Raw genomic sequence first — 55,361 nt, forward strand, 5'->3', positions numbered from 1 at the left:
GAGACATAGACCCACTAGCCGCTCCCTGTGAAGGGCAGCGGCGGCAGGTCCGTCCTCGCTGTCGGAAGCGCGGCAGATAGCTGCCGTCACAGGCGAAAGCAAGTGCGGGGCAGGAGAGGGGCGGGCGTCGTATCGAAAGCGACACGGCGGTGACCGGGAGAAGTGGCGGGGGAGAGCGCTTGGGTCACTCGATCCCCCGCACGATCGTCTTACCGGTGCCGGTTTGACCGGCGGCTCCGCTCCCACGGTTTCTATTTATCGTTCGGCTTGACGACGGCACCCGAGGTGTACGCCGAACGCAGGCGAAAAAAAAGGCCGGTACAAGACCGGCCGTAAAAGTTTTTAGGAGAGGATGCCTGAAAGGCCTGATCGTTGTGCATCGCAGCACATCATAGATCAATTGCGAAAATTGCATTATGGAATGCAATTTCTGCAATCGCGATAGACGCGCGAAAGCGGCGGGAGCAACCGCCGCAATTTTTGCCGGGAATTTAAAGGGGGTGGCAGGAGTGCTCGGATTCGAACCGAGGGCCTTCGGTTTTGGAGACCGACGCTCTAACCAACTGAGCTACACTCCTACACGGACGCGCCCCTTACCCAGCGTTTTCGCGAAGGGCAAGCGTCTCGCGTGCAATTCGTCCCGCGAGGTCCCCGCAACCATCATCGTAAGGATGATGCGTTGCACGGTGCATGGTTTGCCCGTTAACCTTAAGCCGTCTCGTTGGATGTAGGAAAGCGTAATCGTATGAAGGCGGGATTGATGATGCTGGCGCTGCCGGTCGCGGCGTTGCTCATGGGGGCGGGGCCGGTTCCACAGGTGTCGGACCTCGGGCCGCAGCTCGAACGCTTCACCTACCCGTGGCCCGTCCAGACGATGGAAGTCGATATCGTCGGTAGCCCTGCGCAGATGGCGTTCATGGATATCGCGCCGCAGCGGCCCAATGGTCGCACGGTCGTGCTCCTCCACGGCAAGAACTTCTGCGGCGCGACCTGGGGCAGTACCGCGCGGGCGCTGAGCGAGGTCGGCTACCGGGTGATCGTCCCAGACCAGATCGGCTTCTGCAAATCGTCCAAGCCTCGCGCGGCGCAGTACAGCTTCGAGATGCTCGCGACGTTCACCAAGCGGCTGCTCGAATCACGTGGTATCACGCGGGCGACGATCGTCGGGCACTCGATGGGCGGCATGCTCGCGATGCGGTACGCCATTCTCTACCCGGCGTCGGTCGAGAAGCTGGTGCTCGTCAATCCGCTCGGCCTCAAGGATCGCGGCGAGGAGGGCGTGCCCTATACCGACGTCGACACGCTGTGGGCGAACGAGAAGAAGACGAGCTACGCGTCGATCAAGGCGTACCAGCTCGAAAACTATTATCACGGCGTGTGGAAGCCGTCGTATGATCGCTGGGTCTGGATGCAGGCGGGCATGTACCAAGGGGCAGGGCGCGACACCGTGGCGCTCGCGCAGGCCAAGACCAGCGAGATGATCAAGACGCAATCGGTCGCGCATGAACTGTACCGGATCACGCCTTCGACTACCCTGATCGTTGGCACGCTGGACAAGACCGCGTTCGGCCGGGCTCAGGCGCCGGCGAATTTGCGCAAGTTTCTCGAGCCGGTGCCGATGGTCGCACCGCGGGCGGTGAAGCAGATGCCGAATGCGAACCTGGTGATGCTCGAGGGGCTGGGCCACTCGCCGCAGGTCGAGGACCCCGCGCGATTCGAGAAGACTTTGCTTGCCGTGCTCGGGACGCGTTCGCGATAGAGGAGTGCTTCAATCCTCCCCCGCGAGGGGGAGGTGGCTGGCGTTTGCCAGGCGGAGGGGGAGGGGGCGACAACGCAGGTTTCGTGTTCCTCCCCCTCCGTCACCTGCGGTGCCACCTCCCCCTGGCGGGGGAGGATGAGAAGAGGTGTCGTCGTCGGATTCGCGGGAGCCATTGTCTCCGCCCACGAAGCCAATCCTTCGCCAGCCCCATCCGATTCCAACCCGTTGACCCGCACCTCGTCCTGACCTATAGGCGCGGCCTGTTCTTCGGGAGTGTTTCCCGCCGGGCATGCTTGAACATTGCTGGATGCATTCCAGGACCTGAGGGGCGCTTCCGCGTTCCTATGGTCCTTTTTGTATTCTCAGGCGCCTCATGGCTCCAGCAAAGTAACCACTTGAAAGGTGAAGGCTTCAATGCCGACGATCAACCAGCTGGTCCGCAAGGGCCGCGATCCGCAGAAGGCCAAGTCGAAGGTCCCTGCGATGGAAGCAAATCCGCAGAAGCGTGGCGTTTGCACGCGCGTTTACACGACGACCCCGAAGAAGCCGAACTCGGCTCTGCGCAAGGTGGCCAAGGTTCGCCTGACCAACCAGCGCGAAGTCATCAGCTACATCCCGGGCGAGGGCCACAATCTTCAGGAGCATTCGGTTGTCCTGATCCGTGGCGGTCGTGTCCGCGATCTTCCCGGTGTTCGCTATCACGTCCTGCGCGGCGTGCTCGATACACAGGGTGTGAAGGACCGGCGTCAGTCGCGTTCCAAGTACGGCGCCAAGCGTCCGAAGTAAGCCGATCGCTCATATTTGCGATCATCAAGGCTGAAGTTTAGAAGGAATACAAAATGGCACGTCGTCGTCGTCCCGAAAAGCGGGTCATCCTGCCTGATCCCAAGTTCGGGGATGAGGTTCTGTCGAAGTTCATGAACAGCGTCATGCTGGACGGCAAGAAGTCCGTCGCAGAGCTGATCGTGTACGGTGCATTCGAAACCGTCGAGAGCCGCGCCAAGCGCGATCCGATCGGCGTTTTCCACGATGCGCTGAACAACGTGAAGCCGGGCATCGAAGTCCGTTCGCGCCGCGTCGGTGGTGCAACGTACCAGGTGCCGGTCGAGGTTCGTCCCGAGCGCGCACAGGCGCTGGCGATTCGCTGGCTGATCGGTGCGGCGCGTTCGCGCAGCGAGAACACGATGGCCGCACGGCTGTCGGGTGAGCTGATGGATGCCGCCAACAACCGTGGCAACGCGGTCAAGAAGCGTGAAGATACGCACCGGATGGCGGAAGCCAACCGTGCATTCTCGCACTACCGCTGGTAACAGCGGGCTTCCTGCCGCTGGTAACAGCGGGCTTTGAAGCCTAGCATTGCTATCCGTGTGACGGGCGGTCTTTCGCCTGTCATGCAAACACCTATATATTGGGGAGCCGGCACGTTCGGCTCCCCATATCCTTAAGGAAGCACGATCATGGCCCGCAGCCATCCGCTCGACCGTTACCGCAACATCGGCATCATGGCGCACATCGACGCCGGTAAGACGACGACGACCGAGCGCATCCTCTATTACACCGGCAAGTCCTACAAGATCGGCGAAGTGCACGAAGGCACCGCGACGATGGATTGGATGGAGCAGGAGCAGGAGCGCGGGATCACGATCACGTCGGCTGCGACCACCTGCAAGTGGCGCGCCGAAGAAGGTAAGGGCGAAGAGCACCTTATCAACATCATCGATACGCCCGGCCACGTCGACTTCACGATCGAAGTCGAGCGTTCGCTCCGCGTGCTCGATGGCGCGGTTGCCTGCTTCGACGGCGTTGCCGGCGTCGAGCCGCAGTCCGAGACCGTGTGGCGTCAGGCCGACAAGTACGGCGTGCCGCGCATGTGCTTCGTCAACAAGCTCGACCGCACCGGCGCCGATTTCTACTTCTGCGTGAACTCGATCATCGATCGTCTCGGGGCGCGTCCGGCCGTGCTGTATCTTCCGATTGGCATGGAAGGCGGCTTCAAGGGCCTCGTCGATCTCGTCGAGAACCGCGCGATCATCTGGCTCGAAGAGAGCCTCGGCGCGAAGTTCGAATATGCCGAGATCCCCGAGGATTTGGTCGAGAAGGCTGCGAAGTATCGCAGCGAGCTGATCGAGATGGCCGTCGAGCAGGACGATGCCCTCATGGAGGCCTATCTCGAAGGTAACGAGCCGAGCGTCGCCGACCTCAAGAAGCTGATCCGCAAGGGTACGCTGAGCATGGCGTTCGTTCCCGTCGTTTGCGGTTCGGCGTTCAAGAACAAGGGCGTTCAGCCTTTGCTCGACGCCGTCGTCGACTATCTGCCTTCGCCGCTCGACGTTCCCGCGATTCAGGGTCTGAAGCTCGACGGCGTGACGCCGGACGAGCGTCCTTCGTCGGACGACGTTCCGTTCTCGGCACTCGCGTTCAAGATCATGAACGATCCGTTCGTCGGCACGCTGACCTTCGCCCGCATCTATTCGGGCAAGCTGGAGACCGCATCGCAGGTCACCAACTCGGTCAAGGACAAGAAGGAAAAGGTCGGCCGCATGCTGCTTATGCATGCGAACAGCCGTGAGGACATCCAGGAGGCTTTCGCTGGCGACATCGTCGCTCTCGCGGGTCTCAAGGATACCACGACCGGTGACACGCTCTGCGCGATGAACGCACCGATCATTCTCGAGCGGATGGAATTCCCCGAGCCCGTGATCGAGCTGTCGGTGGAGCCGAAGACCAAGGCAGACCAAGAGAAGATGGGCGTCGCGCTCAATCGTCTCGCACGTGAAGATCCTTCGTTCCGCGTGTCGTCCGACCCCGAGTCGGGCCAGACCATCATCAAGGGCATGGGCGAGCTCCATCTCGAGATCCTGGTCGATCGCATGAAGCGTGAGTTCAAGGTCGAGGCGAACGTCGGCGCTCCTCAGGTCGCATATCGCGAGTATCTGAAGAAGCCGGTCGACGTCGACTACACGCACAAGAAGCAGTCGGGTGGTACCGGCCAGTTTGGTCGCGTGAAGGTCAAGGTCACGCCGGGCGAGCGCGGTTCGGGCATCACGTTCAAGGACGAGATCAAGGGCGGCAACATTCCGAAGGAATATCTGCCTGCGATCGAGAAGGGCTTCCGCGAAACCGCTGCTTCGGGTTCGCTGGTCGGCTTCCCGATCATCGATTTCGAGATCGTGCTATATGACGGCGCGTATCACGACGTCGACTCGTCGGCACTGGCGTTCGAAATCTGTGCACGTGGCGCGATGCGCGAAGTCGCACAGAAGTCGGGCATCACGCTGCTCGAGCCGGTCATGAAGGTCGAGGTCGTCACCCCGGAAGATTACCTGGGCGACGTCATCGGCGACATGAACAGCCGTCGTGGCCAGATCCAGGGCACCGACAGCCGCGGCAACGCGCAGACGGTCGAGGCGATGGTCCCGCTGGCGAACATGTTCGGCTACGTGAACTCGCTCCGTTCGTTCACGCAGGGTCGCGCGCAGTACTCGATGCAGTTCTCGCACTATGACGAAGTGCCGCAGAACGTTGCTGACGAGGTGAAGGCTAAGCTGGCGTAAGCCCGAGGCGCACCGAGCCAGGTTTTCCTGGCTCGGAGACGCCGAAAGGCCGGCCGGCTTCGGTCAGCGACCGAAGTTCGACGACGCGGAATTTACTTCCGCGTCGGCCTCTCCCCAAGCAGGGGCTGGCGCAACGCTTTAACAGCCGCTATTGGGCCGCGTTCGCGCGGTTCCCGGGGTGGCACCGGAATACGAATCAGAAGGTAGGAAACAATGGCCAAGGCAAAATTTGAGCGGAACAAGCCGCATCTCAACATCGGCACCATCGGTCATGTCGATCATGGCAAGACGTCGCTCACCGCTGCGATCACGAAGGTTTTGGCAGAGACGACCGGCGGTACCGCCGTCGACTTCGCCAACATCGACAAGGCTCCCGAGGAGCGCGAGCGCGGCATCACGATCTCGACCGCACACGTCGAGTACGAGACGGCCAACCGTCACTACGCGCACGTCGATTGCCCGGGCCACGCCGATTATGTGAAGAACATGATCACCGGCGCAGCCCAGATGGACGGCGCGATCCTCGTCGTTTCGGCGACCGATGGCCCGATGCCACAGACCCGTGAGCACATCCTGCTCGCACGCCAGGTCGGCGTGCCCGCAATGGTCGTGTTCATGAACAAGGTCGATCTGGTCGACGACGAGGAAATCCTCGAGCTGGTCGAGATGGAAATCCGCGAGCTGCTCAGCTCGTACGACTTCCCGGGCGACGACATCCCCGTCATCAAGGGTTCGGCTACCTGCGCACTGTCGGGTTCGAACCAGAAGCTCGGCGCCGACGCCGTCACCGAGCTGATGCAGGCTGTCGACGACTACATCCCGCAGCCCGAGCGTCCGCTCGACAAGCCGTTCATGATGCCGATCGAGGACGTGTTCTCGATCTCGGGTCGTGGTACGGTCGTCACCGGCCGCGTCGAGACCGGCATCGTCAAGGTTGGCGAGGAAGTCGAGATCGTCGGCATCCACCCAACCGTCCGCAAGACCACGGTCACGGGCGTCGAAATGTTCCGCAAGCTGCTCGACCAGGGCCAGGCTGGCGATAACGTCGGCGCACTGATCCGCGGCGTTGCACGCGACGAAGTCGAGCGTGGCCAGGTGCTCTGCAAGCCAGGCACGATCAAGCCGCACACCGACTTCAACTCGGAAGTGTACGTGCTGTCGAAGGAAGAGGGTGGCCGTCACACGCCGTTCTTCGCCAACTACCGCCCGCAGTTCTACTTCCGTACGACGGACGTGACCGGCACCGTCGAGCTGCCTGAGGGCACCGAGATGGTCATGCCAGGCGACAACGTGTCGCTCGGCATCAAGCTGATCGCACCGATCGCCATGGACGTGGGCCAGCGCTTCACGATCCGCGAAGGCGGCCGTACCGTCGGTGCAGGCGTCGTGAGCCAGATCGACAAGTAAGCATCCTCTCCTTCGGGAGTTGATCGAAGAGCCCGGCTTCTCGCGAGAGAGGCCGGGCTTTTTCGTGTTTGGAGACGGGCGACCCAAAACGGCCGACGATTGAACCCGTGAGAGGCGGCTAACGACTTGGCCGGCGAGCGACTCTATCTGCCTGATCTCGGGGGCACGAAGGATTGGTCACGCCATAGGAGGCGCAAATACCCGCAACCGGTGACCGTCGGGATCGAGCGCTACGAAAGTGGTGCCAAAGCTCATGAGGGTAGGAGCCTGGATGATGGTCAGGCCACGCCGGCTCCAGTCGTCATGCGTCGCCGCTAAAGTGGATATGTCGGCAACCGCGAAAGCGATTTCGCTCGCGCCCGTATGTCCGCTGCTCTTCGGTTCGACGGTGTCACGTGACCACAGGCCGAGCATGATGCCGTCGCGCAATGGCAGGATTGCGATATCGGCTTTCTGATCCACGATGGGGATACCTAGCAGTTCCTGATACAGTACCGCGCTAACCGCGTGGTCGCGTACGTGCAGAAGCAGAAAATTGAACTCTGGCATGAATACCTCCCGGAATTGCGGCGCGCAGGATCGGCGCCGACGGGAGAGGGGTGCACCATAGGGCTGTCAGTTTCTGTCAGCAGTCATTGTTCGGGAACGCCCTGGACTTCGTGCCACTCCTTGAGCAGCCGGCTGCGACGACGTGGATACCGTTCCGCCTTGCATTCGAATGAGGCGAAGCGATCGATTCTGAAATGGCGGTAGTCAGCGCGTAATTCACACCATGCGACCAAGACTCTCACGCGATCGTAAAAGGCGAGGGCGATCGGCCAGACGATCCGCTCGGTAGGAACGCCGTTTTCGTCGGCATAGGCAATTTGGAGCTTGCGTTCAGATCGGATCGCTTGACGAATTTCAGCAAGCTCGCCGTGTCCGGCCTGGATCGGTTCGCCGGGACCTATCAGTAGACCGGAGGCTTCTATACTCGCTTTAAGATCTTTGGGGAGTACGGCGCCGATCTTCGCCAACACGTTACGTGCAGCCATGCCGAGCAGGCCGTCGGCCCGCTCCGAGACCCAGCGCGACCCAAGTACGAGGGCCTCGATCTCCTCCTCTGAAAACATCAAGGGCGGCAGCATGAAACCCGGGCGGAGGACATAGCCGAGGCCCGCTTCGCCATCGATAGGTGCACCCTGGGCTTTCAACGTCTCGATATCGCGGTAGACCGTGCGCAGAGACACGCCGAGTCCTTCCGCCACAACCGCACCGGCAACCGGCCGTCGATGCTGGCGTAGTACCTGAATCAATTCGAGAAGACGCTGGGCCCGAGACATACGGTAGCTTTCCGATCGCTACATAGTGTCAGAATTCGTCCGGCGGGCAAAGGCGCTTAGAAATCCGGTCGCGCGTTAGCAGGCTCGCGGTCGTACTTGTGCGACGTGCCGCAGCGAAAATCATCCTGCCCCCAGTTGCGTTTTCGCCGACTCTCCCGTAATGGCCCGCCTTCGGTTTAAACATCAACCAGCAAGAGCCCGGAAACGGGCCCGCTCTTTCGCATCGGTAGGGACTATGGACAGCAATATCCGCATTCGTCTGAAGGCGTTCGATCACCGTGTGCTCGATCAGGCCACTGGCGACATCGCCGACACCGCACGCCGCACCGGCGCGCTCATCCGCGGTCCGATTCCCCTTCCGACGCGCATCGAAAAGTTCACCGTGAACCGCGGCCCGCACATCGACAAGAAGTCGCGCGAGCAGTTCGAGGTGCGCACGTACAAGCGTATGCTGGATATCGTCCAGCCGACGCCGCAGACAGTCGATGCGCTGATGAAGCTGGACCTCGCAGCAGGGGTGGACGTAGAGATCAAGCTGGCCTAAGGGCTGGCGCGGCGCGGTTGACCAGCAATGGTCCCGCGCCGCTCTACATTGGGATACCGCCGTCGGTGAAAACCGACGGGGCAGCGTCCCCCGTCACGCTTCCGCAATCGCGGAAGCACCAGCCCGGGACGGGGGCACGTTTCGTATTTACCGGGTTGAACCGACTCCATTCAGGGCATCTGCCGGGGATGGGGTCAGGTGGACGCATCATGGAGCTCGCTCCGGACATGGTCCGCAAGCCCCCGAGGAATAGTCCGATGGGGCCTCTGTCTAGGAAGGGACAAGATCATGCGTACTGGCGTGATCGCGAAGAAGATGGGGATGACCCGCCTGTTCCAGGAAGATGGTCGGCACGTGCCGGTCACCGTTCTGGCACTCGAAGGCAATCAGGTCGTTTCCGTTCGCGAAATGGATCGTGACGGCTACACTGCCGTCCAGCTTGGTGCAGGTGTCGCCAAGTCGAAGAATGTCGCAAAGCCGCAGCGCGGCCATTTCGGCAAGGCCGAAGTGGAGCCTAAGGCTGTCGTCCATGAGTTCCGCGTGAACGCAGACGGCCTGCTCGACGTCGGCGCCGAGATCTCGGCCGACCACTACGTCGCAGGCCAGATCGTCGATATCCAGGGCAAGACCCAAGGTAAGGGCTTCCAGGGCGGCATGAAGCGTTGGGGCTTCGGCGGTCTGCGGGCAACCCACGGCGTGTCGGTCTCGCACCGTTCGCTCGGTTCGACCGGTCAGCGCCAGGATCCGGGCAAGGTCTTCAAGAACAAGAAGATGGCCGGCCACATGGGCGACAAGTATCGCACCCAGCAGAACCTCGAGATCGTATCGACGGACGTCGAGCGTGGTCTCCTGTTCGTCAAGGGTTCGGTTCCTGGATCCAAGGGTGGCTGGCTCTTCGTCAAGGACTCGGTGAAGGTTGCGCGCCATGCCGACGCACCGTTCCCCGCCGGTCTCAAGACCGCAAACAGCAACACCGCAGCAGACACGCCGGCCGAAACGACCGACGCACCTGCAGCCGACGGCCAGGAGGGCTGAGCGTGAAGATCAAGGTTTCATCTTTCGCCGGCACTGACGCAGCGGACATCGAGCTCAACGACGAGGTCTTCGGCCTCGATCCGCGCGCCGACATCCTGCACCGTGTCGTCACCTGGCAGCTCGAGAAGCGTCGCGAGACGGCTCGTGGCACCCGTGAGCGCGCAGACGTCGCACGCACCGGCAAGAAGTTCGGTCGCCAGAAGGGCGGCGGTACGGCTCGTCACGGCGATCGTCGCGCACCTGTGTTCATCGGTGGTGGTAAGGCACACGGCGCACGCGTCCGTGACTTCAACCCGTCGCTGAACAAGAAGGTTCGCTCGCTCGGCCTGCGGATGGCTCTCAGCAGCCACGCCAAGGCGGGTTCGCTGGTCATCATGGACAGCCTGGCTGTCGAGGGTGGCAAGACCAAGACGCTGCAGGGCGATCTCGCAAAGCTCGGCTTCGGCAAGCGTGCGCTCGTCATCGACGGCGATATGGTCGACACCAGCTTCGCATTCGCTGCGGGCAACCTGTACGAAGTGAACGTGATGCCGGCTGCCGGCGCGAACGTTTACGACATCCTGAAGCATGACACGCTGGTGCTGACGCGCGCCGCTGTCGAAAAGCTGGAGGCGCGCTTCCATGGCTAAGAAGCAGAAGGCGGGCATCGATAATCGTCATTACGACGTTATCCTCGCCCCGCACATCACCGAGAAGACGACGACCCTGTCGGAGTTCAACGCGGTCGTGTTCAAGGTATCGAACGATGCCACGAAGCCCGAGATCAAGGCGGCCGTTGAGGCGCTGTTCGACGTGAACGTCGTCGGCGTGAACACGCTCGTCCAGAAGGGCAAGACCAAGAAGTGGAAGGGTACGAACTACTCGCGCTCCGACATGAAAAAGGCAATCGTGACGTTGAAGGACGGTCAGTCCATCGACGTGACGACGGGGATCTGAGGCCATGGCACTCAAGCATTATAATCCGACATCGCCGGCACGCCGCGGTCTCATCCTGGTCGACAAATCGTCGCTCTGGAAGGGTCGCCCCGTCAAGGCGCTGACCGAAGGTAAGCACAAGACCGGCGGTCGTAACAACAAGGGCCATGTGACCTCGCGCGGCATCGCCGGCGGTCACAAGCAGAAGTACCGCTACATCGACTTCAAGCGTCGCAAGTGGGACGTCGAAGGCACCGTCGAGCGGATCGAGTATGATCCCAACCGCACCGCGTTTATCGCCCTGGTCAAGTACCCGGACGAGGAACTCGCCTACATCCTGGCGCCGCAGCGTCTGGCCGTTGGCGACAAGGTCCTCGCGGCCAAGAAGACCGACGTGAAGCCAGGCAATGCCATGGAACTCGGTCAGATGCCGGTCGGCACCATCGTCCACAACGTGGAGATGAAGCCGATGAAGGGTGGCCAGATCGCCCGTTCGGCCGGCACGTACGTGCAGGTCGTCGGTCGCGACAAGGGCATGGTGATGGTCCGCCTGAACTCGGGCGAGCAGCGCTACATCCGCAGCGATTGCATGGCGACGGTTGGCGCGGTCTCGAACCCCGACAACCAGAACCAGAACCTGGGCAAGGCAGGCCGTTCGCGCTGGATGGGTATCCGTCCTCTGACGCGCGGCGTCGCCAAGAACCCGGTCGACCATCCGCACGGCGGTGGTGAAGGCCGTACCTCGGGTGGCCGTCATCCGGTTACGCCTTGGGGCAAGCCGACGAAGGGTGCGCGCACGCGTCATAACAAGTCGACCGACAAGATGATCATCCGGTCGCGTCATTCGACGAAGAGGAAGGGCTAACATGGCTCGTTCAGTCTGGAAGGGCCCCTTCGTGGACCTTCATCTGCTCAAGAAGGCAGAAACCGCCCAGGACACCAACGCGCGTTCGCCGATCAAGACCTGGTCGCGTCGCTCGACGATCCTGCCGTCGTTCGTGGGTCTCACGTTCAACGTCTATAACGGCCGCAAGTTCGTGCCCGTCTCGGTCAACGAAGACATGGTGGGCATGAAGCTCGGTGAGTTCGCGCCCACGCGCTACTTCCCCGGCCACTCCGCCGACAAGAAGGGCAAGCGCTGATGTCTAAGCAAGTCAGCCCGCGCAAGGTCGCGGACAACGAGGCGCTTTCGGTCGGTACGCAGATCCGTGGTTCCGCGCAGAAGCTCGGCCTCGTGGCTGCGCTGATCCGTGGGAAGAAGGTCGGCGATGCGATGAACATCCTCGCCTTCTCGACCAAGGGCATGGCGATCGAAGCGCGCAAGGTGCTGGCCTCGGCCATCGCCAACGCCGAGAACAACCATAACCTCGACGTCGACGCACTCGTCGTCGCCGAGGCTTCGGTCGGCAAGTCGATCACGATGAAGCGCTTCGCTACCCGCGGCCGCGGCAAGTCGACCCGCATTCTCAAGCCATTCAGCCGTCTGCGCATCGTCGTGCGCGAGCAGGAAGAAGCATAATGGGTCAGAAGAGCAACCCCATCGGTCTGCGTCTGCAGATCAACCGTACCTGGGATAGCCGTTGGTACGCCGAAGGCGCCGACTATGGTCGGCTCCTGCTCGAGGATCTCAAGATCCGCGCATTCATCATGAAGACGCTGCCGCAGGCCGCGATCTCCAAGGTGGTCATCGAGCGTCCGGCAAAGCTGGCCCGCATCTCCATCTTCGCTGCACGCCCCGGCGTGATCATCGGCAAGAAGGGTGCGGACATCGAGAAGCTGCGTTCGACGATCGGCAAGATGACGTCGTCGACCGTGTCGCTGAACATCGTCGAGATCCGCAAGCCGGAAGTCGATGCGCGTCTCGTCGCGCAGGGCATCGCCGATCAGCTCGAGCGTCGTATCGCTTTCCGCCGCGCCATGAAGCGTGCGGTCCAGTCGGCGATGCGTCTCGGTGCCGAGGGCATCCGGGTGAACTGCGGTGGCCGTCTTGGCGGCGCCGAGATCGCACGGTCGGAGAGCTATCGTGAGGGTCGGGTTCCGTTGCACACGCTGCGCGCGAACATCGATTATGCCGAGGCTACGGCGCACACGTCCTACGGCGTTTGCGGCGTGAAGGTCTGGGTCTTCAAGGGCGAGATTCTCGGCAACGATCCGACGTCGTACGACCGCATCATGATGGAGGCTCAGACCTCCGGCGTGCGGCCGCAGCGCGACGATCGTCGCTAAGGGGCAGGAACAGACATGCTGCAACCAAAAAAGACCAAGTTCCGGAAGGCCTTCAAGGGCAAGATTTCGGGCGACGCCAAGAGTGGCTTCTCGCTCAATTTCGGCTCCTACGGCCTCAAGGCGATGGAACCCGACCGGATCACCGCACGCCAGATCGAGGCGGCCCGCCGCGCGATCACGCGTCACATGAAGCGCCAGGGGCGTTTGTGGATCCGCATCTTCCCAGACCTTCCGGTCTCGGGAAAGCCAGCCGAAGTCCGCATGGGTAAGGGCAAGGGCGCGCCGGAATACTGGGCCGCTCGCGTCAAGCCGGGTCGGATCCTGTTCGAGCTCGACGGCGTCGACGGCAAGATCGCCGCCGAGGCGTTCGAGCGGGCGGCCATGAAGCTGCCGATCAAGGTAAAGGTCGTTGCCCGCCTGGGCGACACCTCGCATCTGGGAGGCGAGTAAGATCATGGCTCGTATCGACGACATGAAGACCAAGAGCGACGACCAGCTGTCGGAGTCGCTCGGCGAACTGAAGCGCGAGCAGTTCAACCTGCGCTTCCAGGCCGCCACGAACCAGCTCGAAAAGCCGAGCCGCGTTCGTGAGGTCCGCCGCGACATCGCTCGCATCAAGACCCTGCAGGCTCAGCGCACCAGCGCTGAAGCCGCGAAGTAAGGAACGTATCATGCCGAAGCGCGTGCTGACCGGTCTGGTCGTGTCCGACAAGGGCGACAAGACGGTGGTCGTGAACGTCGAGCGTAAGGTGAAGCACCCGCTCTACGGGAAGATCATCCGTCGCTCGAAGAAGTATCATGCTCATGACGAGAGCAACGAGTTCAAGCAGGGCGAGACCGTGCGGATCGAAGAGACCGCACCGATCTCCAAGCTGAAGACCTGGAAGGTGATCGAGCGGGTCAACACCCACGCGACGCCGGAGCGGGCTTCGGCCGAGGGCTGAATCAAACATGAGGGCAGGGGGGAAACCTCCTGCGCTCTTGTTTTCGTAAACTGGAACGGCTAAGCGGCCGCTCCTCCCCGCTGCGGTTCGTCCGTGGCGGGGTGATTTTTTAGGCGGGGTTCGGTCGGTATCGACCCCAGAGACAGAGAAGGGATACGGATCCATGATCCAGATGCAGTCCAATCTCGACGTCGCTGACAACAGCGGCGCGAAGCGGGTGCAGTGCATCAAGGTGCTTGGGGGTTCCAAGCGTCGTGTTGCAGGCGTTGGCGACATCATCGTCGTCAGCATCAAGGAAGCGCAGCCACGTGGCCGTGTGAAGAAGGGCGACGTTCACCGCGCGGTGATCGTGCGTACCGCCAAGGATATCCGCCGTGCAGACGGTACGGTCATCCGCTTCGACGGCAATGCCGCGGTGCTGGTCAACAAGAACGAGGAGCCGATCGGCACCCGTATCTTTGGCCCAGTCGTTCGCGAGCTGCGCGGCAAGAAGCACATGAAGATCATCAGCCTTGCGCCGGAGGTGCTATAATGGCGTCGCAGCGTATCAAGAAGGGTGACAAGGTCATCGTTCTGTCCGGCAAGGACAAGGGCAAGACCGGTGAAGTCACCGTCTCCATGCCGAAGACCGACAAGGTCGTCGTATCGGGCGTCAATATCGCCGTGCGCCACACCAAGCCGACTCAGGGTGACCCGCAGGGTGGCCTGATCCGCAAGGAAGCACCGATGCACGTTTCGAAGGTCGCGCATGTGACCGCCGACGGCAAGCCGACCCGCGTCCGCTTCGAGGAGCAGGACGGCAAGAAGGTCCGCGTCGCCGTCAAGACCGGGGAGAAGATCAATGGTTGATCAGAACACTGGCGCTGAGAACACCGGCACCGAGGCCGTCTACGTTGCGCGCATGCGCAAGCTGTACGACGAGACGATCATCAAGGCGATGACCGAGAAGTTCGGTTACAAGAACGTCATGGAGATCCCGCGGCTCGACAAGATCGTGCTGAACATGGGCGTCGGCGAAGCCACGCAGGACAAGAAGAAGGTCGACCAGGCTGCTTCCGAAATGGAGCTGATCGCCGGCCAGAAGCCTGTCGTGACGAAGGCCAAGAAGTCGATCGCGCAGTTCAAGCTGCGTGAAGGCATGCCGATCGGCGTGAAGGTCACCCTTCGCCGCGAGCGCATGTACGAGTTTCTCGACCGTTTCATCACGATCGCTCTTCCCCGCGTCCGCGATTTTCGCGGTCTCAACCCGAAGAGCTTCGATGGCCGTGGCAACTATGCCTGCGGTATCAAGGAGCAGATCGTGTTCCCAGAAATCAGCTATGACCGGGTCGACAAGGTCCGCGGCATGGATGTGATCGTGACGACGACCGCAAAGACGGACGACGAGGCTCGCGAGCTTCTCCGTCTGTTCGGTTTCCCGTTCCCGATCGAAGACGACGCTGCCGACGAGAAGAAGGCAGCTTAAGTAACTCCCTCTCCCCTCGGGGAGAGGGTTGGGGTGAGGGGGAGTGAGTCTCCCTCGCCCCGCCCGAAAAAGGAGGCGCGGTCCTGTTGGGCTGCCCCTCACCCCGACCCTCTCCCCGTAGAGGCGAGGGGGCAGAAGAAAGAAAGAACTTAAGTCGATGGCGAAACTGAGTTCAGTCAACAAGAACGAGCGCCGCAAGCGCATGGTCAAGCAGTATGCCCCGAAGTACGCGGCACTGAAGGCTATCGCAGCGGACAAGACGCTCGACGACGGTGAGCGTCTGATCGCTCGCCTCAAGATGGCGGCACTGCCGCGCAACGCGAACCCGACCCGCATCCGTAACCGGTGCGAGCTGACCGGTCGCCCGCGCGCCTATTACCGCAAGTTCCGGCTCTGCCGTATTCAGCTGCGCGATCTGGCCAACAAGGGCCTCATCCCCGGCGTCACGAAGTCGAGCTGGTAAGGACTAAATCATGGCAGTGACCGATCCCCTGGGTGATTTGCTCACCCGTATCCGTAATGGCCAGCGCGCGAAGAAGGACTCCGTCCTCACGCCGGCGTCGAAGCTGCGCGTCCGCGTGCTCGACGTTCTGCAGCGCGAAGGCTATATCCGTGGCTATAGCGAAGAGCAGATGGGCCCCGCGGCCGGCCTTCGCATCGAGCTGAAGTATTTCGAGGGCCAGCCTGCGATCAAGCATGTCGCGCGCGTCTCGAAGCCCGGCCGTCGCGTCTATTCCGGCTCGCAGGAACTCCCGCGCGTCCGTAACGGCCTCGGCATCACCATCGTCTCGACGCCTCGCGGCGTGCTGTCGGATTCCGAAGCACGCGAGCAGAACGTCGGCGGCGAAGTCCTCGCGGAGGTGTTCTGATGAGCCGCATTGGTAAGAAGCCGGTCTCCGTACCGGCAGGCATCACGCCGACCATCGAGAACAAGCAGCTGACGATGAAGGGCCCCAAGGGTACCCTCAAGATGCCGCTTCGCGACGAGATCAGCTACACGATCGAAGACGGCGGCATTTCGGTGCAGCCGGCCAACGATACCAAGCGCGCTCGCGCGTTCTGGGGCATGCAGCGGACCATGGTGCAGAACCTGGTCACCGGCGTGTCGGAAGGCTTCACCAAGAAGCTGCTGATCACCGGCGTCGGCTATCGTGCCGCAGCGCAGGGCCGCAACCTCAAGCTGCAGCTCGGCTACAGCCACGACGTCAACATCGACGTGCCGGAGGGGATCGAAGTCAAGACCCCCGACAACACGACGATCGAGATCTCGGGTTCGGACAAGCAGATGGTCGGTCAGCTGGCCGCGGAAATTCGTCAGTGGCGCAAGCCTGAGCCTTACAAGGGCAAGGGTATCAAGTACGACGGCGAGTTCATCTTCCGCAAGGAAGGGAAGAAGAAGTAATGACCAAGGGACTTTCTCTTTTCGCCAAGCGGCGTCGCCGCAACCGTACCGCGCTCCGCGCACGTGCAGGCACCCGTCCGCGGTTGTCGGTGCATCGCTCGGGCAAGCACATCTATGCCCAGGTGATCGACGATGCCGCCGGCACGACGGTCGCATCGGCCTCGACGCTGGAGAAGGACGTGCGCGGCACGTCCGGCGCCAACATCGACGCGGCGACTTCGGTCGGCAAGCGCGTCGCCGAGGCTGCCAAGGCAGCGGGCGTGACCCAGGTCGTGTTCGATCGCGGCGGCTTCCTCTACCACGGTCGCGTGAAGGCTCTTGCCGATGCCGCGCGCGAAGCCGGATTGGAGTTCTAAGACATGGCTGACGAAAACAACACGCCGGCAGTAATCGCTCCCGAGACGACCGCACAGGACGTCACGGCTCAGAATGTCCCGCAGAGCACTGGCTACCAGGGCAACAACGGTGGCGGTCGCGGTCGCGGCGGTCCCGGTGGCGGCGGCGGCGGTGGTCGTGGTGGCCCCGGCGGCAACCGCAGCGGTGGCCCAGGCGGCAACCGCGGTGGTCGCGACGGCGGTCGCGGTCGCGACAATCGTGGCGGTCGTCCGGGTGCGGACGATGGCGGCGAAGAGCTGATCGAGAAGCTGGTGCACATCAACCGCGTCTCGAAGACGGTCAAGGGCGGTAAGCGCTTCGGCTTTGCAGCGCTCGTCGTCGTCGGCGACGGCAAGGGTCGTGCAGGCTTCGGTCATGGCAAGGCACGCGAAGTGCCGGAAGCCATCTCGAAGGCTACGGCTGCTGCCAAGAAGAAGATGGTTCGCGTTCCGTTGAAGGACGGTCGCACGCTGCATCATGACGGCAACGGTCACTTCGGTGCCGGCAAGGTCACGCTGCGGTCGGCGCCTCAGGGTACGGGCATCATCGCCGGTGGCCCGATGCGCGCAGTCTTCGAATCGCTGGGCGTTGCGGACGTTGTGACCAAGTCGGTCGGCACGTCGAACCCCTACAACATGATCCGCGCCACGTTCGAGGCCCTTGGCGAGCAGACCTCGCCCAAGGCCGTCGCACAGCGTCGCGGCAAGAAGATCGCCGATCTGCTCGGCCATGGTGGTTCGAAGACCGCCGAGGCCGATGCAGCTGCGATCACGGAGTAAGCGATCATGGCAACCATCAAGATCACGCAGACCGGTTCGCCGATCCGCCGCGAGAAGGATCAGCGCGCAACGCTGATCGGTCTCGGTCTCAACAAGATGCACAAGACCCGCGAGCTGGAAGACAGCCCAGAGGTCCGCGGCATGATCCGCAAGGTGCAGCACATGGTGTCCGTCGAAGGCTGAGCCTTCACGCTACCTAGTGACAAATACCGGGAAGGGGGCTAACGGCCCCCTTCCTCATTTCCGGATTCGAACCCGGCGATTTCAAACCAGCGCGTAACAAGCGAAAGCGAGTGCATTACCATGAAGCTCAACGAACTCCGCGATAACGAAGGTGCCCGTAAGTCCAAGATGCGCGTCGGACGCGGCATCGGCTCGGGCAAGGGCAAGACCGCAGGCCGCGGCCAGAAGGGCCAGAAGAGCCGCGAGGGCGTGTCCATCGCCGGCTTCGAAGGTGGCCAGATGCCACTGCACATGCGTCTGCCTAAGCGTGGCTTCAACAACATCTTCCGCAAGGACTTCGCAGAGGTCAACCTCGGCGCGATCCAGCTCGCGGTCGACGCCGGCAAGATCGAGGCTAACGCCACGCTCGACCACGACGCGCTGAAGGCCGCTGGCCTGGCACGCGGCGGCAAGGACGGCGTCCGCCTCCTCGCCAAGGGCGAGCTGACCACGGTCCTCTCGTTCACCGTCGACGGTGCCTCGAAGGGCGCGATCGAAGCGGTCGAGAAGATCGGCGGCAAGGTCGAGGTGATCCACTTCGTCCCCGCAGCCGAGAAGGCTGCCGCTAAGAAGGGCGTGAAGTACAAGGAGCGTGCGGCGCACAAGGCGTCGTTCAAGGCCTGACCTTGATGGGGGAGGGGGCGCCGAGTGCGCCTCCTCTCTTTTCGTTTGTGGCGTCTGAGACGCTCCGCCGCGGCAACCCTCGCCATCTCTCCCCATCCCGTTCGTGCCGAGTAGAGGTCGAGCGTAGTCGAGAACTCGTATCGAGGTACAAGACCCAAGCGGGCCAGTCCTTCGATATGCCGTCTCGACAAGCTCGACGTCTACTCGGGACGAACGGAATGGGTTAATTGGTCCGGGTGCGACCGATGTGGCAGGGTAAATCGATTGACGAGGTGGTCCCGCCACCTATCCATATCCGCCTTAGCCATTAGACAAGCGCGCCCGTGCGCCTATATGAGCGGCGGGGGCGGTCACAACGCATCCCGCCTTCTTTGTTTCCAGGACGATCACACGCATGGCATCCGCAGCCGACCAGATGGCGCAAAGCATCAGCCTTTCGAAATTCGCGAAGGCGACCGACCTCAAGAAGCGGTTGTGGTTCACGATCGGTGCGCTGATCATTTTCCGCCTGCTCAGCTATGTCCCGCTGCCGGGTGTCGACCCGACCGCGCTCGGCCTGCTGTCGCAGCAGACGCAGGGCGGCGTGCTCGATTTCTTCAACACCTTCTCGGGTGGTTCGCTCAGCCGCATGTCGCTGATCGCGCTCGGCGTGATGCCCTACATCACCGCCTCGATCGTGGTGCAGCTCGCGACCTCGCTGTCGCCGACGCTCGCCGCCATCAAGAAGGACGGCGAATCGGGTCGCAAGCGCCTCAACCAGTACACGCGCTACGGCACCGTCGGCCTGACCGCGGTGCAGGGCTATTTCATCGCCGTCGGCCTTGAGACGCTTGGCGCGGCACAGGGCATCCAGGCGGTCATCGAGCCCGGCATGATGTTCCGCGTCGCCGCGGTCATCTCGCTGATTGGCGGTACGATGTTCCTGATGTGGCTCGGCGAGCAGATCACCAGCCGCGGCATCGGCAACGGTGTCTCGCTGATCATCATGGCCGGCATCGTCGCGCATCTTCCCGTAACGCTCGTCAACCTGCTCGAAGGCGGCCGCTCGGGCTCGCTCGATCCGATCAAGCTGATCGGCATCATCGTCGCGGTCGTAGTGCTGATCCTCTTCATCTGCTTCATGGAGCGCGCGCAGCGCCGCATCCTGATCCAGTATCCCAAGCGCCAGACTCAGCGCGGCATGCAGGCCGATCGCAGCCATCTGCCGCTGAAGATCAACACGGCCGGCGTCATCCCGCCGATCTTCGCGTCGTCGCTGTTGCTGATGCCGCTGACGATCTCGCAGTTCGCGGGTCAGCGCGTTGCAGGTGAATCGAAGTGGGGTGATTTCATCATCACCCTCAACCAGTATCTGCAGCACGGCTCGCCCGTGTACATGCTGCTGTACGGCGCCGGCATCATCTTCTTCTCGTTCTTCTACACCGCGGTCGTCTTCAACCCCGAGGAAACCGCAGACAACCTGAAGCGCAATGGCGGGTTCATCCCCGGCATCCGCCCAGGCAAGAACACCGAGAACTATTTCGATTACGTGCTGACGCGTATCACGGTGATCGGTGCGGCGTATCTGACGATCATCTGCCTGTTGCCGGAATATCTGGTGACCGCGTTGCAGATCCCGTTCTATCTCGGCGGCACCAGCCTGTTGATCGTCGTTAACGTGACGATGGACACCGTGACGCAGATTCAGTCGCACCTGCTGGCGCACCAGTATGGCGACCTGATCAAGAAGGCGAAGCTCAAGGGCAATCGACTTCGTTAAGCTGCGGGTCTAACGCGGTAAAAATCCTGCACGAACGAGGGGAGTGCGTTTCGTGAATATCATCCTTCTTGGACCGCCCGGCGCGGGCAAGGGCACGCAAGCCGCCACGCTCGTCAACGAGCGCGGCATGGTCCAGCTTTCGACCGGCGACATGCTGCGTGCAGCCGTCGCCGCCGGGACGCCGGTCGGACTCCAGGCGAAGTCGGTCATGGAATCGGGCGGTCTCGTCTCTGACGAGATCGTGTCGGGCATCATTGGCGAGCGTCTCGACCAGTCGGACACGGCGAACGGCGTCATATTCGACGGCTACCCGCGCACTGCGGCACAGGCGGAAGCGCTCGACGGTCTGCTTGCCGATCGCGGTCGCACGCTCGACTACGTGATCGAACTGGGCGTCGACGAAGCTGCGCTGATCGACCGCGTGGTCGGCCGCTACACGTGCGCCAAGTGCGGCACGGGCTATCACGATCGCTACAAGAAGCCGGTCGTTGCCGGCGTCTGCGACGTCTGCGGCTCGACCGAGTTCAAGCGCCGTCCCGACGACAACGCGGAAACGGTTCACAACCGCATGGCTGAATACCGCGCGAAGACGGCACCGATCCTGCCGATCTACGACGCACGAGGCCTGGTCCACCGCGTCGACGGCATGGCTGACATTGCGCACGTGGGCTCGGCGATCGCAGCGATCCTCGACAAGAAGTAGGCATGTTCCGTCGCGAAGGCGGGAGCCCAGACTGGGCTCACGCCTTTGCGCGCCCCCTCCGTCATCCCGGCGAACGCCGGGACCCACGGATACGGCGGACCATGTGATGGCGCGCGACCACTACCCACTCCGCAACCATGGGTCCCGGCGTCCGCCGGGATGACGGGGAGGGGCATCGTGTGTCCGCGTCTTGAAGTGCTTTATCGAACAACATCAACATGACGAAATTGTCACCCCTCGGTCATCGCCCTGACCCCCGCCCGATCCTAGAACCAACACGTGGCCAGCAAAACGCTGCGCGAGTTTTCAGAGATCGGTGCCCGTCACTCCCGGGGGTACCGTGGGGGCCGGTGGGAAGATTTCTTTCCGCCGGCCTTTCCGTTTATGAGGGCAGGAGATAGTGACCGATTTCGGTGGCAGGGAAGGTGATACCGCGTTGAGCCGCAAGATCCTGATCGTCGAGGACGACGCCTCGACATCCGCCTATCTTGCCAAGGGCTTGGCCGAGGCCGGCCATGCAATCGAAGCCTGTGCAGACGGCCGCGACGGCCTGTTCCTGGCAAGCGAGGGCATCTTCGACCTCATCATCGCGGATCGCATGCTCCCGGGTCTCGACGGCCTGTCGATGGTCAGCGCGATTCGCGCCGCGGGCATCGCCACGCCGGTCCTGATCCTGTCCGCGCTCGCCGCCGTCGACGATCGCGTCGATGGCCTCAAGGCCGGCGCCGACGATTATCTGTGCAAGCCCTTCTCGTTCGCCGAGCTCTCCGCACGGATCGAGGCCATGCTCCGCCGCTCCGACCGCGCCGCGACCGAGCCGCAGAAGACCAAGCTCTCCGTCGGCGACCTTGAGATCGACCTGCTCGCCCGGGCCGTCTCTCGCGCCGGCCGCTCGATCCCGCTGGGCGCCCGCGAGTTCAACCTGCTCGAATTCCTTGCCCGCCATGCCGGTCAGGTCGTTACCCGCACGATGATGCTCGAAAAGATCTGGAACTATCATTTCGACCCGGGCTCGAACGTCGTCGACGTCCATATCGGCCGTCTCCGCCGCAAGCTCGAGGAAGGTTTCCCGACGCCGATCCTCCACACGGTCCGCGGCGCAGGCTACCGGCTCGCCGTAGAAGGGTGATTCGCCTCTCGGTAACAGCGCGAATTGCGTTGCTCTCGATCGCACTCGCGCTGATTTCCAATCTTGCGCTGGTCGGCTTCGTTTGGAAAACGACCAGCGCGGACGCGATCGACGCGATCCGGCGCGAGACCACAGAACAATCGGAAGCCCTGCGCGCGGTCTGGCGTAACGGTGGTCTCCCCGCGATCCGTCAGGCGATCGACAGCGCAGTCGTCCCCGGCGATGTCTCGCTCGTGCTTGCGGTGGTCGACCCGAAGGGCAGGGCAGTCGTCGGCATCGCGCCTGAACGGCTCGCGGTCCCGCTTCGCATCACGCAGTTCCGCATCGCGCGACTCGGCGCCGACGAGCTGTGGTCGGCGCGCGAGACTGGGTACGCGCTCCATCCACTCGGCAGCTACTGGCTCCTGACCGGCCGCAATCTCGACCTGATCGCCGCGGAGGAACGCGCGATCGAGCGCGCACTCGCGGTTGCCGTGTTCCTGTCGCTCGCGCTTGGCGTGGTCGGAGGGCTTGTCCTAACGCGCTACGTCAGCCGCCGGCTCGACGGCATTGCAAAGGCGATCGAGGCGGCTGGCGAGGGCGATCTGTCGCGCCGCGTCGACATGATCGCGGGTGGCGGCGATGCGTTCGATCGTCTTGCCGCCCGCCTCAACGTCATGCTGGGCAAACTCGAAGGCGTGATGGCCGAACTGCGGATCGTTACCGACAGCCTCGCACACGACCTCCGCTCGCCGCTCGCGCGTCTGCGCACCAAGACCGAGCAGGCAGTCCTGATCGCCGATCCCGACGCGCGGGAAGCGGCGCTGGGCGGCCTCTTGGTTGAGACCGATCTGGTGATGCGGATGCTAACGATGGTGATTGAGATCAGCCGCTCCGGCTCGGTCTCGCGCGACCGCTTCATCGAGGTATCGCCCGCGAACCTGCTCGAAGAGATCGGCGAACTCTACGCGCCCGTCGCGGAGGACGCGGGCCTCGTTTTCACGATCGCGATCGACGACCGCCCGCCGCCGATGAAGCTCCACCGCGAACTGATCAGCCAGGCGATCACCAATCTGATCGACAACGCGCTACGCCACGGCGCCGGGGGAGGCGAAGTGACGCTGCGGATCGTCCACCGCACCGACGGCGTCGCGATCCAGGTCGAGGACCGCGGCCCCGGGATCGCCGCCTCCGACCGTGCCCAGGCGCTGAAGCGCTTCGGCCGCCTCGACAGTGCGCGGTCCACCCCCGGTGCGGGCCTCGGCATGGCGCTGATCGAAGCGGTCGCACGCCTGCACGATGGTCATTTCGAACTCGCCGACAACGCGCCGGGCTTGGTCGCACGCATAGTCCTCCCAGTCTGATCCTCCCCCGCCAGGGGGAGGTGGCTGGCGCTTGCCGCACGGAGGGGGGGAAAGGGTAACCTCGGTTGCGCTTCCTCCCCCTCCGTCGCTACGCGCCACCTCCCCCTGTCGGGGGAGAATTGTAAGCCGCAATCGGTTGACCGGAACCGCCTCCCCGGCGAGACCGTGTCCATGACGACGCTCGCCTCTCATCGCCGCATCCTCGCCGCCAGCCTGGTCGGCACTGCGGTCGAGTTCTATGATTTCTATATCTACGCGACCGCCGCGGCGCTGGTCTTCGGGCCGCTGTTCTTTTCGGGCCAGTCCGCGTCGGCGCAGTTGCTGCTGAGCTACGCGACGTTCGGCCTAGCCTTCGTCGCCCGCCCGGTCGGTGCGATCGTGTTCGGGCATTTCGGTGATCGCATCGGGCGTAAGTCCACGCTCGTCGCGTCGCTGTTGCTGATGGGCGGATCGACCGTCGGTATCGCCTTCCTCCCCACCTATGCGCAGGTCGGCTGGATCGCCCCGGCGCTGCTGTGCCTGATGCGGCTCGGGCAGGGGCTCGGGCTCGGCGGCGAATGGGGCGGCGCGGCGCTGCTGGCGGTCGAGAACGCGCCGCCGCACCGCAAGAACACCTGGGGCATGTTCCCGCCGCTTGGCGCCCCGGTGGGCTTCCTCGCCGCGAACGGGCTGTTCCTGATCATCGGGTTGGTGCTCGACGAGGCGCAGTTCATCGCCTGGGGCTGGCGCATCCCGTTCCTGCTCAGCGCGATTCTCGTCGGGCTCGGCCTGTGGGTGCGGCTGAAGCTGACCGAGACGCCGGCGTTCCTCGAAGCGGAGGCGACCGAGGCACTGCCTAAGGTACCGATCGCGACGCTTCTCACGCAGCACCTCCGCGCGACGCTGGCCGGCACGTTCGGGGTGATCGCGTGCTTCGCGCTCTTCTACCTCGCGACCGCGTTCGCGCTTGGTTACGGCACCAAGACGCTCGGCTATTCGCGCGAGGCGTTCCTTGGCGTCGAACTCGTCGCGATCTGGTTCCTCGCAGGGGGTGTGATCGTCGCGAGCGTTCTGGCGGACCGTCATTCCGCGGCGCGGATGCTCGCGATCGGGTTTGCCGGGTGCATCGGCGTCGGCGCGCTGATGGGGCCGATGCTCGGCTCCGGATCGCTGTTTACGGTGTGGCTGTGGTTGTCGGGCGCGCTGTTCGTGATGGGGTTCGCGTACGGGCCGCTCGGTGGCTGGCTGCCGAGCCTGTTTCCGGCGGGGGTGCGCTACACCGGCGTGTCGATGACGTTCAACCTTGGCGGCGTGCTGGGCGGTGCGCTGGCGCCGATCGTCGCTGAGGCGTTGGCCCCGCATGGGTTGTGGCTGGTCGGCGGGTATCTGATGGCGGCCGGGGTGCTGAGCCTTGGCGGGCTGCTGATCCTCGGCCGCACGACCGACAGGTAGAATGCTCTCCCGCCTCTGCGGGAGAGCACGCTTTTATGCGGAGACTGGCCGCAAGAGCGTCAGCCGTGCCTTACCGTGCACGCGTGTGGCGTCGACCTCGAAACCAGCAAGTTCGACGACCTCGGCCTTTGCCGTCTCCAGGCTGATCCACGTCGCCGGTCCGACCCACCCCAGCCGCGACAGCTTGTCGAGCGCGACCAGCCCGGCACCGGTGTTGTAGGGCGGATCCATCAGGATCACGTCGAGCGGCGCCGGCGCGGGCCCGAGCGCCATCACCGACGTCGCGCGGACATCGCCGCGGATCTCCAGCTTGGCGAGGTTGGCCTTGAGCGCGTCGACCGCCAGCTTGTCCGATTCGACGAACATGCACGTCGCCGCGCCGCGCGAGAGTGCCTCGATGCCAAGCGCACCCGAGCCGGCGAACAGATCGGCGACCGCCAACCCCTCGAAGCTTCCGACGCGACTGGTCAGCATCGAGAACAACGTCTCGCGCATCCGGTCCGCGGTGGGACGGGTGGAATCACCCTTGGGCGCGACGATCGGGCGACCACGCCATTGGCCTGCGATGATCCGCATCAGCGCTTCCCTCCACGTGGTGCACGGGGCGGATGACCGCGCCCTCCCGACGGACCCTTGCCAGGTACCGTAGGACGGCTGCCGCGTTCAGGCCGCGCCGGACCCTCCGAACGCACGGGTCGTGGCTCGGCACCCGGACGCCCGCTGGCACTCCGCGCGGCGCGCTTGTCGAGCGAGCTACGCCCCCGTGTATCGTCGGCCTGCGGACGAAAGCCCCGCGGCTGTTCCTGACGCTGTACTGTAGCGCCCGCACCGACGCGCGACGGCGCAGCGCGCTCCCGCGGTGGCTTGGCGGCGCGAAAATGCTTGATCTTGGGGCTCGTGCTCAGTTCCTCGCCGCGATCCGCACGCTCTTGGCGCACATACGGCTTGGACGTCTCGCCACTCGTCGGCCGGGCGTGATGCGTGCCCGTCGGCCGCGCCGCGTTGCGTGTATCGGGCCGAGCCCAGGGATCGTTGACGTCGCCGCGCTGCATCGCCGCGGTCGGACGAATCCGCTCCGGACGTGCCGGTCGCGAAGGCCGATCGGTCGGTACCGCGCCGCTCGAAAAGCCCGAGCTTGCAGGCGCAGCATACGGACTGCGAACCGGCGTGCGCGCACCAGCAGCAGGCTGCGCCCCCGAAACGGGACGCGCACCCGGTACCGGTCGCGTCGTCGGAGCAGACCGCGGCGCGTTGCTGCCACGCTGGCTAGACCGCGCGCCGATCCCGGCCCCCGCACCGGCACTCGCGCTGATCCCGATGTTCGCACGCGCACCCGGACCCTCGGGTCGACCCTTGGCCAGTTCCTTCTGGAACGCGACGACGTCGTGCTGAAGCACTTCGCCGATCTGCCCCGGCGGCAGGTCGCCGAGCACGAACGGACCATAGCGTGTGCGGATCAACCGCGAGACCTGCAACCCGAGATGCTCCAGCACGCGGCGGACTTCGCGGTTCTTGCCCTCGGTCAGGATCATTTCGATCCAGACGTTTGCGCCGGTACGCCGCTCGATATTCGCGTTGATCGAGCCGTAGCGGACGCCCTCAATCTCGATACCCTCGATCAGATCCTCGAGCTGCGGCTGCGTGATGTTACCGTAAGCACGCGCGCGATAGGCACGCTCGACGCCGGTCGCGGGCAGTTCGAGCTGACGCTTGAGCCCGCCATCGGTGGTCATCAGCAACAGCCCCTCGGTGTTGAGATCGAGGCGGCCGACCGGCACCAGCCGCGGCAGTTCCTGCGGCAGGCGGTCATATATCGTCGTACGGCCGGCGGGATCGCGCTCGGTGACGAGCAGCCCGGTCGGCTTGTGATACAGGAACAGCCGAGCCGAACTCGGAGCCTCGACTGGGTCGCCGTCGACCGTCACGCCGTTGAGGTTGCGCAGGATCGTCGCTGGCGTGTCGAGAATGCTGCCGTTGAGCGCGACGCGGCCCTCGGCGATCATCCGCTCGATATCGCGACGCGAGGCGATCCCGGCGCGCGCGAGCAGCTTGGCGATACGGTCGCCCTTGATCGGTGCGGCCGGCGTTTCGGGGGAGGTTGCGGGCGCGTCGTTCGACGGGCTGGCAGTCGGGTTATCGTCTTTTGAAGTCGTCATGGCGCGGCTGATACTATGGATCGGCGCCAAGCGCGAAATATTTGCGACCGTTCGTGTTGCGGTGCGTTAGACCCACAAGCGTAACGATCGTTCGGTACGCTGTGGGGTCTCGACCATCATGTTGTTCGGCAAGAAGAAGCGAAACATCGTGCGCCTCCTGCTGGTCGAGGACGAGCCGCTGATCGCGTTCGACAACGAGCATTTCCTGACCGAGGCGGCCTACACGATCGTGGCGACGGTCGACCGCGTCGCCGATGCGCTCGCGATCATCGCCAACAGCACCGATACGGATGGCAATGCGGAGATCGACCTGGTGCTGGTCGACGTTCATCTCGCCGACGGCTCGGGTCTCGACGTGGCGCGCGCGGCGCAGGCGCGCGGCGTGCCGGTGATGTTCGTGACCGGCAACTTTCCGGACGAGGCGATGGCGCTGGCAACGGGTTGCTTGGCGAAGCCCTATGCGCCGCGCGACCTGATCGGTGCGATCGCGGTCATCGACGCACGGATCGGTGGCGCGACGCCGAAGCGCCTGCCGCCGGGGTTCAGACTGTTCGCGACGCTGACCTAGCTGTCATTGACGCCAGCCTGCGCTGGCATCCCGCGGTTTTCGCGCTAGGGTCCTGCTCGATCGAGTAGGGAAGTTTTGCGTATGGACGACACCGCAGGCAAGCGCTGGAGCGACGGATTCCGGCCTTATGCCGAGAAGGCGCCCCTGGCAGCCCTCGCGCTCGGGATGTCGTCGGGCTTTCCCTATGCGATGATCGGCGCGACGCTGACCACGCGGCTGGCGGCTAGCGGCATCGACAAGAAGACGGTGACCGCGTTCAGTCTCGCCTTCCTCGTCTACAATCTCAAATTCCTATGGGCATGGATCGTCGATGGTGTCCGGCTGCCGATCATCGATCGCCTCGGTCAGCGCGTTTCCTGGCTGATCGTCACGGCGGCGCTGGTGATCGCGGCGGTGGTGAACCTCGCGCTGGTCGATCCGTCGGCCAGCATCGCCAGTACCGCGACCGCGGCGATATTGGTCGGTGCGGCGGGGGCCACGTTCGATATCGTGATCGATGCGTTCCGGATCGAGATCCTCGAACCGCGCCAGTTGGGCGTCGGCTCCGGCATGAGCCAATATGGCTGGCGGATCGGCTCTGCGGGTGCTGGGGCACTTGCCTTGGTCGTCGCGGAGCGTGCGGGCTGGAGCGCGGCGTATCTGGCCTGCACGATCTTCGCGCTGCCGGCGGTGCTGGCGGGACTGGTGCTCGGTGAGCCCGAACGTCGCCGTCCGCCGATCGAACGGCGCGGGCTGGGCGAGGGGTTCCGCGCGATCTGGGTGCCGTTCGTGCAGTTCTTCTCGCGCGAAGGTGCATTCGTGGTCCTCGCCTTCATCCTGATCTTCAAGGTCGGCGACACGTTGGCCAACCTGACCTTGCGCCTGCTGTTCGACGATCTCGGCTTCACCGGCGACGAGATCGCGTTCTACGATGTCGGCGTCGGCTTCTTCGCGTATCTGGTCGGCATCTTCATCGGTGGCATCCTGTATGCGCGGATGGGAATGAAGCGCTCGGTGCTGTTGTCGCTCGTGCTGATGGGCGTGTCGAACCTCTCGTTCGCCGCGCTGGCGGCGGCCGGCCATTCGAATATCGGCATGGCGGGCGCGATCGGCTTCGAGAACGCCTCCAGCGGTTTCGGCGGCGTCGTCGTCATCGCGTATTTTTCTGCGCTGTGCGATTTGCGTTTCACCGCGGCGCAGTTCGCGCTGATCTCGGCAGCGGCGAGCGTCGTCGGCCGGATCGTGACCGGCACCACGGCGGGCGGACTGATCGACGCGATGGGCTATGTGAATTTCTATCTTCTGACGACCGTGCTCGCGTTGCCGGGCGTGGCGCTGTTCTGGTGGATGAGCCGGTCCGGGATGATCGACCGGTCGATCGGCAGCGCAGGCGTCGAGGGAGAAGGCGACGCGCGCGTTCCTGCGCAGGACTGACCGTGGATGACGGGCGCGACGCGAGGTGACCGCTCGCTCATCGTCATCGTCGGGCGGGTCGCATTGACCAGCGCCGCAGCGCGGGCGCTGGTGGCAGGGCTCAACCAGTTTCTCGAGCAGCAGGGGCTCAGTCCCCGCAAGGCGATGGCGAGCGGCGCAACGTTCCAGTGATCGCGCCGCGCCGATCACCGGGCTCATGAAAGAACCGAAGGCCCCGCGCGCGAACGTTGCCTTGGACGGCGACGGCGTGATCCCCGGCCGCATCACGTCGTCGCTGCATAACAGATCATCGCAAACCGTGTCGCGCGCACGACGTGAGCGTTACGCCTGAAATATCCCGGACAAACACGCGATGCAGGGCGTCGGCATGATCACACTCCATCCAGGTTTTCCCGAAAGCTCAGCCGCTCCGAGCGATGTCGATGACCATGTCGTCGGCGGTGCGCGGATCGTCATCGTCGACGACGATCCCGGTCTGCGGGAACTGCTCACCGAATTCCTGGTTGATCACGGCCTGCGTGCTGAGGCGGTCGAGAGCGGGGCAGCGCTGCGCGCGTGGCTGGCGCATCATGCATGCGATCTCGTCGTGCTGGACATGATGATGCCGGGCGAGGACGGCCTGTCGGTGCTGCGCAGTCTGACGCAAAGCGGCGATGCGCCGGCGGTCATCATGTTCTCGGCGCTCGCGGGCGAAGTCGACCGGGTGGTCGCGCTCGAACTCGGCGCCGACGACTATGTGACCAAGCCGTCCAGCCCCAGGGAGATCCTGGCGCGCATCCGGTCGGTGTTGAGGCGGCGCGGGGCTGCGACGCATGCTCCCTCGGGAGTCCACGAGCCAGTAACGAGCGAGGCAGCGCCTTTAGCCCGGATCGAGGCCTACTCGTTCGCCGGATGGACCCTGAACTGCCGCATGCGGACGCTGCACACGCCGGACGGTACCGCAGTTCGTCTCACCGACGGCGAGTTCCAGTTGCTCAACGTGTTCGTGTCGCAGCCGCAGGTCGTCCACACGCGCGACGACATGATCGCGCAGTCGGGCAGGGCGGAGAGCCTGTCGCGGGGGCGGACGATCGACGTGAACATCAGCCGCCTCCGACGCAAGCTGCAGGCGTTCGATACGACCGAGATCATCCGCACGGTGCGCGGCAACGGCTATATCCTGATGCCGGACGTCGTTCGAAGCTGATCGGAAAGTAGCGCTTCGCAGCGGGCTAGAGATACGACGAGAAGACGCGCCAGGGGTCGGAATTTACACGGCGCCAAAGGCGAGGCTGTAAGATCAGCTGTCGAGGACAAAGGCGCGCATCGCACCGTTTCCGATATCGGCCAACTCCGCCCTTTTCCAAGGCGGGGTGGCTCCCTGAGTAGGATTCGAACCTACGGCCACTCGATTAACAGTCGAGAGCTCTACCGCTGAGCTATCAGGGATCGTTGCCGAGGGCGGCTCTATAACTGGCCCTCCGGATCATGCAAGCGGGTTTCGACGCAAATCCGTAAACTTTCGTTCCGGCCCTGCATCGGGCAGCCGCGTCAGGAGATAAACTGCTCCATCGTGATGCGGTCGTCGAGCGCATGCTCCGGGTCGAACAGCAGTGTCAGCTCGCGGGCGCGGTCCATGCAGATGTCGACGCGGGCGATATCGCGGATTTCGCGCTGGTCGGCGACCACCGATACGGGCCGCTTGGCGGCATCGAGGACGCGGACGCCGATCCGGGCCTTGTCGGGCAGGATCGCTCCACGCCAGCGCCGCGGACGGAACGGGCTGATCGGGGTCAGCGCGATCATGCCCGAGCCCAGCGGCAGGATCGGGCCGTGCGCGGACAGATTATAGGCTGTCGAGCCGGCGGGCGTGGCGACCAGAATGCCGTCGCAGGCGAGTTCGGGCAGCACGATCCGCTCGTTTACCGTGATCTCCAGATTGGCGGTCTGGCGGGTCTCTCGCAGGAACGACACCTCGTTGATCGCGGGCAAAGTGTGGGTTCGGCCATCGACGCCGATCGCGGTCATCGTTAGCGGCACGACCTTGAAGGGCTTCGCGCGCTCGAGACGATCGAGCAGGCCATGATGGCGCCACTCGTTCATCAGGAACCCCACCGTGCCGAGGTTCATGCCGAAGACCGGCACCGGCGGCTTGCGGCGCTCCAGCATGGCATGGAGCGTCTGGAGCATGAAACCGTCGCCGCCGAGCGCGATGATCGCGTCGGCTTCGTCGACCGCCACCCAGTCGCCCGTATCGGAAAGCTGGGCTTCGGCGGCGCGAGCGGGCGGGGTCGTGGATGCGACCAGCGCCAGCCGCTCGAACCGGCTCATCCTCCGGTGACGCTCATGTGACGCGAGACCGCAGGGCGCTCGCCGACGCCGATACGGAAATCGTGCGCCTTCGGCTTCGCGAAGAGCCCGGCATCGATCGCTTCGTCGAGCCCGGCCGTGCCGCCCTCGCGCAACGCGGCCTTCAGATCGACCTGATCATCGTGGCCGAGGCACATGTAGAGCTTACCCTCGGTCGTCAGGCGAACGCGGTTGCAGCCGTCGCAGAAATTGGCGGTCAGCGGCGATATCAGCCCGAGCCGGGTGCGCGTGCCGTCGACGTTCCAATAGCGCGCCGGGCCACCGGTCTTGTACGCATCGCGCGCCAACATGAACTGCCGGCCCAGGTCGTCGAACACCTTGGTCAGCGGCAGGAAGCGATCGGTGCGATCCTCGTCGATCGCGCCGAGCGGCATCGTCTCGATCAGCGACAGATCGAAGCCTTCGTCGCGACACCATGCGAGCATCGGCGCGATCTCGTCCTCGTTGAAACCTTTCAAAGCGACCATGTTGATCTTGATCGCCAGTCCCGCGTCGCGCGCCGCCATGATCCCGCCGATCACCTGCGACACGTCGCCATGACGGGTGATGTAGCGGAAACGCTCCGGGTCGCGGCTGTCCATGCTGACGTTGACGCGGCGAATGCCGGCGTCGACCATCGCCTCGGCATGCTGCGCGAGACGCGTGCCGTTTGTGGTCATCGTCAACTCTTCCAGGCCAGATCCGATGTTGTGGCCCAGGCGCTGGACGAGTTCGGCGACATCGCGGCGGACGAGAGGCTCACCGCCCGACAACCGGATCTTGGTGACCCCGCGTGCGATGAACCGCTCGGCGATGATCGCGATCTCTTCGAGGCTCAGCAACTTGGCACGCGGGAGGAAGGTCATCTGCTCGGCCATGCAATACCGGCACCGAAGATCGCACCGGTCCGTCACCGAAATCCGGAGATACTTGATCGTTCGGCCATGCGTGTCCCGCAACGGCTTTTGCGCCGGAACGCCGGGCAGGGGGTTGGCGGTGTCGATCATCATAGACGAGCTAAGCACAGGAGGGGCCTCGAACAAGGCCGAACCGGACGGTAATGGATTGGCGGGCAGCGACGCTGCGGCTAGGCTCGCACCGATGGGGTGGGGTGCGACGGATATGGAAGACATGCAGACGGCAACGACGCTGTTCGCGGTATCGTTCCGTCAACGCGATGAGATCGCCAGGATTTTGGCCGATGCCGGCGCCGGTGCGGACTGGCATGCTGCAGTGACGAGCGATGCCGTGGCGATCGAAAGCCGCTTTCTTGCAAGTGGCGCGGCGGTGGCGCTGATCGACGCGCGCGGCGCGCTCGACGAGGGTATCGCGGCGACGCTCGCGCTGGGCGGGCTGGTCGCCACCAACGGCGCGGCGCTGCTGGTGCTGGTGTCGCGCGGCGATGTCGAGGCGATCGGCGAGTTCTTCGATGCGGGCGCAACGCAATTCCTGACGAGCCCGGCAGCCGATAGCGAGTTGATCCAGGCGCTCCGCTTCGCCGGGCGCCATGCGGTCCGCTCTTCTGGGAGCGCGGTCGACCGGCGCAGGATTCCTGGCGCAACGCTGTACGACCGCGAAACCGGCGACGTTCGCCGCTGGATCATCGGCCGGATCGCCGCCGACTGCCCGGTCGCGGTGGTGCTGGTGTCGTTGTCGCGGCTCGATATCGTCAATGCGGCGCATGGGCGGCCGATGGTGGACGCATTGATCGAGACAGCGGTGCGGCGGACCGAGACGATCGCGCACGCGGCGATCGACGTGGACTCGATGGTCGCTCGACTTGGCGGGTCGGAATTCGCGCTGGTGATCGAGGCGTCGGGTGCAGCGGTGACGGCAGCGATCACCGCGCTCGACGCGGCGCTCGCGCGGCCGTTCGCGGTGGCCGATACGCGTGCCGTGCTCGGCTGTCGGTTCGGGGTGGCGCAGCGGCAGCCGGGCGACGACGCGGCGGCGTTGCTGCGCCGCGCCAGCGAAGCACTGGCGGAAGCCAAGGCGAGTGACGGATCGGTGTTGCATGTCGCGCTGCCCGACGGCGTCGCGCCAATCGATGCGCTGGCGATCGACCTGCATCACGCGATCGAACGCGACGAGATCGACTTGCGCTGGCAACCCCAGGTCGAAATCGCGAGCGGCCGGATCACCGGTGTCGAGGCGCTGGCGCGGTGGAGCCACCGGACGCTGGGGCCGCTCGGCGCGGACACGCTGTTCGACGCCGCCGACCGCGCCGACCTGGGGATCGCCTTGTCCGATCATATCCAGCGGCTGGTGCTCGCGCGTGCGGTTGCCTGGCCGGCGGCGCTGAACACGTTGCGGGTTTCACTGAACCTGACCGCGGCGGATATCACGCGGCCGGGGTTCGCGGCGCTGTTCCTGGCACGGGTCGACGAAAGCGGCTTTCCGCGCGGGCGGTTGACCGTCGAGATCACCGAGACCGGGCTGATCGAAGACCTGGCGGCTGCATCGGCGTTGCTGGCGGAGCTACGCGGGGCAGGGTGCCGCGTTGCGATCGACGATTTCGGCACGGGCTATTCGAGCCTGGCCTATCTGAAGTCGCTGCCGCTCGATTACGTCAAGATCGATAAGTCGCTGGTGCGCGATATCGACGGATCGGCGCGCGACCGGGTGGTGGTTGCCGGTGCGATCACGATGGCGCGGTCGCTCGGGCTCGCGGTGATCGCCGAAGGCGTGGAAACGCCGTCGCAGCTCGAATTGCTCACGGCGGGCGGCTGTGGTCTGTACCAGGGCTTCCTGTTTTCGGAGCCCGTCGACGAACCGGCGCTGCTCGAACTGGTGGGGAAAGAATGATGCGTGCTCTGCTGGTGCCGATCGTGATGATGAGCGCCGCCGCGGCGCCTGCACAGGTCCCGGCCGAGACCGCCATCCGCCAGACGATGGCGGTGAGCGCGGCGGGCTGGAATGCGGGCGATCTCGCGCGGTTCATGGCGGTGTATGCCGACGATGCCGTGTTCGTGACGCCCAAGGGGCTGCTGCGCGGCAAGACGGCGATCGCGGCCAAATATCAGCCGAGCTTCCGCGGCGTCGGCAATGCGCGAGGCACGCTGTCGTTCGCAGTCCTCGAGATGCGCGGGATCGATCCGCGGCATGCGATGCTGTTCGCACGCTGGACGCTGACCGGGCCGTCGACCGTGGAAAGCGGGATGACGACGCTGGTGTTCGAACGGCGCGGGACCGCGTGGCAGATCATCGCGGACCACAGCAGCTGACACCCGACCTGCACCGATACGGGATGATGGAATGACCGACACGCTCGATCGCACGACCGCGGCGCGGTTCGCCGGGCTGACGCTGGGGCACCTGACGCGCCAATGGCCGTACAAGCTCGACCAAGTGCTGGACGGCCCCGGCGACCTCGCGCTGCCGAAGACGCTGCACCCGGTATTCCACGGCAGTTTCGACTGGCACAGCTGCGTGCATGGCTGGTGGCAGGTGATGCGGCTTGCGCGGCTACATCCGGACATGTCCGAAGCCGCCGAGGTCGAGGCGCTAGCGCATCGGATGCTCGTTCCTGCCTTGATCGCGGGCGAGGTCGCCTATCTCGATCGGCCGGGCACCGGCGGGTTCGAGCGGCCTTACGGCTGGGGCTGGCTGCTAGCGCTGCATGACGAGCTGGCATTGCGGCCCGATCGGCCGTGGGCGGCGGCGGTCGAGCCGTTGGCACGCGCGTTCGCAGGCCGGTTTGCGGCGTACCTGCCGAAGCTGATCTATCCGGTCCGCAGCGGCAAGCACGACTGCACCGCGTTCGCGCTGGTCCACGCGCTGCGCTGGGCGCGGACGCACGACGCGACGCTCGCCGCGCTGATCGAGGCGCGCGCGCGGGACTGGTACGGCGACGATCGCGATTGCCGGCCGTTCGAGCCGAGCGGGGAGGATTTCCTGTCGGCGACGCTCTGCGAGGCGGCGTTGATGAGGGACGTGCTCGGGGCCGAGTTCGCACCGTGGCTGGCGGCGTTCCTGCCCGATCCGTTCGGTGCCGCGACGGCGTGCTTGCGCTCCCCCGCGATCGTCAGCGACCGGTCGGACGGCCGGCTCGCGCATCTCGACGGCGTGAACCTGTCGCGCGCGTGGTGCTGGCGGACGATCGCCGACGCGCTGCCCGATCCTGCCGCCGCCCGCGCCATCGCCGACGCGCACCTGGCGGAGGCGCTGCCGCACCTCGCGGACGATTACATGGGCGAGCATTGGCTGGCGACGTTCGCGCTGCTCGCGCTCAAGGCCGACTGATCGCGGATCGGCTGGAGAGAAGGGGTTAGCAGAGCGGACTAGGCTGCCTAAGGTCGCATCATCGAACGAAAGAGAGTGATGATGCAAAGACGCTTGCCGTTCCTGGCCTTGCTGGCCCTTTCGACCACCGCGCTGGCACAGACGCCCGCACCGACTTCGGCTCCGCCTCCGGCCGCAGACCCGAACGCGTATCTAGAGGACATCCACGGCGCGCGGGCGCTCGATACGGTCAAGCGGTGGAACACGCGGTCGCTCGCCGCGCTCGAAGCCAAGCCGGGTTATGCCGCGTATCGCCAGCGCGCGCTCGACCTGCTGCAGGACGCGCGCCAGATCGCGACGCCCGATCAGATTCTCGGCGATCAGGTCGTCAACCTCTGGCAGGACAAGGCGAATCCGCGCGGGCTGTGGCGGGTCGCGTCGCTCGCCTCGTTCGGCAGCGGCAAGCCGGTGTGGCGGACGCTGATCGACGTCGATGCGCTGGGCAAGGCCGAGAGCAAGAGCTGGGTCTGGAAGGGCGCGACCTGCCGATCGCCCTCCTACGATCGCTGCATGATCGCGTTGTCGAACGGCGGCGGCGACGCGGTGGTCGAGCGCGAGTTCGACATCCCCTCGGGCAAGTTCGTCGCGAACGGCTTCGTCGTACCGATGTTCAAGTCCGGAGTGAATTGGGCCGGGCCAGACGCGCTGTATGTCGCGACCGATTTTGGGCCGGACAGCCTCACCAGCTCGGGCCTGCCGCGGACCGCCAAGCTGTGGCGACGCGGCACACCGCTGTCCGCCGCGACCGAGATCGCCAGCGCCGCGCCGAGCGATGTCGGGATCAATACGGCGGTCTTCACCGAGGGCGACCGCCGCTATGCGCTGGTGTCGCGCGACGTCGATTTCTTCCATGCCAAGCGGAGTCATGTCGCTGCCGATGGCCGACTGGTGGCGACGCCGTTGCCCGACGATGCGGTGATCGACACGGTGCTCGATGGGCGGCTGATCGCGACGCTGTCGTCCGACTGGCGCGGCATTCCTGCCGGCGCGGTGGTCGCCTATGCGATCGCCGACGTGCTGGCGGGGCGCGCACCGACGATCGAGCGCGTGCTGGTGCCGACCGCCAAACAGGCCGTCGAACAGGTCGATTCGAGCAAGTCGGTGTTGTGGGTGAAGATGCTCGACGACGTGTCGGGGCGGCTGGTGTCGCTGACGCGGGGTGCGGACGGTGTCTGGACCCAATCGGTCGCGGCGTTGCCTACCGCGTCGACGATCCATCTTGAGGCGACCGCCGGCAAGGACGATCTGGCCTATGCGATGGTCGAGGGGTTCCTCAGCCCGCCTGCCTTGTATGCGGTCCGACCAGCTGTCAAGCCGGTCGCGGTCGACACACTGCCGGCGCGGTTCGATGCGGCCCGGATGCAGGTCGAGCAGCGGTTCGCGACGTCGAAGGACGGGACGAAGATCCCGTATTTCCTCGTGCGCAAGAAGGGCACGACGGGCCCGGTGCCCGCGCTCGTCCATGCCTATGGGGGGTTCCGCAACGCGCAGACGCCGACCTATCTGGTCGATCAGCCGTATCGCTCGGGCCCGGCCGGGCTGTTCTGGGTCGAGGAGGGCAACGCGTTCGTGCTCGCCAACATCCGCGGCGGCGGCGAGTACGGCCCGCGCTGGCATCAGGCGACGCTGCGCGAGAACCGGCAAAAGGCGTATGACGATCTCCACGCGGTCGGCGACGATCTGGTGCGGAGCGGAGTCAGCGCCAAACGCAAGATCGCGGTATCGGGGCGGTCGAACGGCGGGTTGCTGGTCGGCGTTGCGATGGAGCAGCGACCCGATCTCTACGGCGCGATCGTGATGGGATCGCCGTTGCTCGACATGCAGAAATATTCACATTTGTCGGCGGGTGCGTCGTGGATGGGCGAATATGGAGATCCTGACAAGCCGGCGGACTGGGCGTTCATCGGGAAATACTCGCCATACCAAAATCTGAAGCGCGGCGTGAAATACCCCGTGCCGTTCATCTATACTTCGACCGAGGACGACCGCGTCCACCCCGGCCACGCGCGCAAATTCGCGGCGCGGCTGGAAGCGTATGGTGACCCCTTCTTCTATTACGAGAACCCCGAAGGCGGCCATGCGGCGGGCGCCGACAAGATCGAGGACGCCAAGCGCGCCGCGCTCGTCACCGTCTATCTGAACGCGCAACTCGCACCACAACGCTGATCGTTAGGAATTCATGATGCGTAATGTCCGTTTGTTGCTCGGCATCGCGATGTTGGCGCTGCCCGTCTCGTCGATCCCCGCGCCCGTGCTGGCTGCGCAAGCCGAGACGAGCGCGTTCGCGTCTCTGTCGAAGCGCTATGTCGATGGCCTCGCCCGGCTAAATCCATCGTCGGCGACCGCGCTCGGCGATCACCGGTTCGACACGCAGATCACCGACATGTCCGCCGCAGGGCGCGCTAGGCGAGAGGCGTTCTCGAAGGCGATGCTCGCTGATCTCCAGCGGATCGACCGCAAAGCCCTGTCGCGCGAGGAGCAGGTTGATGCGGCGCTGCTCGACAATGCGCTGCGCTACGACATTTGGGATACCGAGACGCTCGGCGGGTGGGCGTGGGACCCGCAGGTCTATAACGACATCGCCGGCAGCTCGCTCTACTCGCTCGCCGCACGCGATTTCGCACCGTGGCCGCAGCGGCTGAACGCGGCGACCGCGCGGATGGCGGCGCTCCCCGCCTTGCTGGCGCAGGCACGCGCGAACATCGTGGTTGCGCGCGTGCCGTCGATCTACGCGACGACGGTGGCGAAGCAGAACAGCGGCATCGTCGACATCGCCGAGACCATGCTCGCGCCGCACAAGGGCGAATTGTCCGCAGCCGATGCCAAGCGGTTCGACGCGGCGCTCGTCAAACTGAAGGCGGCGGTCGCCGAGCATCAGGTCTGGCTCGACAAGACGCTCGTCCCCGGCGCGAAGGGCGACTTCCGCCTCGGCGCTGCGCTCTACGACAAGAAGCTCGGCTTCGCGCTGCAATCCGACCTCACCCGGACCGAGATCAAGCGCCGCGCGCAGGCCGCGATCGTCGACACGCGTGCGCAGATGTACGCGATCGCGCGCCAGATCTTCGACGCCAAGCCGGGCGCGCTACTGCTCCCCGACAAGCCGACCGACGCGCAGCAACAGGCCGCGATCCAGCTCGCGCTCGAACTCACCTACGCCAAGCGTCCGCCACGCGACGGCATGATCGACGCCTCGACCAAGGCGCTGGCGCAGGCGACCGCGTTCGTCCGCGACAAGGGGCTGGTCGGGATGCCCGACAGCCCCGTGAAGATCATCACGATGCCCAAGTTCCAGCAGGGCGCGGCAGTAGCCTACTGCGATTCCCCCGGCCCGCTGGAGAAGAACCTCGGCACGTTCTTCGCCGTGTCGCCGATCCCCGACGACTGGACAGATGCGCAGGCGACGTCGTTTCTGAGCGAATATAACGACTACATGATCCACGACCTGGCGGTGCACGAGGCGATGCCGGGGCATTATCTCCAGCTCGCCCACGCCAATGCAACGCAGTCGACGCTGCGCGCGGTACTCGGCTCGGGGCCGTTCATCGAGGGCTGGGCGGTCTATGTCGAGGGCATGATGGCGGACGAGGGCTTCATGAACGGCGATCCGCTGTTCAAGCTGACCGTGCTCAAGATGCGGCTGCGCTCGATTTCGAACTCGCTGCTCGACATCGGCATCCATACCGAGGGCATGACGCGCGAGCAGGCGATGCAGCTGATGACGCACACCGCGTTCCAGCAGGAGCGCGAGGCGGCCGGCAAATGGGTCCGCGCGTCGCTCGGCTCGACGCAGTTGCTGAGCTATTTCACTGGCTATTCGGAGCACATGGCGCTGCGGGAAGAGGCCAAGAAGCGGCAGGGCGCGGCGTTCGATCTCAAGCGCTACAACGACGCGTTGCTGAACCACGGCTCACCCCCGGTCCGCTACGTCCGCGAACTGTTGTTCGACCTGCCTATCAGTGAACGGCGTCATTCGGTCCAGTAGATCGTGAACCGGGCCGCTGAGCCCCGGTTCGCGATCGGACGACGGATATTCCGCCACAAGAATTTCCGTGGGGCGTGATTGGTATTGCGGTCTGTCGGCGTTCCGCTTCAATCTCGTGTCAGGCCTGAAACAGCGAAGCAGCCTTGAGAACCTTCGTCACGCCGTGCGCGTCGGTGACGGCGTATGTAAATCCCGGAAGCAGGCAGAACGCGCCGACATTGCCCTTCGGATCGAGCGCGAGGAAGCCGACTTGCACGCCGCGGATGGCGTCGCCGCGCAGATGGGCGATATGGCGCACGACCTCCTCGCACGCTTTTTGCGGGGAGGCGCCCGACCGCATCGATGCGACGACGCGCGCCGACCCCGCGACCCGGGTGACTTCCTCGCCTAGTCCGGTCGAGGTTGCACCGCCGATGCCGGCTTCGACGTAGAGACCAGAACCGACCTGCGGCGAATCGCCGACGCGGCCGCGCATCTTGAACGCCATCCCCGAGGTCGTGCAGGCGCCGGCGAGACGGCCGTCCGCGCTGCGGGCGAGCAGTCCTATCGTATCGTGGTCGAGCGCACCGCCGGGAGTGCGCGTGCGGTTCTCGCTATTGGCTTCGGGTTGGTATTTCGCGGTCTTGAGCCAATCCCGCCACGCCTTCTCGGATTCGGGAGTCAGCAGAGATTGCTGGGGAAACCCCTGATCGCGCGCGAACCGCGTCGCGCCTTCTCCGACCAGGAAGGTGTGCGGGGTCCGTTCCATGACTCGGCGGGCAACGGAGATCGCATGGACCGTATTCTCCAGCGCCGCGACCGCGCCGACCCCGCCGGCATCGTCCATGATGACCGCGTCCAGCGTGACGTGCCCGTCGCGGTCCGGATAGCCGGCATAGCCGACGCTGTGGTTGGTCGGATCCGCTTCGGGCACCATCGCGCCGGCCTCGACCGCATCGATCAACGTGCCACCTGCTCTGAGCTTGGCAAATGCCGCTGCGTTCGCCGCCGCGCCGAAATCCCATGTCGACACGATCGTCGCGCCTTGTCCCCCGGACGTGCCCCCGGGGGCGGGAGCGCCGGACGCCTGCGCGTATGATGCAGCCAGTGACAGAGTTCCACAGGTTCCCAGACCCGCGAGCAATGAGCGCCTTGTCGTCAACGGTCGATCCTCCATCGGGTGTATGTGCAGCATGCTACGCAGGCGCAGCCGACGCGCCAAGAGGTGACGCACATTTGCAACAATCCATCGTAAATGTTCCATAAAGGTATTGCATAGGTATTGACGGAACCAATTATCTGATCAAGCGTGCTGGGAGGAACTGCGCGGTCGTACGGCGCTGTCGGCCATAGGGGTAGGATATGAATTTCAGTCATTCGGTATCGCGCATTGCGCTTGTGGGATCGCTCATGATCTGGGCCACGCCCGGAGTGGCGCAGGATGCCACAGCGAGCCCGGTCGCTCCGGCTCAGGCTCCAGTTCAGGTTCAGGCCCCGGCTCAGGCCCCAGCCCAGGACAGCGCCAACACGCCCGCACAAGCCAAGGTTCAGGCCGACGCGACCACCGCAGTCGCTCCCGCCAACGCCGATAGCGGCGCGAACCAGTCGATCGTCGTCACCGGATCGCGAATCCAGCGCCCCAACACGACCTCCGCCGCGCCGATCACCTCGGTGACCTCGCAGGACATTCGCGCGCAGGCGGCGGTCAACGTCGAGGACGTGCTGAACCGCCTGCCGCAGGTCGCGCCCGACAGCCAGCAGACCTATGCCGATTCGGACGGTCGCCAGCGGATCAAGCTGCGCAGCCTCGGCTTCGAGCGCACGCTCGTGCTGATCGACGGCAAGCGCATCGGCACGCAGAACGGCCAGGACGTCGGCATCATTCCCGCGACCCTGCTGGAGCGCGTCGACGTGCTGACCGGCGGCGCGTCGTCGGTGTACGGTTCGGACGCTGTCGCGGGTGTCGTCAACTTCATCCTCAAGAAGGATTTCGAGGGCATCCAGCTCGACGGCAATTATAACTTCTACAACCACAACAACAAGGACACGGTCGTGTCGCCGCTGGCACGCGCCGCGGGCTTCAACAGCGTGCGTGGCCTGACCAACGACGGCGGCCGTGCCGACCTCACGCTGACCGCCGGCAAGAAGTTCTTCGACGGCAAGCTGCGGATTTCCGGGTTCGCCAACTACAAGCATACCGACCCCGTGCTGCTGTCGGACCGGTCGAACACCGGCTGCTACCTGACGCAGACGAGTCTGAACGCGCCGATCTCGTGCGGCCTGACACCGAGCAGCTCGACCAGCGGTCTCGTCACGCCGCTCAGCGGCGCGAACAAGGACGCGCAGTTCGTCAACAATCCCAACGGTTCGCGCACCTTCGTCCCGTTCGGCGCGGGCCCCGGCAACGCCTCGAACTATTTCAACAATTATTCTTATCAGCGTCCGTCGGAGCGGATCAACGCGGGCGGCTTCGTCAGCCTCGACATCTCGCCCAACGTCGAGCTGTACGGCTCGGGTATCTGGTTCCGCGATAAATCGTACACCAACTATCCGGGGATCGCGGGCGGCAAGGTTCAGGTCAGCTGCAACAACCCGTTCCTGTCCGGGACGCAGGCCACCGCAATCTGCGGCGCTGCCGCTGGAACCGGCACGACGGTGCCGATCAATCTTGCCTACCGTCTCGGTGACAACAACGATCAGCCGGACAGCTATTTGAATACCGGCGCCCGCTTTACGGCCGGTATCCGCGGTAAGGTCGGCAGCGCGTGGACTTACGATGTCGGCGGTGTCTATGCCCGTAACCATCAGGACTACACGCCAACCTTGATCAATTCGACGCGACTGCAGAATTCGATCAACGTCGGTGGCACGCTGGCGGCGCCGACCTGCGCCACGACCGCCGATGCCGCCTGCGTCCCGTTCGACGCGTTCAGCGCCGGCAACACCAATCCTGCGCTGGTCAGCTATCTGTTCAACAAGGGTACGGCGGTGACCACCGGCACGCTGTACGACGTGCAGGCCAACGTAACCGGCGACCTCGGCAAATACGGCGTGACCTCGCCGTTCGCCGAGCAGGGTATCGCGATCGCCCTCGGGACCGAATATCGCAAGGATACGCTGAAATCGACTGCCGACGCTGTGTATCGCGCTGCCCGCCAAGGCACCGACAGCTATCTGAAGCAGGATGTCTGGGAAGCGAACGCCGAGCTTCAGGTTCCGCTGGTCGAGCATATGCGATTTGCCGACTTGCTTCAGGTCAACGGCGGCTATCGCCTGTCCAAGTACAGCAGCAATCCGGACACCTTCAACACCTGGAAAGTCGAGGGCATCTACGCGCCGGTCAGTGACCTGACGTTCCGCGCCTCGTTCAACAAGGCGCAGCGCGCGCCGACGGTCACCGAAATCGGCCAAGCCGCGAACGTCGATTTTGCATCCGGCGGTGCGGGCACCTTCAACGATTTCTGTGCGCCGACCGTCACCACTGGGCCGAATGGCGTGATCTACGGCGCGCCGGTCGCGTCGCGTGATGTATGCCGGGCAACCGGTCTGTCCGACGCGCTCTACGGCAGTCAGTCCTTGCTCTGCAGCAACGGCACGGCCCCGAACGGTTCGGCTGCGTGCACCGTCCGTTCGGGTGGCTTCACCGCCGAGCCGGAGACCGCGTACACGCAGACCTACGGCTTGATCGTCAAACCGCGGTTCGTCCGTGGGCTGTTCTTCTCGGTCGATCGCTACCGGATCAAGATCAACGATTCGCTGACCTTCAACGACTACAGCTACTACACCGACGGGTGTCAGCGTTCGAACGGCGACGCGTACTTCTGTCAGGGCATCGTCCGCAATCCGGGCACGGGCACGTTGTTCTCCAACGCCAGCACCAACCCGACGACTGGCTTCATCCGGCAGGGCACGACCAACTACTACACGTCGATCGCGCGCGGCTATGATTTCCAGGCGCAGTATACGATGGACCTCGCGACGGTCGGCAAGATCGACTGGAACTTCAATGGGTCGTTGACGACGTTTGCGGGTGGCCAGGACTCGCCGGTCCAGCCGCAGCGCAACTGCGCGGGCTATTACGGCAATGGCTGCGGCCAGCTGATCCCGAAATGGTCGCACGGCCTGCGCGCGACCTACACGACGGTCGGCCGCGGTTTCAGCGCGTCGTTCAACTGGCGCTATGTCGGATCGCTGACCAATGCGGACAATTCGGGTGATCCGGCGATCGGCGGCACCGACGCGCGGGCACGGACCAGCTACTACCGGGTCGCGCCGCAGAGCTATTTCGATCTCGCGCTCAACTTCGCGATCGCCAAGCAGTTCTCGCTACGTCTGATCGCGAACAACCTGTTCGACAAGAACCCGCCGATCGTGGTGGACTCGTACAACGTCGCACTCGCACGGACCAACACGATCCCGTCGCGCTACGACTCGCTCGGCCGCAACATCGCGATCGGTACGACCATCAAGTTCTGATCCTTCCTCTCCCCGACCTGAGGGCTCGCCAGCGATGGCGGGCCCTTTTTTTGTGCCGGACGACGTGGCGAAGGATTTAGGGTCGGGGCCAGTTCGGCGGGGCGGTGCGTTACAGCATCGAAGGAGCCGACATGAAGATCATGACGCTACGATCCCCCGCGGGTCTCGACAATATCGCGATCGCCGAGCGGGACGATCCAGGCGCGCCGCCGCCGGGCGCGATCCGGGTCGCACTGCACGGCAGTTCGATCAATTTCCACGATCTCGGCGTCGCGCTTGGCCGGATGCCTACCGAGAACGGTCGCGTGCCGCTGTCCGATGGCGCGGGGATCGTCGAAAGCGTCGGCGAGGGCGTGACCGAGTTCGCGGTCGGCGATCATGTGGTCTCGTGCTTCTTCCCGGATTGGCAGGACGGCACGCCCACCATCGGCGATTTCAGCCGCACCCCGGGCGACGGTATCGACGGGTTCGCGCAGACCCACGTCGTGCTGCCAGCCACCGCGTTCACCAAGGCACCCAAAGGCTATGATTCCGTCGAGGCCGCCTCGATCACGACCGCAGGCCTCACCGCGTGGCGCGCGCTGGTGGTCGACGGCAAGCTGAAGGCGGGGGACACCGTGCTCCTGCTCGGCACGGGTGGTGTCTCGATCTGGGCGTTGCAGATAGCCAAGGCGATGGGGGCGACCGTGGCGATCACATCGTCGTCCGACGAAAAGCTTGCCCGTGCCCGCGACCTGGGGGCCGACTTCACACTCAATTATCGGAGCGAACCGGGCTGGGGGCGAAAAGTCGCGGACTGGACCGGCGGGCGCGGCGTCGACCATGTCGTCGAGGTTGGCGGTCCCGGTACGCTGGCGCAGTCCATAGACGCGGTCAGGGTCGGCGGGCACATCTCGTTGATCGGCGTGCTGACGGGGATCGGTGGCGAGGTGCCGACAGCGGCACTGATGGGCAAGCAGGCGCGGCTGCAGGGCCTGATCGTTGGCGGCCGTCGCGAGCAGCAGGATTTCGTCCGCGCGCTGGAGACGACCGCGATCCGCCCGGTGATCGACCGCCGTTTCGCGCTGGACGATCTCGCCGAGGCGTTCGCGTTCCAGCAGAGCGGCGAGCATTTCGGCAAGATCGGGATCGAGTGGTAGAGAGGATGACGGACATGGCCGAGACGAAGAACGCGATACTGTACCGAATGATCCTGCCGGATCACACCTGCCCGTTCGGCGTACGCGCGAAGACGATGCTGGAGCAGAACGGCTTCCAGGTCGACGACCGGATCCTGCGGTCACGGGACGAAGTCGATGCGTTTAAGCAAGAGCACGGCGTCGCTACGACTCCGCAGGTGTTCATCGATGGCGAGCGGATCGGCGGCAGCGACGATCTCGAGCGGTATCTCGCAGCATGACGACCAGCGAACCCGTCCCATCGGTCACAGGTCTTTCGCGCACCGCATCGGTGGCGATCGTCGCGGCGGTGTTGGGCGTGAGCGCGGTGCTCGGTCGACGCAATGCCCCGGATCCGTCGCATCCGCGGATTCGGCGCTGGTACAAACGCCTCGACAAACCGAGCTTTACGCCACCCGACGCGGTCTTCGGCGCCGTCTGGCCGGTGCTCGAAACCGGTCTTGCGGTCGGCGGTTATCGTCTGCTTCGTCAACCCGCCGACAACACGCGTAACGCCGCGGTAGGCCTGTGGCTGCTCAACACCGGCATGATCGGCGCGTGGACCGAGATCTTCTTTCGCAAGCGTGATCTCGATGCCAGTGCGATCGCGTCTGGCGCGATGATCGTCAGCGGGGCCGCGTATGTCGCGACCGCCGCGAAGGTCGATCGTCCGGCGGCGATCCTTGGCGCGCCGTTCGTGGCGTGGCTGGGGTTCGCGACAGTTTTGGCGGCGCGGATTTCGGCGCGGAACGAAGATGGAGCCAAGACGGCCACATGACGAAATTGACGGTTTGGCATGACGGTTCCTGCCCGCTGTGTCGGCGCGAAATCGCGCTGATGCGGCGGCTGGATCGTCGCGGTGCGATCGAGTTCGTCGACGCGAGTGAACCGGGCACGGTCTGTCCGACCGACCGCGATGCGCTGCTGGCACGGTTCCATGCCTCGGAAGACGGTCGGATGCTGTCGGGCGCGGAAGCGTTCGCCGCGATGTGGCGCGCCATACCGGTGCTACGGCCGCTCGGGCTCGTGGCCAAAAATGCCGTAGTCCTGGCGATCCTCGAGCGAACGTATCGGGGATTCCTCCGCGTCCGCCCGAGGCTTCAGACGCTGATGCGCTGAGTCACTACGCGGCTCAGCGCTGGTATCTGGCGATCAGCGCCCGGCGCAGCATCCGGTCTTCGAGCGAGTAATACAGCGCGATCTGGTCGCCATGCGCGACCGTTGAGGCCGCGAACGCGATATCGGTGGCATCGCGGCTGACGGCGGGTGGGGGTAGCAGCAATGGCTCGATCCCGCGGCCGGTGACGCGCGCGAAGTCCGGGCTGAAGCTGATCCAGCCGATCCGCCAGCGGGCGTCGTGCGTCGCGCCATTGTAGAACATCACCGGATCTTCGCCCGGCATTTGCCACATCGGACCGGTCGAGAGGTGCCAATTGTCCCAGCTGTCGTCGCGGATGCCGAACGGGTCGGGCTGGACGGTCCAAGGTCCTTTGGCGGTCGGCCCGGAGGCCATGCCGATCCGCGACGCGCCCTGCGCGGCATATTCGTAGAACAGCCGCCAGTCGCCCGCATCGGTCTGCGCGAGCGTCGCTTCCTTGATGTTGCCTTCGCCAGGCGGGGCTTTCAGGACCAAATCCTGCTTGGTCAGCGCGGTGAGGTCGAGCCCTGCCGCCAGGATCATGCAGCCCTGCGACCGTGCCGCATCGACGCCGGTGTAATAGACGAGATATTCGTTGTTCGGGGTCACCAGCACGGTTGGGTCTTCGCATCCGCCGAGATCTTCGGCGCCGGGGCCGGGGACGATCGCAAGCCCCGGATCCATCGTGAAGGTCAGGCCGTCGCGGCTTTCCCCGCGCGCGATGACACCGGTCGGATCATGCGGCCCGAGCGGGTAGGGGACGCCGCGCACCATGATCCGGTGGAGATTGCCTTCCTTCCAGACGAAGGGGCTCATCAGGTCCATGCCATCGATCACCGAGCCTGTGGAAATGGCGACCGTGTCGAGCTGTTCGACCGCGTAGGTGATCATCGGTCAGGCGCCCTGTGCAACGGTCAGCGACAGCGCGCCGTCGATCGTGACGGTGGTGCCGGTGATATAGTCCGCGGCGGGGGACAGCAGGAACGCGACGAGCGCCGCAACCTCGTCGGGACGCCCGGCACGCTTCCACGGAATCGCCGCTTCCTTGGTCGCCAGCTCCTTGGGATTGTCGACCGCGGACTGGTTCATCGGCGTCAGGATCATGCCCGGCGCCACGCCGTTCACCGCGATGCCCTTGGGCGCCAGTTCGAGCGCGAGCGTCGCGGTCAGCTGAGCCAGTCCGCCTTTCGCCGAATCGTAATCGACGCCGCCGGGGCGGGGCGCGCGCTCGTGGATCGACGAGATGTTGACGATACGGCCCTTGGCGCCCTTCGCTTCGAGCCCGCGCACCAGTCGCCGGCAGGTCAGGAACGGCCCGTAGAGGTCCGAGCGGATGACGCGGTCGAACTGCGCCAGCTCCATGTCGGCGAGCATCACGCCGCTCATGTTGAGCCCGGCCGAATTGACCAGCAGGCTGACCGTGCCGAACGCAGACTCGGCTTGCGAGAACAGTCGTTCGATCGCCGCCTCGTCGCCGACATCGGTCTGCACGGCGATCGCGCGCTCCTCGCCGCCGATCGCTGCACAGACGGCATGCGCCGCATCGGCATCCTTGAAATAGGTGATGACGACGCGCGCGCCGGAATCACCCAGAGTCTTGGCGCAGGCGGCGCCGATCCCGGACTCGCCCCCGGTCACAATGACCACCTGATCGTCGAACAGGTTCATCGTATCGTTCTCCGTAAAACATGACGGCTAAGGGGGGCGTCATTTCGGAGGTCGCAACGCACCATCGATACCAAGGATGCATCTGTATACGATGACATCTGTGTCACGATCCGCACCGTTCGAAACGGCCGGATCAAGGGCGGATCTGGCCACTCCCCTGGACGAGATATTTGTAGCTCGTCAGCTGCTCGACCCCGACCGGTCCGCGGGCGTGCATCTTGCCGGTGGCGATGCCGATCTCGGCGCCCATGCCGAATTCGCCGCCGTCCGAAAACTGCGTCGAGGCATTGTGCATCACCACCGCGCTATCGATCGCGAGCATGAACCGGCGCGCGGCGGCGGTGTCGCGCGTGAGGATCGCGTCAGTATGCCCCGAAGAATGTTCGGCGACGAAGGCGATTCCTGCGTCAAGCCCGTCGACGATCTTGATCGAGGCGATCGCGTCGAGATATTCGGTATCCCAGTCGTCTGCGCCTGCGGTCGCAAGCCGCGGCTCGATCGCGACCGCTTCGGCGTCGCCGCGCAGTTCGCAATCGGGCATCGCATCGACCAAGGCGGGGAGCAGCGCGGGCGCGATCGCACGATCGACGACGATGCTTTCGGTCGCGCCACACACGCCGGTGCGGCGCAGCTTGGCGTTGCGGATGATCGCGACCGCTTCGGCGACATCGGCGCCGGCGTGGACATAGCTGTGACAATTGCCGTCGAGATGGAGCAGTGTCGGCACGCGCGCCTCGCGCTGTACCAGTTCGACCAGACTACGACCGCCGCGCGGGATGGCGAGATCGACATGGTCGACCGCACGGAGCAGTTCGCCGACGACCTGGCGGTCGGGCGTGTCGACGGTCTGGACTGCGGTTTCGGGAAGACCGGCAGCCCGCAGACCCGTCTGCATGCACGCGACGATCGCAGCGGTCGAACGGCGGCTTTCGGATCCGCCGCGCAGGATGATCGCATTACCCGATTTGATGCAGAGCCCGCTGGCGTCGGCCCCGACATTGGGACGCGATTCGTAGATCATCGCGATCACGCCGATCGGCACGGCGACGCGGGTGATCTCCAGTCCGTTCGGCCGCGTGAACCGCGCCAGCTCGCGACCGACCGGGTCGGGCAGTTCGGCAATATCGTCGAGCGCCTGCGCCATCGCCTCGATCCGTGGTTCGTCGAGCCGGAGCCGATCGAGGAAGGATTCGGGTTTGCTGTCGGCGACGCTCGCCACGTCCGCGGCATTGGCCTCCAACAGCGTCGGCACGGCATCACGCAGCGCAGCGGCGGCGGCGCGCAGAGCCTGGTTTCGCGCTGCGCCATCGCTGACGGCAAGTCGGCGCGCCGCGTGTCGCGCGTTATCGCCCAGCCGTCTCACCAGTTCGGCGGCGGCGCCGGAGGCGGGGTCGCTTGCGGCGCGGGCAGGGATCACGTCCATCACGGTCATCGACAGTCTTTCCAGTCGGCAGGTTGCGGCACTCGCCCAGACCCTGCCGACCTCTTACCGTCGCGACTGCCCATGGTGCAATCGCGACGGGCAGTCTCGACGGCCGCGTCAGTCGATGTCGACGGGGTTGGTGACGATGATCGCCGGTCGTCCCGCGGCGAGATCGCGGGCAGCCAGACTGAAAGCCTTGAAATGGTCGGAGGCCATATGCTGCTGCACGGCGGCATCGTCCACATACAACTCGTTGAACACGAAGCGCTGCTCTCCCTCGGCTTCGCGCCACAACTCGTAGTGTAGAACGCCGGGTTCGGCCCGCGAGGCGGCGACGCAGGTCTTGGCAGCGGCGATGAAGGCGTCATCCTTGCCCGGCAGCACGGACACCAGCGCGACGATTTTCACGGTCATGTATCTCTCCTGTTTTCGTAGCGTCCGCCGTGCTCCCGCCGCCGCCGCGACGCAACCGTCTCGTTCACGCGCACAGCCCTGCCGGCGGACCAACGGGTGCCGCCACCGAGGGCGGACCTTGCAGAGAAGGCGAGGCGGTCGGGCGGGTGAGGTCCGTGGCGGCGGCATAATAGGGGTCGGCCTCCGCTTCCGCGAGCGTGACGAAGCGGAATCCCATCGACGTGTAGAGGCTCAGCAGTCTGGGCAGCATGCGTGCGTCGAACGCGCCGACGTGCATCAGCAGCACATAGGGGATGTCGTGCCCGAGCTGCGCCTTGGCGCGCGCGCGTGATGCGAGCGCCGCGGTGCGCGCCGCCGCGAGATATCCGGTTTCGAGCGTCGTGATCGCCGCCCGATCGCGCTTGGCGGCGCAAGCGGCGTAGGGCGGGTTCCAATTATAGTCGTCGAAGCTCATCGTGACCGCGGCGACGCGGTAGCCGCGCGCCTTCAGCGCGGAGCGGACAGCGTCGCGGTCCGCAAGTGCCTTGCCTTCGGACAGGAACGGGTAGCGGAACCAGTGCCAGTCGGTGCCTTTGGCGACACGCGCGAGCGGGGCTTCGTTGCGGACGATATCGGCGACGAACGCGCTGGCGCCGACCTTCGCCAGATCGCCGTGCGAATAGGTGTGATTGCCGAGTGGCAGTCCCGCGGTGCGCCATGCCGCGATCGCGGCTGCGGCATCGGCCGGGTGATCCAGTCCGAACCCCGCATTCATGAACCCGAAGGCGGGTACTCGGGCCGTAGCGAGCGCGGTGGTGATACCCCGGATCACGTCGGCGCGTGTCTGTCCGGGCGCGAGCGGACCGTGGGCCGGGATATCGTCGAAGGTGAGCGCGATCGCCGGGCGTGTATCTGCACCGCTCTTCAACGGTACGGGGGCGACGGGAACCGGGGCGACCGCACCGATCACCTGGCGCGTCGTCTTGCCGAACAGGGTCAGCGGAACCGCTTCGCCCATCTTGCGATATCCCGTCTCGGAGGGGTGGAGATGATCACCTGAATCATACGCCGGGGCGAGCCGGTCGGGATGCTCGGGGTCGCGCATCACGCGGTCGAAATCGATCACCGCGTCGAACGTGCCGGACGTGCGGACGAAGGTGTTGATCGCCTGGCGGTCGGCTTCGGTGGCGGGGCCGGGGTGGTAATAGTCGTTGCCCCCGAACGGCGTGATCGTGCTGCCGATCATCTTGATGCCGTGGGTATGCGCGCGCGCCACGAGCTGGGTGTAAGCTCCGGTGACCTGCGCGACGATCGCCGCGTGCTGCGCGGGCGTCGCGGGCGCTTCTCGCGTCAGCACGCCGAGGTCGTTGACCCCTTCGAGCAGGATCGCCCAGCGCACCCCGCTGCGCGCGACGACGTCTCGGTCGAACCGCGCCATCAGATTGGGACCGAGCCCGTCGAGCAGGATGCGATTGCCGCCGATCCCGGCATTGACGACGCCGATCCCGCGCGTCGCCGCGGTACCGCGCAGCCGTTCAGCGAGAACGTCGGTCCACCGCGTGTTGTGGTTGGGCTTTACGCCATAGCCGTCAGTGATCGAGTCGCCGATCGCCACGATCGTGCCGGTGTTTGCGCCCATTGTCGTGGCGCCCGACACTTCGAGATCGGCGAGCGCGTACCAGTGCGTCGTCTGCGTGGCGCCGGTGAACCCCGGATCGGCGACGTGATCGCCGGCCAGCGTGTAGCTGAAAGCGCGAGCGCCGGGGTGGCCGGTCTGCGGGGTCGCGGCCTCGGGCAGATACAGGCTGATGGCAACGTCGGCGCCGGGCGCAACCGGCAATGCAATGGGGTCGGAGTAGAGTTCGGCGCCTGCCGGAATGACCGCTCCCGTCTGCCCGGCGAACGTCAATGTCGCGCCGCCGCCGACCTGGGGTGTGGCGGGCGCGGTCGTTCGCGCAATCCGGGCCGAGCCGATCGCGAGTGGCTGCGTCCCGAACGCATTGGACAGGCGCACGCGAACCCGGTCTCCGCCTGCCGACAGCCGGATGATCTGGCGAAGCGTGACGGCGGCGGCGCGATCGGCGGGCAGCGCATTGTCGCCGTCCGCGATCATCTGCGACGATCCCCAGCTGGCGATCCAGTGCGGGGCCGACATGTGCCGAGCAGAGACGTGGCGGGCGGTTTCACGCGCGTCGGCGCTTGCGACCATCAGCACGCCGGCGAGGATTGCGGTTGCCCAACGGCTCATCGATCGATCCTTGCAGTCTTTGCGTCGTGGCGAGGCGTGCGGGCAGGCGCTGCTGCGATCGCGCCCGCAATGGCTGCGCGCATCGGCTTGGCGATGAATGCCGCGTCGTACGGGCAGGGGCGGCGACGCGCCTTGTCGGGCCGCGGCTCGAACCCTTCGATCCAGCTGTAGCGATCGGTCATCCCCCACAGCATGATGTCTCGCAGCGAGGGGTAGGCCAGCATCAGGTCGAGATAGCCGCGCGTATAGTCCGCGACCGCGCGATCGCGCACCGCGATATCCGCGGGCAGCGCGTTATCGCGGACGTCGAGCTCGGTGATGACCAGATCATAGCCCATCGCCGTCACCGCATCGAGGAAACGCCGCCACTCCCCTTCGAGCCCGGCGATGGTCGCGCGCGTATCGATACCCCGCGTGACGATATGCGATTGCACGCCCAGCGCATCGACGGGGATTTTTCGCCGCCTGAAACCCTCGAGCAGCTTGAGCACGCCGGCGCGGTGATGCGCGTTGCCGGGTTCCCAACTCATATAGTCGTTGTAGACGAGCTGTGCGTGCGGCGCCGCCGCGCGCGCGGTGTGGAACGCGAGATCCAGCGTCGCCTCGGGCCCGCCCAGCGCGCGCGACAATGCGGTCTGGTAAAGGCTTCCGTCCGCCGGTGTCACCGCCTCGTTGACGACATCGTAACTGCCGATCCGGGATCCGTAGCGTTGGCAGACGGTGGTGATGTGCGCGACGAGCATCTGCTCCGCAGCCCGTTGCGGATTTGCACCGAAGTCGTACGCTTCCTCCCAGCGGGGCATCCATTTGGGCTGGTGCCACAGGAGATTGTGGCCGCGCACCGGCAGTCCGTTCGCCATGGCCCAGGCCATCATCGCGTCCATGTGGGTAAAGTCGAAACTAGTCGCGGTGGGCCGGATCGCCTGCCATTTCATCTGGTTCTCAGGGACCAGAAGTCCACAGTCGCGCTTCAGCAGCGCGGCATAGGCGGGGTTCGCGAACGAGCCTCGATCGGCGCCCGGGGGGCTCCAGCCGAAACAGGATCCCAGTCGCATGCCTTTCGGTGCCGCGATCGACTGAAGCCCGGTCCCTCCCGTCCCTGGTGCTTCTGAACTTTGGAACGGAACCCTGGCACTGGCGCACGCCGAAACCGCTATTCCGCCGAGCATCGCGAGCCCGCGGCGTCGCGTGATCTCACCCGAATTCTGCCGATTGCTCATGCGTTTGCGCCTTCCTTCGAACGACATGCTGTGCGGCATGGCTGGGGGCCAGACCCGTGAGATATCAGGTACATCATTGCGGATTGCCCGGAGCATAGGGAAAACGCTGCGCCTTGTACCACGCCAGATCATGCGCGGGCCGCGCGGTACCGGCGGGGAGCGCCCGACCGTTGACCGACATCCAATAGGCAAGGCTCGCATCGCGCCACCACTGAGCTTCGCGCTGTTGCACGGCCAGATAGGTGGCGGTCTTGGCCCAGCGCTCCGCATCGATATCGGGTTTGAGCGCGTCCCATTTGCGGCGCATGTCCGCGACGTAAGAGACGCCCGTGTCGTAATCATGGACCATCTCCGCCCATAAACTCCGCCCCGACGTCATCCGCCGATCCCAGGGGACATGGTGGAACCACAGCAACTCGCGTTCCGGCGTCGTAGCCGGATCGCCTAGCTTGCGTGCGAGGGCGGGGGCGTATTGCGCGACCGCGTTGCTGCCGGTGCGGGTGCGGTCGAAGCCGATCCCGGCTTTGTCGGCGCGGTGGTAATAGACCGGGTTCCATTCGGGACGCTTCAGGTCGGCGATCCACGGTCCGGGGCCGTAATGATGCCCCGTCGCCATGACGTGCGCGAGGCCAAGCGGCGTCATGTAATCGACCACCGCCTCGCGCGAGCCCATCATCATCGCGACGACCGGATCGACGATCCCGGGCGAGGGGGCGAAGGTCATCGCCGCCCATTCGCGCGCGACCGGTGCGGCGCCGAGCGTCGGATCCCATGCCATCCGGCCGAACGCGTACCAGTTTGCCTGGTTGAACGTCGAGCCCGCCCAATCGCGGTCGCGGCCAATATTGGCGACGCCTGCCATCCCGGTCAGCGTGTGACCCTCGACCGAGCCATCGACAACGTCGGCGACGGTCTCGCCCGGCCGCTGCATCGTCTCGCTGCCGAGCGTCTCGGCGAACAGCGGGCCGAGATATGCAAGGTGCGTGGCGAAACCGAGATATTCCTTGGTGATCTGGAATTCGATCATCAGCGGGGTCTTGGGCATTGCGCCAAACAGCGGATGGACCGGCTCGCGCGGCTGGAAGTCGATCGCGCCGTTCTTGACCTGGACGATGACATTCGCTGCGAACTTGCCGTCGAGCGGCTTGAACTCGGTATAGGCCTGTTTGGCGCGGTCCTCGGGGTCGGTTTCCGCGTAGACGAACGCGCGCCACATCACGATGCCGCCATGCGGGCGCACCGCGGCAGCGAGCATGTTGGCGCCGTCGGCGTGGCTGCGGTGATAGTCGCGCGGGCCGGGCTGGCCCTCGCTGTTCGCCTTGACCAGGAACCCGCCGAAATCGGGGATGCTGCGGTAGATCTCGTCGCTCTTCGCCTTCCACCATGCCGCGACCTGGGGATCGAGCGGATCGGCCGTCTTCAGGCCGCCGAGTTCGATCGGGGCCGAGAACCGCGCCGACAAATACACCTTGATCCCGTACGGCCGGAACACGTCGGCGAGCGCGGCGGCTTTTGCAATATACGGCGCGGTGAGGCTGTCGGCCTTCGCGTTGACGTTGTTCAGGACGGTGCCGTTGATCCCGATCGACGCGTTGGCGCGCGCGTAGTCCGTGTAGCGCGGGTCGTGGAAATCGGGGAGCGTCCACCAATCCCACAGCGATGCGCCGGCATAGCCGCGCTCGACCACACCATCGAGATTGTCCCAGTGGTTGAGCACGCGCAGTTTCACGCGCGGCGTCGAGGTCAGGTCGATCCGGTCGAGGCTGCCGCCGGTCTGGAGATGACGCAGCAAGGCGAAGCTGCCGTAGAGCACGCCGCGATCGGTGTTGGCGGTGACGAGGAGCACCCGGCGATTGCCGAGCGTAACCTGGCGGACGCGGTACCCCTCGTCGCCAAGCGCTGCGAGCGGAAGATGCAGCGCGGCGACGGCGTCATCCTTGGCGGTGGCTAGCAGGACGGTCGGCGTGCTTGTGCCAAACAATCCCGCGCCGCG

59 protein-coding genes and 2 tRNA genes (1 of these 61 only partly in view) are annotated in these 55,361 nt (G+C 65.0%); 45 read left to right on the top strand and 16 right to left on the bottom strand.

What is annotated here, in order from left to right; genetic code table 11:
• Positions 1-501: 501 nt before the first annotated feature.
• A tRNA-Trp gene (locus tag ASF09_RS01620) sits at positions 502-578 on the bottom strand.
• Positions 579-760: 182 nt separating this feature from the next.
• On the opposite strand from ASF09_RS01620, the gene ASF09_RS01625 reads away from it, so the two are divergent.
• The 5 genes from ASF09_RS01625 (at position 761) to tuf (ending at position 6,720) form a co-directional block, all read left to right on the top strand.
• On the top strand, positions 761-1,759 hold the full coding sequence (locus ASF09_RS01625) for an alpha/beta fold hydrolase (RefSeq protein ID WP_082444041.1): 999 nt from the start codon (positions 761-763) through the stop codon (positions 1,757-1,759).
• 414 nt (positions 1,760-2,173) lie between these two features.
• Positions 2,174-2,545 (top strand): 30S ribosomal protein S12, encoded by a 372-nt coding sequence (gene rpsL, locus ASF09_RS01630; protein ID WP_010164594.1) that lies wholly within the window; start codon positions 2,174-2,176, stop codon positions 2,543-2,545.
• A gap of 53 nt (positions 2,546-2,598) precedes the next feature.
• Positions 2,599-3,069, top strand: coding sequence for a 30S ribosomal protein S7 (gene rpsG / locus ASF09_RS01635; RefSeq protein ID WP_031393769.1), 471 nt, complete (start codon positions 2,599-2,601; stop codon positions 3,067-3,069).
• 147 nt (positions 3,070-3,216) lie between these two features.
• Positions 3,217-5,313 carry an elongation factor G gene (fusA, locus tag ASF09_RS01640; RefSeq protein WP_056047600.1) on the top strand — a complete coding sequence of 699 codons (2,097 nt, stop codon included), beginning with the start codon at positions 3,217-3,219 and terminating at the stop codon, positions 5,311-5,313.
• Between the two features lie 213 nt (positions 5,314-5,526).
• Positions 5,527-6,720 (top strand): elongation factor Tu, encoded by a 1,194-nt coding sequence (tuf, locus tag ASF09_RS01645; RefSeq protein ID WP_031393767.1) that lies wholly within the window; start codon positions 5,527-5,529, stop codon positions 6,718-6,720.
• Between the two features lie 177 nt (positions 6,721-6,897).
• Here the strand turns inward: tuf and ASF09_RS01650 are convergent, their stop codons facing one another.
• Positions 6,898-7,269, bottom strand: a complete 372-nt coding sequence (locus ASF09_RS01650; RefSeq protein WP_060524129.1) for a VOC family protein — start codon at positions 7,267-7,269, stop codon at positions 6,898-6,900.
• An 83-nt stretch (positions 7,270-7,352) separates the two neighbouring features.
• Complete coding sequence (locus ASF09_RS01655) at positions 7,353-8,042, bottom strand: helix-turn-helix transcriptional regulator (protein WP_060524131.1); 690 nt, start codon at positions 8,040-8,042, stop codon at positions 7,353-7,355.
• 235 nt (positions 8,043-8,277) lie between these two features.
• Between ASF09_RS01655 and rpsJ the strand changes: the two genes are divergently transcribed.
• The 26 genes from rpsJ (at position 8,278) to ASF09_RS01785 (ending at position 24,938) form a co-directional block, all read left to right on the top strand.
• The gene (rpsJ, locus tag ASF09_RS01660) at positions 8,278-8,586 is read left to right on the top strand and encodes a 30S ribosomal protein S10 (protein ID WP_007406109.1); all 309 of its coding nucleotides are present in this window, start codon (positions 8,278-8,280) and stop codon (positions 8,584-8,586) included.
• A 288-nt stretch (positions 8,587-8,874) separates the two neighbouring features.
• Positions 8,875-9,621 carry a 50S ribosomal protein L3 gene (rplC, locus tag ASF09_RS01665; RefSeq protein ID WP_056060507.1) on the top strand — a complete coding sequence of 249 codons (747 nt, stop codon included), beginning with the start codon at positions 8,875-8,877 and terminating at the stop codon, positions 9,619-9,621.
• A gap of 2 nt (positions 9,622-9,623) precedes the next feature.
• Entirely contained in the window at positions 9,624-10,250 is a 627-nt protein-coding gene (gene rplD / locus ASF09_RS01670; RefSeq protein WP_056047616.1) for a 50S ribosomal protein L4, read from the top strand.
• Positions 10,243-10,557, top strand: coding sequence for a 50S ribosomal protein L23 (locus tag ASF09_RS01675; RefSeq protein WP_056047618.1), 315 nt, complete (start codon positions 10,243-10,245; stop codon positions 10,555-10,557). Before rplD ends, ASF09_RS01675 begins: the two co-directional genes overlap by 8 nt.
• 4 nt (positions 10,558-10,561) lie before the next feature.
• Positions 10,562-11,401 carry a 50S ribosomal protein L2 gene (gene rplB / locus ASF09_RS01680; protein ID WP_055872649.1) on the top strand — a complete coding sequence of 280 codons (840 nt, stop codon included), beginning with the start codon at positions 10,562-10,564 and terminating at the stop codon, positions 11,399-11,401.
• Position 11,402: 1 nt separating this feature from the next.
• Positions 11,403-11,678, top strand: coding sequence for a 30S ribosomal protein S19 (gene rpsS / locus ASF09_RS01685; protein ID WP_031393761.1), 276 nt, complete (start codon positions 11,403-11,405; stop codon positions 11,676-11,678).
• Entirely contained in the window at positions 11,678-12,055 is a 378-nt protein-coding gene (gene rplV, locus ASF09_RS01690; protein WP_056047621.1) for a 50S ribosomal protein L22, read from the top strand. Before rpsS ends, rplV begins: the two co-directional genes overlap by 1 nt.
• Positions 12,055-12,762 (top strand): 30S ribosomal protein S3, encoded by a 708-nt coding sequence (gene rpsC / locus ASF09_RS01695; protein WP_055872646.1) that lies wholly within the window; start codon positions 12,055-12,057, stop codon positions 12,760-12,762. Before rplV ends, rpsC begins: the two co-directional genes overlap by 1 nt.
• A 15-nt stretch (positions 12,763-12,777) precedes the next feature.
• Complete coding sequence (rplP, locus tag ASF09_RS01700; protein ID WP_031393758.1) at positions 12,778-13,212, top strand: 50S ribosomal protein L16; 435 nt, start codon at positions 12,778-12,780, stop codon at positions 13,210-13,212.
• 4 nt (positions 13,213-13,216) lie between these two features.
• Positions 13,217-13,423, top strand: a complete 207-nt coding sequence (gene rpmC, locus ASF09_RS01705) for a 50S ribosomal protein L29 (protein WP_055872644.1) — start codon at positions 13,217-13,219, stop codon at positions 13,421-13,423.
• 10 nt (positions 13,424-13,433) lie between these two features.
• A complete protein-coding gene (gene rpsQ / locus ASF09_RS01710) occupies positions 13,434-13,706 on the top strand; it encodes a 30S ribosomal protein S17 (protein ID WP_031393756.1) in 273 nt (90 codons plus the stop codon).
• 163 nt (positions 13,707-13,869) lie between these two features.
• A complete protein-coding gene (gene rplN / locus ASF09_RS01715; RefSeq protein ID WP_031393755.1) occupies positions 13,870-14,238 on the top strand; it encodes a 50S ribosomal protein L14 in 369 nt (122 codons plus the stop codon).
• A complete protein-coding gene (rplX, locus tag ASF09_RS01720) occupies positions 14,238-14,555 on the top strand; it encodes a 50S ribosomal protein L24 (RefSeq protein WP_056047623.1) in 318 nt (105 codons plus the stop codon). The genes rplN and rplX overlap by 1 nt, the downstream gene beginning before the upstream one ends.
• 52 nt (positions 14,556-14,607) lie before the next feature.
• Positions 14,608-15,171: a 50S ribosomal protein L5 gene (rplE, locus tag ASF09_RS01725; RefSeq protein WP_082441396.1), complete on the top strand. Its 564-nt coding sequence runs from the start codon at positions 14,608-14,610 to the stop codon at positions 15,169-15,171.
• Positions 15,172-15,328: 157 nt separating this feature from the next.
• A complete protein-coding gene (gene rpsN / locus ASF09_RS01730; RefSeq protein ID WP_056015537.1) occupies positions 15,329-15,634 on the top strand; it encodes a 30S ribosomal protein S14 in 306 nt (101 codons plus the stop codon).
• Between the two features lie 10 nt (positions 15,635-15,644).
• Positions 15,645-16,040: a 30S ribosomal protein S8 gene (gene rpsH, locus ASF09_RS01735; protein ID WP_031393751.1), complete on the top strand. Its 396-nt coding sequence runs from the start codon at positions 15,645-15,647 to the stop codon at positions 16,038-16,040.
• Positions 16,040-16,573 (top strand): 50S ribosomal protein L6, encoded by a 534-nt coding sequence (rplF, locus tag ASF09_RS01740; protein ID WP_060524132.1) that lies wholly within the window; start codon positions 16,040-16,042, stop codon positions 16,571-16,573. The genes rpsH and rplF overlap by 1 nt, the downstream gene beginning before the upstream one ends.
• Positions 16,573-16,929, top strand: coding sequence for a 50S ribosomal protein L18 (gene rplR, locus ASF09_RS01745; RefSeq protein WP_031393749.1), 357 nt, complete (start codon positions 16,573-16,575; stop codon positions 16,927-16,929). The genes rplF and rplR overlap by 1 nt, the downstream gene beginning before the upstream one ends.
• Positions 16,930-16,932: 3 nt before the next feature.
• Positions 16,933-17,727: a 30S ribosomal protein S5 gene (gene rpsE, locus ASF09_RS01750; protein WP_060524133.1), complete on the top strand. Its 795-nt coding sequence runs from the start codon at positions 16,933-16,935 to the stop codon at positions 17,725-17,727.
• Between the two features lie 6 nt (positions 17,728-17,733).
• On the top strand, positions 17,734-17,910 hold the full coding sequence (rpmD, locus tag ASF09_RS01755) for a 50S ribosomal protein L30 (protein ID WP_055872633.1): 177 nt from the start codon (positions 17,734-17,736) through the stop codon (positions 17,908-17,910).
• Positions 17,911-18,030: 120 nt separating this feature from the next.
• Positions 18,031-18,573 carry a 50S ribosomal protein L15 gene (gene rplO, locus ASF09_RS01760; protein WP_056047631.1) on the top strand — a complete coding sequence of 181 codons (543 nt, stop codon included), beginning with the start codon at positions 18,031-18,033 and terminating at the stop codon, positions 18,571-18,573.
• Positions 18,574-18,967: 394 nt separating this feature from the next.
• Complete coding sequence (gene secY, locus ASF09_RS01765) at positions 18,968-20,332, top strand: preprotein translocase subunit SecY (RefSeq protein ID WP_060524134.1); 1,365 nt, start codon at positions 18,968-18,970, stop codon at positions 20,330-20,332.
• A gap of 52 nt (positions 20,333-20,384) precedes the next feature.
• Positions 20,385-21,035: an adenylate kinase gene (locus ASF09_RS01770; protein ID WP_060524876.1), complete on the top strand. Its 651-nt coding sequence runs from the start codon at positions 20,385-20,387 to the stop codon at positions 21,033-21,035.
• Positions 21,036-21,471: 436 nt separating this feature from the next.
• Positions 21,472-22,164 carry a winged helix-turn-helix domain-containing protein gene (locus tag ASF09_RS01775; protein ID WP_056050249.1) on the top strand — a complete coding sequence of 231 codons (693 nt, stop codon included), beginning with the start codon at positions 21,472-21,474 and terminating at the stop codon, positions 22,162-22,164.
• Positions 22,165-22,193: 29 nt separating this feature from the next.
• Positions 22,194-23,507 carry a sensor histidine kinase gene (locus ASF09_RS01780; RefSeq protein WP_197982975.1) on the top strand — a complete coding sequence of 438 codons (1,314 nt, stop codon included), beginning with the start codon at positions 22,194-22,196 and terminating at the stop codon, positions 23,505-23,507.
• Between the two features lie 171 nt (positions 23,508-23,678).
• The gene (locus ASF09_RS01785) at positions 23,679-24,938 is read left to right on the top strand and encodes an MFS transporter (protein WP_060524135.1); all 1,260 of its coding nucleotides are present in this window, start codon (positions 23,679-23,681) and stop codon (positions 24,936-24,938) included.
• Between the two features lie 33 nt (positions 24,939-24,971).
• Here ASF09_RS01785 and rsmD read toward each other — a convergent pair whose 3' ends face one another.
• Positions 24,972-25,514, bottom strand: a complete 543-nt coding sequence (gene rsmD / locus ASF09_RS01790; protein ID WP_060524136.1) for a 16S rRNA (guanine(966)-N(2))-methyltransferase RsmD — start codon at positions 25,512-25,514, stop codon at positions 24,972-24,974.
• Positions 25,514-27,094, bottom strand: a complete 1,581-nt coding sequence (locus ASF09_RS19525) for a pseudouridine synthase (RefSeq protein ID WP_082443983.1) — start codon at positions 27,092-27,094, stop codon at positions 25,514-25,516. The genes rsmD and ASF09_RS19525 overlap by 1 nt, the downstream gene beginning before the upstream one ends.
• Positions 27,095-27,212: 118 nt before the next feature.
• On the opposite strand from ASF09_RS19525, the gene ASF09_RS01800 reads away from it, so the two are divergent.
• The 4 genes from ASF09_RS01800 (at position 27,213) to ASF09_RS01810 (ending at position 30,261) form a co-directional block, all read left to right on the top strand.
• Positions 27,213-27,662, top strand: a complete 450-nt coding sequence (locus tag ASF09_RS01800; RefSeq protein WP_060524137.1) for a response regulator — start codon at positions 27,213-27,215, stop codon at positions 27,660-27,662.
• An 81-nt stretch (positions 27,663-27,743) separates the two neighbouring features.
• Positions 27,744-29,075, top strand: coding sequence for an AmpG family muropeptide MFS transporter (locus ASF09_RS01805; protein ID WP_060524138.1), 1,332 nt, complete (start codon positions 27,744-27,746; stop codon positions 29,073-29,075).
• A 6-nt stretch (positions 29,076-29,081) separates the two neighbouring features.
• Positions 29,082-29,246 (top strand): hypothetical protein, encoded by a 165-nt coding sequence (locus tag ASF09_RS19975; RefSeq protein ID WP_156359128.1) that lies wholly within the window; start codon positions 29,082-29,084, stop codon positions 29,244-29,246.
• A 196-nt stretch (positions 29,247-29,442) separates the two neighbouring features.
• On the top strand, positions 29,443-30,261 hold the full coding sequence (locus ASF09_RS01810) for a response regulator (RefSeq protein WP_082444043.1): 819 nt from the start codon (positions 29,443-29,445) through the stop codon (positions 30,259-30,261).
• Positions 30,262-30,428: 167 nt separating this feature from the next.
• Here the strand turns inward: ASF09_RS01810 and ASF09_RS01815 are convergent.
• The 3 genes from ASF09_RS01815 to moaA form a co-directional block, all read right to left on the bottom strand.
• Positions 30,429-30,503: transfer RNA gene (locus ASF09_RS01815), tRNA-Asn, on the bottom strand.
• 102 nt (positions 30,504-30,605) lie between these two features.
• On the bottom strand, positions 30,606-31,385 hold the full coding sequence (locus ASF09_RS01820; protein ID WP_060524140.1) for an NAD kinase: 780 nt from the start codon (positions 31,383-31,385) through the stop codon (positions 30,606-30,608).
• Positions 31,382-32,413 carry a GTP 3',8-cyclase MoaA gene (gene moaA / locus ASF09_RS01825; protein ID WP_443024936.1) on the bottom strand — a complete coding sequence of 344 codons (1,032 nt, stop codon included), beginning with the start codon at positions 32,411-32,413 and terminating at the stop codon, positions 31,382-31,384. The genes ASF09_RS01820 and moaA overlap by 4 nt, the downstream gene beginning before the upstream one ends.
• A gap of 121 nt (positions 32,414-32,534) precedes the next feature.
• Between moaA and ASF09_RS01830 the strand changes: the two genes are divergently transcribed.
• The 5 genes from ASF09_RS01830 (at position 32,535) to ASF09_RS01850 (ending at position 39,666) form a co-directional block, all read left to right on the top strand.
• The gene (locus ASF09_RS01830) at positions 32,535-34,208 is read left to right on the top strand and encodes an EAL domain-containing protein (protein WP_183128696.1); all 1,674 of its coding nucleotides are present in this window, start codon (positions 32,535-32,537) and stop codon (positions 34,206-34,208) included.
• The gene (locus tag ASF09_RS01835; RefSeq protein ID WP_235529493.1) at positions 34,205-34,627 is read left to right on the top strand and encodes a YybH family protein; all 423 of its coding nucleotides are present in this window, start codon (positions 34,205-34,207) and stop codon (positions 34,625-34,627) included. The genes ASF09_RS01830 and ASF09_RS01835 overlap by 4 nt, the downstream gene beginning before the upstream one ends.
• 31 nt (positions 34,628-34,658) lie before the next feature.
• The gene (locus ASF09_RS01840) at positions 34,659-35,645 is read left to right on the top strand and encodes a DUF2891 domain-containing protein (RefSeq protein ID WP_060524143.1); all 987 of its coding nucleotides are present in this window, start codon (positions 34,659-34,661) and stop codon (positions 35,643-35,645) included.
• A gap of 78 nt (positions 35,646-35,723) precedes the next feature.
• A complete protein-coding gene (locus tag ASF09_RS01845; protein WP_235529495.1) occupies positions 35,724-37,850 on the top strand; it encodes a prolyl oligopeptidase family serine peptidase in 2,127 nt (708 codons plus the stop codon).
• 13 nt (positions 37,851-37,863) lie between these two features.
• Entirely contained in the window at positions 37,864-39,666 is a 1,803-nt protein-coding gene (locus ASF09_RS01850) for a DUF885 domain-containing protein (RefSeq protein ID WP_200912496.1), read from the top strand.
• A gap of 118 nt (positions 39,667-39,784) precedes the next feature.
• On the opposite strand, the gene ASF09_RS01855 is transcribed toward ASF09_RS01850, so the two are convergent.
• Positions 39,785-40,678 carry a N(4)-(beta-N-acetylglucosaminyl)-L-asparaginase gene (locus tag ASF09_RS01855; RefSeq protein ID WP_235529497.1) on the bottom strand — a complete coding sequence of 298 codons (894 nt, stop codon included), beginning with the start codon at positions 40,676-40,678 and terminating at the stop codon, positions 39,785-39,787.
• Positions 40,679-41,055: 377 nt separating this feature from the next.
• Between ASF09_RS01855 and ASF09_RS01860 the strand changes: the two genes are divergently transcribed.
• From ASF09_RS01860 to ASF09_RS01880, 5 genes are all read left to right on the top strand, one after another.
• Positions 41,056-44,121 (top strand): TonB-dependent receptor domain-containing protein, encoded by a 3,066-nt coding sequence (locus ASF09_RS01860; RefSeq protein ID WP_235529501.1) that lies wholly within the window; start codon positions 41,056-41,058, stop codon positions 44,119-44,121.
• 131 nt (positions 44,122-44,252) lie between these two features.
• A complete protein-coding gene (locus ASF09_RS01865; RefSeq protein WP_060524890.1) occupies positions 44,253-45,260 on the top strand; it encodes a zinc-dependent alcohol dehydrogenase family protein in 1,008 nt (335 codons plus the stop codon).
• Between the two features lie 14 nt (positions 45,261-45,274).
• On the top strand, positions 45,275-45,520 hold the full coding sequence (locus ASF09_RS01870; RefSeq protein WP_060524892.1) for a glutaredoxin domain-containing protein: 246 nt from the start codon (positions 45,275-45,277) through the stop codon (positions 45,518-45,520).
• A complete protein-coding gene (locus ASF09_RS01875) occupies positions 45,517-46,056 on the top strand; it encodes a TspO/MBR family protein (protein ID WP_060524147.1) in 540 nt (179 codons plus the stop codon). The genes ASF09_RS01870 and ASF09_RS01875 overlap by 4 nt, the downstream gene beginning before the upstream one ends.
• A complete protein-coding gene (locus tag ASF09_RS01880; RefSeq protein WP_060524149.1) occupies positions 46,053-46,397 on the top strand; it encodes a thiol-disulfide oxidoreductase DCC family protein in 345 nt (114 codons plus the stop codon). Before ASF09_RS01875 ends, ASF09_RS01880 begins: the two co-directional genes overlap by 4 nt.
• A gap of 13 nt (positions 46,398-46,410) precedes the next feature.
• On the opposite strand, the gene ASF09_RS01885 is transcribed toward ASF09_RS01880, so the two are convergent.
• The 7 genes from ASF09_RS01885 to ASF09_RS01915 all read right to left on the bottom strand — a co-directional run.
• The gene (locus ASF09_RS01885; RefSeq protein WP_060524150.1) at positions 46,411-47,307 is read right to left on the bottom strand and encodes a glycosidase; all 897 of its coding nucleotides are present in this window, start codon (positions 47,305-47,307) and stop codon (positions 46,411-46,413) included.
• Positions 47,308-47,310: 3 nt separating this feature from the next.
• Positions 47,311-48,084 carry an SDR family NAD(P)-dependent oxidoreductase gene (locus ASF09_RS01890; protein WP_060524152.1) on the bottom strand — a complete coding sequence of 258 codons (774 nt, stop codon included), beginning with the start codon at positions 48,082-48,084 and terminating at the stop codon, positions 47,311-47,313.
• A 133-nt stretch (positions 48,085-48,217) separates the two neighbouring features.
• Positions 48,218-49,507, bottom strand: coding sequence for a glutamate-5-semialdehyde dehydrogenase (locus tag ASF09_RS01895; RefSeq protein ID WP_200912507.1), 1,290 nt, complete (start codon positions 49,505-49,507; stop codon positions 48,218-48,220).
• Positions 49,508-49,624: 117 nt separating this feature from the next.
• Entirely contained in the window at positions 49,625-49,921 is a 297-nt protein-coding gene (locus ASF09_RS01900; RefSeq protein ID WP_082443987.1) for a putative quinol monooxygenase, read from the bottom strand.
• Between the two features lie 64 nt (positions 49,922-49,985).
• The gene (locus tag ASF09_RS19530; RefSeq protein WP_082443988.1) at positions 49,986-52,148 is read right to left on the bottom strand and encodes a GDSL-type esterase/lipase family protein; all 2,163 of its coding nucleotides are present in this window, start codon (positions 52,146-52,148) and stop codon (positions 49,986-49,988) included.
• Positions 52,145-53,203 carry an endo-1,4-beta-xylanase gene (locus ASF09_RS01910; RefSeq protein ID WP_235529503.1) on the bottom strand — a complete coding sequence of 353 codons (1,059 nt, stop codon included), beginning with the start codon at positions 53,201-53,203 and terminating at the stop codon, positions 52,145-52,147. Before ASF09_RS01910 ends, ASF09_RS19530 begins: the two co-directional genes overlap by 4 nt.
• A 238-nt stretch (positions 53,204-53,441) precedes the next feature.
• On the bottom strand, positions 53,442-55,361 hold the 3' portion of the coding sequence (locus ASF09_RS01915; RefSeq protein WP_235529505.1) for an alpha-glucuronidase family glycosyl hydrolase. It continues 144 nt past the right edge of the window; 1,920 of the gene's 2,064 nt are visible here — the last part of the coding sequence; its start codon lies off the right edge, out of view; it ends in the stop codon at positions 53,442-53,444.

This window comes from Sphingomonas sp. Leaf242, from assembly GCF_001422045.1.
Lineage (GTDB): Bacteria > Pseudomonadota > Alphaproteobacteria > Sphingomonadales > Sphingomonadaceae > Sphingomonas.

Excerpts from the sequence above, each read along its gene's own strand:
- rplX (WP_056047623.1), top strand. The coding sequence starts at position 14,238 with ATGGCGTCGCAGCGTATCAAGAAGGGTGACAAGGTCATCGTTCTGTCC.
- ASF09_RS01865 (WP_060524890.1), top strand. The coding sequence starts at position 44,253 with ATGAAGATCATGACGCTACGATCCCCCGCGGGTCTCGACAATATCGCG.
- ASF09_RS01870 (WP_060524892.1), top strand. The coding sequence starts at position 45,275 with ATGGCCGAGACGAAGAACGCGATACTGTACCGAATGATCCTGCCGGAT.
- ASF09_RS01785 (WP_060524135.1), top strand. The coding sequence starts at position 23,679 with ATGACGACGCTCGCCTCTCATCGCCGCATCCTCGCCGCCAGCCTGGTC.
- ASF09_RS01805 (WP_060524138.1), top strand. The coding sequence starts at position 27,744 with ATGGACGACACCGCAGGCAAGCGCTGGAGCGACGGATTCCGGCCTTAT.
- rpsL (WP_010164594.1), top strand. The coding sequence starts at position 2,174 with ATGCCGACGATCAACCAGCTGGTCCGCAAGGGCCGCGATCCGCAGAAG.
- secY (WP_060524134.1), top strand. The coding sequence starts at position 18,968 with ATGGCATCCGCAGCCGACCAGATGGCGCAAAGCATCAGCCTTTCGAAA.
- tuf (WP_031393767.1), top strand. The coding sequence starts at position 5,527 with ATGGCCAAGGCAAAATTTGAGCGGAACAAGCCGCATCTCAACATCGGC.
- ASF09_RS01835 (WP_235529493.1), top strand. The coding sequence starts at position 34,205 with ATGATGCGTGCTCTGCTGGTGCCGATCGTGATGATGAGCGCCGCCGCG.
- rpmD (WP_055872633.1), top strand. The coding sequence starts at position 17,734 with ATGGCAACCATCAAGATCACGCAGACCGGTTCGCCGATCCGCCGCGAG.
- rplC (WP_056060507.1), top strand. The coding sequence starts at position 8,875 with ATGCGTACTGGCGTGATCGCGAAGAAGATGGGGATGACCCGCCTGTTC.
- rpsN (WP_056015537.1), top strand. The coding sequence starts at position 15,329 with ATGGCGAAACTGAGTTCAGTCAACAAGAACGAGCGCCGCAAGCGCATG.
- rpmC (WP_055872644.1), top strand. The coding sequence starts at position 13,217 with ATGGCTCGTATCGACGACATGAAGACCAAGAGCGACGACCAGCTGTCG.
- ASF09_RS01840 (WP_060524143.1), top strand. The coding sequence starts at position 34,659 with ATGACCGACACGCTCGATCGCACGACCGCGGCGCGGTTCGCCGGGCTG.
- ASF09_RS01625 (WP_082444041.1), top strand. The coding sequence starts at position 761 with ATGATGCTGGCGCTGCCGGTCGCGGCGTTGCTCATGGGGGCGGGGCCG.
- rplO (WP_056047631.1), top strand. The coding sequence starts at position 18,031 with ATGAAGCTCAACGAACTCCGCGATAACGAAGGTGCCCGTAAGTCCAAG.
- ASF09_RS01885 (WP_060524150.1), bottom strand. The coding sequence starts at position 47,307 with ATGATCACCTACGCGGTCGAACAGCTCGACACGGTCGCCATTTCCACA.
- moaA (WP_443024936.1), bottom strand. The coding sequence starts at position 32,413 with ATGATGATCGACACCGCCAACCCCCTGCCCGGCGTTCCGGCGCAAAAG.
- ASF09_RS01655 (WP_060524131.1), bottom strand. The coding sequence starts at position 8,042 with ATGTCTCGGGCCCAGCGTCTTCTCGAATTGATTCAGGTACTACGCCAG.
- fusA (WP_056047600.1), top strand. The coding sequence starts at position 3,217 with ATGGCCCGCAGCCATCCGCTCGACCGTTACCGCAACATCGGCATCATG.
- rpsQ (WP_031393756.1), top strand. The coding sequence starts at position 13,434 with ATGCCGAAGCGCGTGCTGACCGGTCTGGTCGTGTCCGACAAGGGCGAC.
- ASF09_RS01675 (WP_056047618.1), top strand. The coding sequence starts at position 10,243 with ATGGCTAAGAAGCAGAAGGCGGGCATCGATAATCGTCATTACGACGTT.
- ASF09_RS19530 (WP_082443988.1), bottom strand. The coding sequence starts at position 52,148 with ATGAGCCGTTGGGCAACCGCAATCCTCGCCGGCGTGCTGATGGTCGCA.
- ASF09_RS01875 (WP_060524147.1), top strand. The coding sequence starts at position 45,517 with ATGACGACCAGCGAACCCGTCCCATCGGTCACAGGTCTTTCGCGCACC.
- ASF09_RS01820 (WP_060524140.1), bottom strand. The coding sequence starts at position 31,385 with ATGAGCCGGTTCGAGCGGCTGGCGCTGGTCGCATCCACGACCCCGCCC.
- ASF09_RS01895 (WP_200912507.1), bottom strand. The coding sequence starts at position 49,507 with ATGGACGTGATCCCTGCCCGCGCCGCAAGCGACCCCGCCTCCGGCGCC.
- ASF09_RS01850 (WP_200912496.1), top strand. The coding sequence starts at position 37,864 with ATGATGCGTAATGTCCGTTTGTTGCTCGGCATCGCGATGTTGGCGCTG.
- rpsC (WP_055872646.1), top strand. The coding sequence starts at position 12,055 with ATGGGTCAGAAGAGCAACCCCATCGGTCTGCGTCTGCAGATCAACCGT.
- rplV (WP_056047621.1), top strand. The coding sequence starts at position 11,678 with ATGTCTAAGCAAGTCAGCCCGCGCAAGGTCGCGGACAACGAGGCGCTT.
- rplE (WP_082441396.1), top strand. The coding sequence starts at position 14,608 with ATGCGCAAGCTGTACGACGAGACGATCATCAAGGCGATGACCGAGAAG.
- ASF09_RS01890 (WP_060524152.1), bottom strand. The coding sequence starts at position 48,084 with ATGAACCTGTTCGACGATCAGGTGGTCATTGTGACCGGGGGCGAGTCC.
- ASF09_RS01845 (WP_235529495.1), top strand. The coding sequence starts at position 35,724 with ATGATGCAAAGACGCTTGCCGTTCCTGGCCTTGCTGGCCCTTTCGACC.
- ASF09_RS01650 (WP_060524129.1), bottom strand. The coding sequence starts at position 7,269 with ATGCCAGAGTTCAATTTTCTGCTTCTGCACGTACGCGACCACGCGGTT.
- rpsH (WP_031393751.1), top strand. The coding sequence starts at position 15,645 with ATGGCAGTGACCGATCCCCTGGGTGATTTGCTCACCCGTATCCGTAAT.
- ASF09_RS01880 (WP_060524149.1), top strand. The coding sequence starts at position 46,053 with ATGACGAAATTGACGGTTTGGCATGACGGTTCCTGCCCGCTGTGTCGG.
- rplB (WP_055872649.1), top strand. The coding sequence starts at position 10,562 with ATGGCACTCAAGCATTATAATCCGACATCGCCGGCACGCCGCGGTCTC.
- ASF09_RS19975 (WP_156359128.1), top strand. The coding sequence starts at position 29,082 with ATGACGGGCGCGACGCGAGGTGACCGCTCGCTCATCGTCATCGTCGGG.
- rplR (WP_031393749.1), top strand. The coding sequence starts at position 16,573 with ATGACCAAGGGACTTTCTCTTTTCGCCAAGCGGCGTCGCCGCAACCGT.
- rpsG (WP_031393769.1), top strand. The coding sequence starts at position 2,599 with ATGGCACGTCGTCGTCGTCCCGAAAAGCGGGTCATCCTGCCTGATCCC.
- rsmD (WP_060524136.1), bottom strand. The coding sequence starts at position 25,514 with ATGCGGATCATCGCAGGCCAATGGCGTGGTCGCCCGATCGTCGCGCCC.
- rplP (WP_031393758.1), top strand. The coding sequence starts at position 12,778 with ATGCTGCAACCAAAAAAGACCAAGTTCCGGAAGGCCTTCAAGGGCAAG.
- rpsE (WP_060524133.1), top strand. The coding sequence starts at position 16,933 with ATGGCTGACGAAAACAACACGCCGGCAGTAATCGCTCCCGAGACGACC.
- rpsJ (WP_007406109.1), top strand. The coding sequence starts at position 8,278 with ATGGACAGCAATATCCGCATTCGTCTGAAGGCGTTCGATCACCGTGTG.
- rplN (WP_031393755.1), top strand. The coding sequence starts at position 13,870 with ATGATCCAGATGCAGTCCAATCTCGACGTCGCTGACAACAGCGGCGCG.
- ASF09_RS01810 (WP_082444043.1), top strand. The coding sequence starts at position 29,443 with ATGATCACACTCCATCCAGGTTTTCCCGAAAGCTCAGCCGCTCCGAGC.
- ASF09_RS01800 (WP_060524137.1), top strand. The coding sequence starts at position 27,213 with ATGTTGTTCGGCAAGAAGAAGCGAAACATCGTGCGCCTCCTGCTGGTC.
- ASF09_RS19525 (WP_082443983.1), bottom strand. The coding sequence starts at position 27,094 with ATGACGACTTCAAAAGACGATAACCCGACTGCCAGCCCGTCGAACGAC.
- rplF (WP_060524132.1), top strand. The coding sequence starts at position 16,040 with ATGAGCCGCATTGGTAAGAAGCCGGTCTCCGTACCGGCAGGCATCACG.
- ASF09_RS01910 (WP_235529503.1), bottom strand. The coding sequence starts at position 53,203 with ATGCGACTGGGATCCTGTTTCGGCTGGAGCCCCCCGGGCGCCGATCGA.
- ASF09_RS01900 (WP_082443987.1), bottom strand. The coding sequence starts at position 49,921 with ATGACCGTGAAAATCGTCGCGCTGGTGTCCGTGCTGCCGGGCAAGGAT.
- ASF09_RS01830 (WP_183128696.1), top strand. The coding sequence starts at position 32,535 with ATGCAGACGGCAACGACGCTGTTCGCGGTATCGTTCCGTCAACGCGAT.
- rpsS (WP_031393761.1), top strand. The coding sequence starts at position 11,403 with ATGGCTCGTTCAGTCTGGAAGGGCCCCTTCGTGGACCTTCATCTGCTC.
- ASF09_RS01860 (WP_235529501.1), top strand. The coding sequence starts at position 41,056 with ATGATCTGGGCCACGCCCGGAGTGGCGCAGGATGCCACAGCGAGCCCG.